Genomic DNA, 57671 nt, shown 5'->3' on the forward strand with positions numbered 1-57671 from the left:
CAATGCCGCCCAGATCATAAGATAACGGGCCAGTTCTTCGGGCCAGTTTAATTGCCAGTGAACAAGATAACGATCCACCACACCCAGCCAGACATCCAGCACCAGTGCCAGCATCAAAACGGCAATGACCCGTTCGACAAGCCAGTTCAAACCGTTACTGAGTGTGCGGGCCGATGCCTCGACGCGCTGCAAACCCATTTATTCTCTCCACTGATTGAGTGTTTGTATTTTTTCTACACATTGATCAGATTTTTGTAGCTTGTCTACATATTTTTGTGGCGTTTTTACGAAAAATACGCAAAATTGTCCAAGATAAGCGGCACATAAAGTAGTTAAGCTACTTTTTGCGTGAGAAACATTTAATCAAATCAAGGAGATTTCCATGTCGATCAAACATTTCGGGAACGAACGTAGTGGTGCTGGTGGCCAGAAACTGCCGTTTTCGCCTGCGGTGCGTGCCGGTGATTTTGTTTATATTTCCGGCCAGGTCGCAATGAAGGAAAATGGCGAAATTGAATATGGCGGCATTGAAAGCCAGACCAAACGCACGATGGAAAATGTCAAGGCAGCCTTAGCCCTGGCAGGTTGCACGCTTGATGATGTTTTCAAAATGACGGTATGGCTGGACGATACCCGCGATTTCTGGACCTTTAACCGCGTTTATGCCGAGTTTTTCCCCGGCGAACGCCCGGCCCGTTCAACCGTGCAGGCAAAGCTGATGGTTGATGCCAAAATCGAAATTGAAGCTATCGCCTACAAACCGGAATAATGATAGCAATCAACAGGGTGCCCTTACCGGCACCCTGTTACCTTGGAAACAGGACCCTTCAGATGCAAAGTGCGACCGATATTATCAGCCAGCTTCACCGCCCGCCGGGAACCCTTCCCGCGCGCGAACAGAAGGTTGCCGATTATGTTGTCGAACATCTGCAAGAGGTTACATCCATCGCATTATCCGAGCTGGCAAACGATATCGGGGTCAGCGAACCCACCGTGATCCGGTTTTGTCGCAGCCTGGGATGCGAAGGGTTTCGCGATTTTAAAATGAGGCTGGCGCAAAACCTTGCTGTCAGCATGCAATATCTGACCCCCGAACCGATTGAAGACCATATTACCGACCCGGATGTTCTCAGCAGTCATGTGATCGGCACGATTATTGACAGTCTTCGTCTACTGCGAGACCAGCTCTCCGATGCCAAAATCGATCAAGCCGCCGATATTCTGGCAAATGCCCGTCAGATTGCGTTTTTTGGGGTTGGCGGCGGGTCCAGTACGGTCGCGTTTGATGCGGCCAACCGTTTTTTCCGCTTGGGCATTCCGGCCCAATCGCAAAATGATGGTTATTTGCAGCGTATGCTGGCCTCCACCCTGGGCGAAAACGATGTTATTGTTGCCATATCCACCAGTGGCCGCCCGGCAGAGCTGATACATAGTGCCGCCATTGCCCGGCAATATGGTGCCAAGGTCATTTCCCTGACCAAACCCGAAAGCCTGCTTGCCGCCGAAAGCGACATCGTCATCGGCCTGAACCTGCCTGAAAGCCCCGACATCTATAAGCCAACCGCGACCCGCCATGTCTTTATGGCGACGATAGATGTGCTGGCAACAGCGGTCGCCCGGCGCAACCCGGCGCGCAGCAAAGAAAAATTGCGGCGTATCCGTTCGTCACTGATCACACTCCTGCCAGCGAACGGACCTTTGCCGATCGGCGATTGACGGATTGTAAACTTCACGTCAAGTTGCGCATCGACAAGATGAAAACCGGCCTTGATTCCGGGAATAAACCGCAAACAGGATTGCTGCCATGACCAAAACCGCCTTCATTGGTGAATGTATGATCGAGATTTCGGCCTCAACCGCCCGTGATGGTGACGGGGCGGCATCCGTTTTTGGCCCTGCGAAACTGTCTTATGCCGGTGATACCCTGAATGCCGCCGTCTATATGGCCCGCGCCACCAAGCTGATTGCGCAACAGGGCAAATCCGTGCCGGGCGAAACTGCCAGCGCCCTGGCTGATGACGCCATTTCCTATGTCACGGCCCTGGGAAACGACCCATACAGCATCGCCATGATGGATGCCTGGAAACATGATGGCCTGGATGCCAGCCTGGTTCGGCAAATTGATGGGGCTTTGCCCGGTCTTTATGCCATCCAGACAGATGCCAGCGGCGAACGCAGCTTTAGCTACTGGCGGCAAAATGCTGCCGCACGGCAATTGCTGAAAGACGGTTATGATCAAACACTGGCCGCCAACCTCGCGGGTTACAGCATGGTTTATCTTTCCGGCATTTCGCTTGCCATTCTAAGCCAGGAAGACCGCGAAAAGCTGTTTGCCATGCTATCAATCCTTCGCAAGAACGGCGCACGCATCTGTTTTGACAGCAACCACCGCCCGCGCCTGTGGCCCGATACCGAAACGGCCAAGGCAGCTTATGCCCACATGGCATCCCTCAGCGATATTCTGATGCCGACATTTGACGATGAAGCCACCCTGTTTGGCGATGCCAATCCGATTGACTGTGCCAAACGCTGGCTTGATGCCGGTGCAGGCGAAGTGATTGTCAAAAACGGGGCAATGCCCTCGACCTATCTGACGAAAAACGGTGAAACCGGCACAGTGATCCCGCCAAAGGTAGAGCGCGTTATCGACACCACATCGGCTGGCGATTCCTTTAACGGCAGCTACCTTGCCGCCCGCCAGCAGGGCCTTGATATTGAAGGTTCGATTGCGGTTGCACAAAAGGTTGCCGCCTGTGTGATTGGCGCGCGGGGTGCTCTTGTTTCGATTGACGGCATTACGCTGTAAAAAAGATCAGCCCCAAAAGCGTAAGGCCCCGCTACCAACGTCAGGTAACGGGGCTTTTTTTTAATCAGGCAAAACGCCTTAATAATCCAGTTTGAACTGAATACCGGCCTTGCTGTCTATTTCGCTGGTTTCACTGGTAATCTTGATATGCGGGGTGAGTTCTATTTCCACCTCGACACCGCTTGATCCGGGGGTAGTCCCCTGTTTGGTGCCGACATAAATATCATCGGTCAGATATTTCCCCGCCTTAACCGTCGGCCCGTTTTCGCCGCCATCAACACGAAGCACATCCGCACCGATAAAGTTACGAATAGTCCCAATCACATCAAGTCCCCCGCCACTGCCCGACAATTGCGCGGCCGCATTGGCAAGCTGCACGGCCTCGACCGCGCTGAGGCTGCCTTGCGACTTGCCAAACAGGACCTGCGACAAAATTTCGTCCTGTGGCAGGGCCGGCTGCGAACTCAGGCTGAGTTGCGGATCTGTTGCCGGGCCGGACAAAGAGGCCGTCACGGTCAGGTCATCGGTTGTATAGACACCGGCAATATTCAAAAGCGGGTCGGGCGGTTGCGCCCCTGAAAACGTAATTTTGGAATCCTTGATGACAAAGGTTTTGCCAATCAGGTCCAATTGGCCGCGCAAAGCCCGCAATTCGCCGACAATTTTGGGGTTATCCGCCCGGCCGGTAATATCAAGATGCCCGCCCCATTCGGAATCCAGGCCCTTGCCGCGCACAAATAAACGGCCCGGCACATCCACCTTGGCATTCAACGTGGCAACAAAACCGCCCGCATTCTTTTGGGCGTCTTTCTTCTTTTGCCCATCCGGCGTTTTTGCCAGATTTTGCACATTCAGTTCGGGAACCGATGCGGGCAAAGCAACGCTTAAATCCACTTCACCACGCCGCAATGTGACCGTGCTTTCAATATCTGCCTTGTTTTCATTGCCGGTGACATCCACGTCAATATCGGTCCAGACTCGCAACTCGTCCATCCGGGTGACGGCCATGTTGCGCATGGTGATATTTGCCGTGTAATCCACACCGGCACCCAGCTTGACATCCGCCTTGCCGGTCAGGGTGCCCTGCCCGCCATCATCGGCGGTCAGGCGGGTTAACTGAAAACCATCATTGTTAAAGTCACCATCCAGCACAATGTCCTGAACCAGGGTGCCATATTGCAAATGTTCATAACGGCCATCGCGCATTGCAACGGTCCCCTGCCACAGCGGCTTGGCAAGCGTTCCTTCGACACTGGCATCAAGCTTTAAATTGCCCGACAGCGAATGATCCGGCAACGGCACATAGGGCCAAAACTGCCCGATATCGCCATCAATTTTGGCCTGTGCTGAAATCGGTTCATTCTCGCGTGCCGCAAACCGGGATTTCAGGAACGACACATCAACCGGCACCGTGCCCCTAGCGGTCAGGACCTTCAAATCAGGACGCCCCATTTCAAGACCGGCATTCACAGCGCCCTCCTGCAAATCCGCCTTTAATTCCAATGTCAGTGGCGGCAACTGCGACGCCGCAGCAACACTAATATTGCTGATTGTCCCATCGATACGGGCTGTCGCCGGTTTTTTTGGGGTTTCTTCGGCAGTGGCCTTTAAGGTCAGCTTGCCATCCAGCCCGGAAACATCAAACATCGCCCCCCAGGGGCCCAGGGCAATATCTGCAACATCTGCCGTGGCAACAAAACTTTTCCCCGGTACCAGATCAAGCTTTGCCCTAAGCGCACCATTGCCAATTGCAACATCGGCATTGGACACCATGCTGCCATTCGCACCAAGACGAAATTCCAGCGGAGCACGCAGGGATATATGCTGTGTACCAACATCGGCATCAAGCTTATTGGCTGTTATGTGAATGTCGTTGGCAAGGGCAATTTCCGCCTGCGTATCCAGTTTCACCGGAATGCGATTTTGCACCATTGCCCGGGCTTTCACACCGACACCCAGTTTTTTCAAAACACCTGCCAATGTTGCCTTCAGGGTTTCAATGCGCCCGGCATTACTGCCAATATCGCGCCCTTCCAGGGTCAGGTTCAGGTCTGGATCGGCAAAGGCATTATCAATACTGCCATCAAGGCGCACATCTTCCAGCCGGGCGGTTTCAATCCCGTCAGGGCCAACCATCCTAAGCCCTTTTGCCTTCGCGCTTAGCGTAACATGCTGCGCAGCATTTTTGGGCGAAAGGGTCACATCCGCCGTGATCCGACCATTGGCAAGCGGTACACTAAAGGCCTGTGTCATCACCGCATCAAGCTTATTGAGCGTGATCTTCCCCCGCAACGGCACAGCGTAGTCCGGCATGGCAAGATCACCGGTCAGATCAATATGATCCCCGATCAGGGCAATGTTTGAAACCGCTAATCCATCTGATGGCAAGGCAAGGTCGGCATTAATTTTATAAGGCGCATTTTGCCATGAAAACCCGCCGCGATTGCGCAATTGCAAGGTTTTGCCGCCATCGCCCTTGACGGGTTGCCACGCCATATTGGTCGCCAGTTTGACGTCCGAAAACACCTGGTCCGACGTTTCAACAATAGGTGCTGCAAGGGTGATTTTGCCTTCGGGCTCTGCCAGCGGACCATTCAGGGCAACAGTCAGCTTTGCATCCTTGCCCTTTAACGAAACCGGGATTGAGGGCGGTATGATCCCGGCCTTGAGCCCCAGATCTGCAGTGACCGACAATGTATTAAAATCATCGGTGATATTGACCTTACCCGCCCCCGCAATATTTGCCGCCTGGATCGTATTCACATCCACCGAGAGATCCATTGCCGGGCTAATGGCCAAATCAGCCTTTATTACCGGACTGCTGCCAACCACATGGTCCAGTTCTGAAATACCAAAGCCTGCCTGTTGGGTGGTGATATTGATTTTGGCCTGCCCACCCTGCGCTGCATTCCAGCGAAGACCTGAAATATCGACACGTCCCTGACCAGTTAAATCCATGCCGGAAATGGCGGCAAATGCTGAAAGATCAGAAACATCCGCTATCAGATTGGCATCCTTCACGGCCCCGGTATCATCAAGCATAGCCGTGGCCCGGGCATTTATTTTCGGGGTTTGAAGCTTCAGGTCTTTAACAGCGATCTCACTGAAATCACCGGTCGCATCCGCGGCTAGCGAAATATCCTGTGTCTTCCCGGCCATGTCGCCAAGGGCGGCATCGTTGAATTGATGATCACGGGTGTGAATATCGGTTCTCAGGGCAAAATCATCACCATCGGGAACCAGATTGGCTGTTGCAGTCAATGTGCCAATTGTCGAGACGGGGGTTTCAATGCCGGATGCGGAAATATCGGCATTAATCGTGGGCAGTGCCAAATCACCCTTGGCTTGAGCATGCAGGCTTAGCTTCTGCCAACGAACGGCATTGTCCAGCAACGCACTTGCCGCCCCGTCAATATCCGATGACAGGTTGGCATCCATGCTGTTATCGGCAAAATTGATTTTGGCCGTTCCACTGGCGGTTAAAAGCTGATCCTTACTGACATTTAACGCAGTAATATCAAGCAGGCTGTTTTTGCCATCGAAAACACCATCGGTTTTAAGGGCGACCGCGCCACGCAAGGCAGGTGGCAGGGAATTTGCCAAATCCCCCAGGCTTTGCGCCATCACATCAAGGCCAAAGCCAATATGCTTTTCATCGCCCATTTGTACTGTAACCGTGCCATTGACACGGGCAAGGTTGGTTGCCGCAAATTGCAAATCGCCGTTCCAGTCATTGGCAGGGCCACTGCCCTTTAGCGACAGGGTGACATCCGGGGCCTCGGCCTCGGTCAGACCGGCCAACGCCATGCCGAGCCCCTTGTGGTCCAAGTGGCCTTCAATATCGGCGTTTAGTTTTTGTCCTTCGGCATCAAAATCAAGGTTCGCACGAATATAGTCCACCCCGCCATCCAGCGGCTGCAAATTCAGCGCCAAAACCGCCGAAAGGTTTTGGCTGGCACGGGCATGACCCGAAAGCTGATAGGAAAAGACCCGTCCATCCGCCGGATTGGTAATACGGATTTTTGGCACATCAAGGGTTTCAAGCGCGAAGGCCAGTGGCAGGGTAAAACTGCCACTCTCATCAGTTTGATCCTCGTCAGCGCTGGAGGATGACGCATTCGGCAAGGTTACGTTCAGCGCGGATGCGCCAATGCGGTCGATATCAACTTTCGCCCCCAGCAGCGCCAATGGCGACCAGGCCAGTACCAGATCATCGCCGTCAACTTTCAACCCGGTATCGGGCATATCCAGGTTAAGCGATGAAACCGACAGGCTATTCCACAAACTGCCCTCAACCCGACCAAGGACAAACTGACCATTGATTGCTTCGGAAACCGTGCGATTGATCCAGGGGGTCAAGGACCGCAATACCGGGCCGGTCCCGGCAATAAAAACCAGCAATGACAGCACAACAAGCAGGGCAACAAAACCCAGTACACCGCGCTTTAACCACCGCACGGCACCCCCTTTTCGCAGGGGTTTAACCTGTTTGGCTGTTTTATCGGTCGTATGTTTTTCAGCCATTAAAACGCCTGACCCAGGCTAAGATAGATCTGGTAGTCATCATCAATATTATCGCGTTTATCCAACGGTACCGCAAAATCAAACCGAACCGGGCCAATCGCGGTGTAATAGCGCAAACCAAGGCCGGTTGACCACATCAGGTCAAAATCCTTGGGCGTGACGGTTTCATAAACGTTGCCGCCTTCCACAAAGGGCACAAGGCCAATGCTGTCTGTGATGCGGGCACGAAATTCCAGCCCGGCTTCAAGCACCGAACGCCCGCCGATCGGATCGCCATCTTTATTGAGCGGGCCCACGGTTTGATATTCATACCCGCGCACGGAACCACCACCACCGGAATAAAACCGTTTGTTTGACGGCAAGGAAGACCGTTCATCGCCAAAAATACTGCCAATACGGCCCCGGCCGGCCAAAATATAGTGCCCCTTTTCATCAAAGGCATAATATTGCGAGCCATCAAGCGAGACCGAGGTAAACTGAGTATTGGCCCCGGCAAGGCTGATATAAGGCGATACAGATAGTTCCAGCCGGTCGCCTTTTGTCGGGTCCAGCGGATTATCGGTATTGTCGTGGCGCAAAATGCCCCGCAAACCACCCAGATAAAATTCCTCGTTGGGGGAATCGGCACCTGTCAGGTCTGAATATTCCGCCGTGACGCCATAGGTGGCCGACCAGTTTTTCCAGAACCGGCGTTCAATGCCGGTAAAGGCATTTGCCAGATTACCGTCATAGGCATCGGTGGTGTAACTGGTGGCTTCGCCTTCGGCAACCAGCGCCTGTTTGCGCCGTAAAAATTGCGGCTTGCGGAAACTGGCCGATGCGCCCTGTTTCAACCCGGACCCTTCGAGCTTCAAACGCAGCTTCTCACCTTTGCCAAACAGGTTGCGATGTTCCCAAAAGGCATTGGCGCCGGGGCCGTCGGCGGTTGAATAATCCAAACCGCCACCGATGGTGCGATGATCACGTTCCTGCACGCGCATTTCGATGGGGATTTCGCCATTGTCGCCCACCGGCCCAACCGGTTTGACAATCACGGAATTAAACAGATTGGATTGCGCCAGGTCGCGCCGCGTTTCGGTGACTTTTTCGGGCGAATAAACATCGCCTGAATCCCAGGCATGATAACCCCGGATAAAATCGGCATCGACATCCCCTGCTCCCACGACATTGATTTTGCCGAAGGTCGCCTTTTTGCCAGTGGTAACTTCGTAGATGACGCGAATGGTTTTTTCTGCCGTATCGGCCAATACCCGTTTTTTACCCGCCTTTACCAACGGATACCCCTCGTTGCGAAACACATCGAGCACACTTTGTTCCGCAAGAATAATCGGCTCTGCCTCGGCCCGCATCCCGATCGACAGGTTGGCGGTTTTCAATTCCGCATCTGTCATCGAACGGGTTTCGGACGTGCCATCGGGATGGACAATTTTCAATTCGACATCGGATAAAAGATAAGGGGTTCCCGTCTCGATCCGGTATTGCAATACAAGCGGACGGGGTGCATCCGTCTCTTTGGAATTTGCTGTTTCTTTTTTTACCGCAGGCTCGGCATTATCATCGTCACTTTCCGGCGCGTCTGCCACATCGGCATTTTCAATATCGTCAGACGCAATTTCACTCTCGCCGTTGGCAGGCTGTGTGTCAGCGTCGCGAATGTCATAATTCACAATGGCATCATAAAAGCCAAAAGACCGCAAAACCCGGGTAAACCGTTCAACATCGTCATCCGCACGCCGTTCCAACCCCGCCTTTGTCGGCGTTGGCCGGTCTTTTAGGCGAATGGCTGTGCTGTTTTCGCGAAGGGTTGCCAACAGGCGTTCTTCCTGCGGGTCCAGGCCCTGAAACGTGACCGAATAGGGGATGGAACGGCCAACATCCTGCGTTGCCTCGGAGTTTGCGCCATCACCAAAGGGTAATTTGTCGGTAAATGAGCAGGCTGACACCATCGACGCCCCGACAAAGACCGACATCATCATCAACCGTTTTTTCAATCCCCCTGACGGCGGATACGTTTTTCCTGGAAACACCCAAGTCCCTTTTTGTGCCTGTGTCCGAAATTGTCTTTCGGAATATTATACGCTGCCCGCGAGCAAATGTTTCACGAAACGTTTTTTCCGGCATGGCAATTCAATGCCAATTTACCATGTATGCCATATAAAAATGGCAACCGCATGACCGTAAATTCGGCATTATTATACGTGACCTTCATGCAAATGAACGGCACTATCAAACAATAAAAATTTTGCGGCTTTTTCCCGCGAAAAAATTACCACTGTATCGGCCTTAAAGGTTACATTTATGCCACATTTCCAGACCACGCCGATTGTTGTTCGCACTGCGCGAAAAGCCGATATTGACGGCCTTTGTGCCATTGAAGAGGCCGTTTTTACATCCGACCGAATGAAACGCGAGACCTTTTTACGGTTTTTGCGCCAACCCACCGCCCGGGTCCTGGTTGCCGATGCCGGAGAATCCGGCGTTGTTGGCTATGGCATGTTGTTGCTGCGCGCGGGTAGCAGCACGGCACGCATTTATTCGCTGGCGATTGATAATGACTGGCAGGGCAAAGGGCTGGGCACCCAGTTGCTTGCCGGGCTGGAAAGCGTTGCAATTGAGGCCGGGTGCGACAAAATGCGCCTTGAGGTCCGCGATGACAACCATTCCGCCCGGGCAATTTACGAACGGCATGGTTATGTCGATATTAAGGCCCTGCCTGATTATTACGAAGACGGCTGCGATGGCAAACGCATGGAACGGCACCTGTTTGATGCGCCAACCCAGCTTTCCCCCGCCATGTCAACGGGCGCACCGCTTATTCTGGTTGATAACCTTCGCGACCTGCCGTTCAAGGTGGCCGGGGCGCGTGTGATGAAAGTGCGAGACTACCTGGCCCTTAACCACGGCATTCGCAATCGTCGTGTCATCAATTTGTGCCATTCCTATGAATATTTATCGCGCGGCTATTATTGCAGCCTGCTGGCTGCAGCGCGTAGCGAAAGGGTGATCCCCGAAGCGGACGTTTTGCTGGATTTGAACTGGAAACGCCTGCAAAAAACCGCGCGCGCCCAAATCGGCCCGATGATTGCCGACGCCCTTGCCAAACCAGGCAATGAGCGCCCCGACCATATTGACGTTTATTTTGGCCGCACAACCGACAAGCGGTTTCGCGATTTGGCCCAGCGCACCTTTGACCAATTCCGCTGCCCGATCCTGCGGCTGCATTTAAACAGCGGCGACAAAAAACTGCTGCGCGAGATAGAGGCCCCGTCGCTGCAACATATTGACGCCAGCGAAATGCCCGCCTTTGAGGCGGCCCTTAATGCCTATTTGCGCGGGCGCGTGCGCAAACCTTCCAGTGGCCGGGCCCCCACCGCGCTGGTTGCCATTTTGTATGATCCTGACGAAACGTTGCCACCATCCGACAGCGACGCCCTGGCAAATTTTATTCAGGCTGCAAGCGACCTTGGCGCGCGGGCAGAACTGATTACAGCAAAGGATTTTCATCACCTGTCGGAATTTGATGCGCTGCTTATTCGCGAAACAACCGCATTGGACCATCACACCTATCGGTTTGCCAAGCGGGCGCGTAAAGAAGGCATCCCGGTGATTGACGACCCGGAATCGATTTTGCGCTGCACGAACAAGGTTTACCTGGCGGAATTGCTGCGCACCCATCGTATCCCGGCCCCGCGCAGTGCGATTTTTGACAAACGGCGGATCGATGAAATTGGCAAGCAGTTCAATTTCCCCAGCGTATTAAAGGTACCTGACGGCTGTTTTTCGCGCGGCGTGCGCAAGGTTACCTCGCCTGAACATCTGCAACAGGTGGCGGGCGAAATGTTTAAAAATTCGGAATTGCTGGTGATCCAGGAATATGTCGAAACCACCTTTGACTGGCGGATTGGCGTGCTCGGCGGGGAAACGCTTTATGCCAGCCGCTATTTCATGGCGCCGGGGCACTGGCAAATCGTCAAACATGAAGATGACGGCAAAAATTACGAAGAAGGCGGCTTTGAAACTGTCCCGGTCGAAAATGCGCCGACCGACATTGTCGAAACAGCCCTTGCTGCTGCACGTTTGATGGGCAACGGGCTTTATGGTGTTGATGTGAAAGAAACGCCCTATGGCCCGATGGTGATTGAGGTAAATGACAATCCCAGCATTGATGGCGGTGTCGAGGATGCCGTGATCGGCATGGATTTATATCGCCGCATCATCGCCCATTTATTAAGCCAAATCGCACAACCCTGGACGATTTAACCAAAAAAGCCGGTCCTTCTGATCAAACAGAACGACCGGCTTTTATTTATGCTTTGGCAATAAAGACAGCGGCCTGAAGTTTTGAGCGGCCATAGCGCGCCATCAAATCAAATTCGTGGCGCAGGATCGGCACCGAGACACAATCGCTGCCATTATAAGGCTCATCATCCTCGCCAATATCAGGATCGGTAACGTAAACGAACCGGTCGTCAAAGCCCGACACCACCACCCAATGCGGAATTTTATCGCCATAGATGCGATACTGACTAATCAGCACAAGGGCCATTTGCCCATCACGAGTATGACGTTCAATGTCATCAATGCCAAAGGCCCCGGCCGTTACCGGAATGCCTGCCTCGGCGGCCTGATCGGCAAAATCGTAATGCACCAGTTCGACCACCTTGCGATTTTCGGCCTTGCGCACGGTATCCACAAATAATGGCCCTTCGCGCGAAACCAGCACTTCGGCCTTAAAACCACGGCGACAGGCGGCCAATGCCAGGCCCAGTGGCCCGCAGCCACCATGCCCGGATGTCATAAAAATGGTGGTTGCCTCGCGCCATAGGGCGATTTCGCTGCTACGGTCCATTTCAATGGCGGGGTTCAAGGCATTCATCGCCATCATCAATGATGCCGGACCGCAGGTGAATGGCAGGGTTTGATGATAAAAATGCAGCGGCGACGGCCGACGCAGGAATTGCGGCACCAAGACCTTTTCCATGCGCAAGGCCGGGCTGTGATCCGGATAATAATCGGGATACAGGGCAAATTCCTGGTAGGCATTTTTGCGATAAAGCGAAATGGCCGCGCCGTTTTGCGGGTGCACTTCCAGGCGCAAAATCGGCGCACCGAAATCCAGCGTTGTTTCCTCGGCACGGAGCAGCAGCATCTGCCCAATACCGGCCCGCTGAAAGGCCGGGTCCACCGCCATGCTATAAAGACGTGCCAGCGCCGTATTGCTGCGATGAATAACCACAACATAGCCAATAACGGCATTGTCACACACGGCGACCCAAAACCGGGCGGTCGCACTGGTCATAAAATGCCGCATGGTCCGGCGCGTCATTCGGTCCTGATCAAAACAGGTTTTTTCAATACGCACCAAAGTAGTGAGATCAGCTTCCGTTGCCAGACGCAGGACAGGATCGGACATACAGCATAACGCCTTTGGGATAATACACGGCACCTATGGCGCACATGCGGACCAAGGATAGATCATTTTCCCCCAAAAACACCCAAACTGCATAGTGCAATTTATGCAATCCGGCACGGCGTAAGTGCCGATGGGTCAAGGGTTGAAAGCGCATCATATTGCGACAGAAAAACCTTGCCGCTCAATTCCGCGATGAAGCCACAGGGTTCAAGACGGTCCATGACCGGGCCTTTGACCTCGGACAAATTAAACGTCACCCCGGAATCGCGCAAACGGGCATTAATTTCATGCAGGCTTTCAAGGCCGCTTGAATCAATTTCATTAATCGCCGAACACATCAGCACAACATGGCGCAAGGCCGGGTTTTCGGCAATCAGGGCATAGATGCGATCTTCCAGATAGCGACAATTGGCAAAATACAGGCTTTCATCGGGGCGCACGGTCAGAACCGATGTGCCTGTTGCCACATCATGGCGCAGGATATTGCGAAAATGCTCCGTCCCTGGCACCTGCCCGACCACGGCAATATGCGGACGGCTGGTGCGATGCAGATACAGCATTAGCGAAACCACCACACCACTGACAATGCCGGGCTCGATCCCCCAAAACAACGTTAAGGCGATTGTGACCACCATCGCGGCAAAATCCGCCCGGGAATAGCGAAAAATATGGATGATGGTTTTGATATCCACCAGCGTTAAAACCGCAACAATAATGGTGGCCGCCAGTGTCGCCTGGGGCAAATAATACAAAACCGGGGTTAAAAACAGGGTCGCGGCCGCAATACCAACCGCCGTCATTAAGCCCGCTGCCGGGGTTTGCGCACCGGCATCAAAATTAACCATCGAGCGGGCAAAACCACCCGTCACCGGCAGGCCCCCCGCAAACCCCGCCCCCAGATTGGCCATGCCGAGCGCAATCAGTTCCTGATCGGGACGAATACGCTGGCGCCTTTTTGCAGCCAGTGTCTGGGCGACAGAAACGGTTTCGACAAAACCGATCACGCTGATCAGCAAGGCCGGCAATGCCAGTTGATGCCACAGTTGCAGGTTAAAGGACGGCAAGGTAAAGGCGGGAAAGCCTTTTGGAATTGTGCCAACAATTTTAACCCCGTGCGATGCAAGGTCAAAATACCAGCTTGCCAGTGTTGTCATAATCACCGCCAAAACCGGCCCAGCCCGGACAATAAAAGTCGCCCACATCCCAGCCAGCCCCAAGCGAGACAATATGGCCGGCAGTCCCTTGCGCACCCAAAACAGGAACCCGAGGCAGCCAAAGCCCATGATCACGGTTGGGATATTGACTTGGGGCAGATGAGCGAACAAAGCCGCCAGAATTTCCGCCAGATTGCCGTCCGTTTTAGGTAACCCCAGCAAATGCCGCACCTGGCCGACCGCAATCAAAACGCCAGATGCACTGACAAAACCGGAAATGACAGGGTGACTTAGAAAATTGGCGACAAAGCCCAGCCGAAACAGCCCCATCGCCAGCAAAATAATACCGGAAATAACGGCCAGGGTCATAGAAGCCGATACCGGACTGATACCGTTTGGCAAATGCGCTGATCCGATGATGGATGCCGTCATCAGAGATATAAGGGCAACCGGCCCCACCGCCAATGTTGCCGAGGTGCCAAAAACGGCATAGGCAACCAGCGGCAAAATACTGGCATATAAGCCAACCTCGGGCGGCAAGCCCGCCAACATGGCATAAGCCAGACTTTGCGGGACAAGCATGATCGAAACGATCACGGCGGCGACAAAATCATTAGCGGCAAGCTGGCGATTATAACGCCGTCCCCAATCCAGAATGGGGAAAAAACGGGAAACCGGGCGCAATTGTTATTCCTTTATGATGGTCCTTAACCTGCCCATCCCCCTTTGCGCCCGCACCCATCACTGGTTGGCTACAACCTGATCAAAAGGTTGTCACCCAAAGCCCCCGCGAACTGAAAACCGGCCTGCCGCTAATCCCAACAAGCCGGTTTTAGCTTAACGGCGTGCTTCGATCCGCGGCACAAGGCCCGACATGTCGTAACCGGCAGTGGCAGCCGCGGTTACAATTTCCTGGGTCGGCAGTTTACCGGCATTGGCAAGCGACCACAAAATGGTGCAGCGCGTACCCGTGCGGCAATAGGCAAAAACAGGCTTGGCAGCTTTGGCAAGAATGTCAGCAAACGTGTCCGCATCGGCGTCCTGCACATTGCCGCTAACGACAGGCATGAATACGGCTTCCAGCCCACATTCTTCGGCTTTGGCACGAATATCGTCAAAGGACGGCTGGCCTGGGTCTTCCTGATCGGGGCGGTTGCAAATGATGGTTTTAAAGCCAGCATCGGCAATGGCGGGAATGGCCTCCAGCGGGATCTGGGGGGAGACGGTCAATTCATCGCTAAGACGTTTCATAATGGCACTTCCGTTTTGTTATCTCGATGGCCGGGCATGTTTAAAACATGTTCAGCGGCAGCTTGAGATAACGGATGCCATTATCTTCGGCCGGTGGCAACTCCCCCCCGCGCATATTTACCTGGATCGATGGCAAAATCAGACGCGGCATGCCCAGTTTTGCATCACGTTCATGACGCATCCTGACGAAATCGACTTCACTAACACCGTCTTTGAGATGCACGTTGTGGGTCCGTTCTTCGGCAACGGTTGTTTCCCAGCGATATTCATCGCGCCCCGGTGCCTTGTAATCATGACACATGAACATGCGGGTTTCACCGGGCAAGGACAGCAACCGCCGAACCGACTGATAAAGCGCGTGCGCATCCCCGCCGGGGAAATCGCAGCGTGCCGAACCATAATCGGGCATGAAAAGGGTATCACCGACAAAAACGGCATCACCGATCAGATAGGACATGCAGGCAGGCGTATGACCCGGCGTATGCAATGCGCAAACATGCAAACTGCCAATTTCAAATTGATCGCCGTCTTTAAACAGCCTGTCGAACTGACGACCGGTGCGGCAAAATTCGGTTCCGGCATTAAAAACCTTGCCGAAATGGTCCTGTACAATCGTGATATTCGCGCCAATTGCCATTGCCCCGCCCAGTTCCTGTTTCAGGTAGGGGGCAGCAGAAAGATGATCGGCATGAATATGGGTTTCCAGTACCCATTCCACATTCAGGCCTTCCGCCCGGATATAGGAAATAATGGCATCTGCCGACGTGTAGTTAATTCGAGCTGATGCGGGATCATAATCCAGCACACTGTCAAGAATGGCACAGGCAGACGAATTCGGGTCGCGCACAACATAACTGATGGTAAATGTGTCCGGATCAAAAAACGCCTTCACAAGGGGGGCTGACCCCGCCTGTGTGAAGGATAAAATTTCCTGCAAGTCCGTCATTTTTTTGCCTCGACGCGGCCCGCCTGGTTACCAATCTGGCAGGTCCGAATGCCAAACAGCCAGTAAGCCGGGCAAAACCGGAAAACGGCTGTCACCAGCATGACAGCACCCACCAGAAGCGACAGCCAGGCATAGCCCCCCATAGCAGCCATGATGCCCCCCTCGCCCGCAAGAGCAAAGGGCAGGACCAGCAAAACAAGACCGGCAATAAACCGTGCCGCACGATCCAGACGACCAATATTTGTCATTTCGACCTCCAATACAGAATTTCACAGACCATATATCATTAAATTATGTTTTACAAATGTAATTTGCGCATATTTCTTTGTTAAATTAACTCTTGCGAGCATCCGCGTCAGGTATAAAGCCGTTATGATTGCAACTTTGTTGCAGTCCAGGCACCTGCGTGCTAGCTCTGCTGTGATGTCAAAGCTGGAGATGGGTTCATGTCTGATTCCGAAAAGATGGGAACGGCCAAAGACTGGCCGGAATGGCAACAGGAAAATCCCGGTCAGGGTTTTTCCCAATGGCTAATCGCAAGCGTTACCGATGACTGGCACCGCGCAACCCATCATCCCTTTACCGATGCGTGGGGCAAAGGTGCCGTCCCGACAGAGAATTTACGCCGCTATCTGGTGCAGGATCACCGGTTTCTGGATCGTTTTGTCGCGCTTTTGGCTGGTGCGGTCGCCCATGCACCCACCCTTGCGGACCGCATTCCCGGTTGCCAGTTCCTGGCCCTGGTGACGGGCAAGGAAAACACCTATTTTGAACGGTGTTTCACCGCCCTTGGTGTGCGCAATAACCAGCGTGTGGGCACACCGGACTGGGATGCAACCAAAGGATTTAAAAACCTGATGGCCGAAGCCCTTAACAGCAGCGTCTATGCCAATATGGTGGCCGTGCTTGCGGTGGCGGAAGGCAGCTATCTTGGCTGGGCCGACCGGGTCGCAAAAACGGTGCCCAATAATCCGCCGCTTGATTTTTGGTTTTCCGAATGGATTGACCTTCATACCGGCGATTATTTCGCCAGCGTGGTGGCTTATCTGAATGCGCAGCTTGATCATGTCGGACCGACACTGGACGATGCCGCGCGCGCAGAATGCCAGCGTTATTTTGCCGCGGCCACACGGCTTGAGGTTGATTTTTTTGACGCCGCCCAAAATGGTGAATGATACCGTAACCGAACGATAAAAAGCGGCGAAACCTGCTATGTGATTAACGGTTTCGCCCTTTTTCCATCCGTCTGATTGGCATTACATAAAGTGGCTGAATCGGTTTACCCCTCGGCCAGGACCCGATGTGCCGCCCCCAATACGCGGTCAATATAGACATCATTCAGGCCAAGATAATTGGCCGGGTCGCGCACCTTTTGCCAATCAACACCAGCATTGGTCACTTTCGGTAATTCATCAAACAAATGGGTGCCTTGCGCCAATGAGGTTACAACCGCCTGTTTAACCAGCTTATCGGCCGCATCGCGGTCCATATGATCGGCCAGGGCAAATGTTGCGGCCTCGGCCAACATGGCACCGCGCGAAATGTCGATATTCTCGCGCATCTTGCGGCCATTAACCTGCAAATTATCCAGAATTGACAGCATCAAACCCGTTGCCTTGCCACAGGCCATAACGATTTCGGGCAATGCCAGCCATTCCTGCAACCAGGCGGTGCCGCTGCGTTCATGTTCGTGGATTTGCGCATGATACAAATGCGACATTTGCGTTGCGCCAAACCGTGCCAGTGTGACCAGCATTTCCGCTGCAACCGGATTGGCCTTGTGCGGCATGGTAGATGACCCACCGCCATTGGCCAATGTGACCTCGGCAATTTCAGACTGTGATAACAAAACCAGATCCTGGCCGATTTTGCCAAAGCCACAAGTTAACGATGTTAATTTTGAGGCCAGATCAACAATCATATCACGCTGGCTATGCCACGGCATTTCGGCAATTTCCAGCCCCAATTCGTCGGCCAGGGCGTGTTCAACCTCCTGCCCCACAGACCCCATCGATGCCAGTGTTCCAGCCGCCCCGCCAAAGGATAAACGCAGAAACTGCCGCGCACTTGTGGCCAATTGATGATCCAGACGCACCAGCGGCATGAGCCAACCGGCAACCTTCAGACCAAAGCTTATGGGGACCGCCTGTTGGCTGCGGGTCCGCCCCGCCATCACTGTTGCGCGGTGATCATCGGCAAGTTTGATCAATGACTTAATGATTGTGCGCATGCGATGGCGCAAGGTCGCCACCAAATCGCGCATGCGCAGAACCAGGGCCGTATCGACCACATCCTGGCTGGTGGCGCCAAAATGCACATAACGTGCGACATCCCCGCCCACATGCGCCTTGATCGCCTTGACCAAGCCCGGCACCGGCACCCCCGTATTGGCACAGGATGCCGCCAGTGATGCCGGGTCCGGGGTAAAATCGCGGCAAGCGGCGGTAATTTGATCAGCCGCCACCTGTGGAACAAGGCCCACCCGCGCCTGCGCCGCCGCCAGGGCCGTTTCAAACAGCACCATCGATGCAATCACGGCATCATCACTAAAATAGGCCGCAATTTCCGCATCGGCGAAAAGGTCGCCATAGAGCACGGAATCAAAGGGTGACAGGCTCATGCTTATCCCCATTCATAAAAAAGGATGGCGATCCGTTATGAATCGCCACCATAACACTGATCCTGGCTTTGCGGGCAATGGTCCCGTTATACCGCTTCAAGGGCAATGGCGATGCCTTGCCCCACACCAATGCACATGGTTGCCAGCGCATATTTGCCGCCAGCACGTTTTAACTGCCGTGCAGCGGTGCCGGTAATGCGTGCGCCTGACATTCCCAGCGGATGGCCCAGGGCAATAGCTCCGCCATTGGGGTTTACCCGCACATCATCATCGGCAATGCCAAGGTCGCGCAATGTCGCCAGGCCTTGCGATGCAAAGGCCTCGTTCAGTTCAATGACATCAAACTGGTCCAGCGACAGGTCAAACCGTGCCATCAGGTTGCGCGTTGCCGGTGCCGGGCCAAAACCCATAATACGTGGCGGAACGCCCGCCGTTGCACCGCCAACAATGCGGGCAATCGGCGTTAGGCCATATTTTTTAACCGCCGCTTCCGATGCAACAATCAGGGCAGCCGCGCCGTCATTCACACCCGAAGCATTGCCCGCCGTAACCGTTCCACCTTCCCGAAACGGGGTTGGCAATTTGCCAAGTTTTTCCACCGTTGTCCCGGGACGCGGATGTTCGTCCTGCGATACGACAATATCATCGCCTTTACGCTGCGGGATCGTTACGGGCACAATTTCTTCGGCCAAAGTGCCATTTTCCTGTGCGGCAATGGCCTTGTCCTGTGAACGCACGGCAAAGGCATCCTGATCGGTGCGGGAGATGTTGAAATCCTCGGCCACGTTCTCACCCGTTTCCGGCATGGAATCGACGCCATATTGCTGTTTCATCAGCGGATTTACAAACCGCCAGCCAATGGTTGTATCGTAAATTTCGGCATTGCGCGAAAAGGCCGAACTGGCCTTGGGCATGACAAAGGGCGCGCGCGACATGCTTTCAACACCTCCCGCGACCATTAAATCGGCCTCGCCCGCCTTAATCGCACGGGCCGCCATAATAATGGCATCCATGCCCGATCCACACAGGCGGTTGACCGTTGTGCCGGTTACATTTTCGGGCATACCGGCCAGCAACACTGCCATACGGGCGACATTGCGGTTATCCTCGCCCGCCTGGTTGGCACAGCCCATGATCACGTCGTCTATCGCGGCAAAATCAATATTCGGATTGCGCTCCATCAGAGCCCGCAGCGGAACCGCTGCCAGATCATCCGCCCGGACGGATGATAACACCCCGCCAAAACGGCCAATCGGGGTGCGGATATAATCGCAGATATAGGCGTCGGTCATTCTTTAATGGCCCTCGTGTGCGGCGTTGGTGCGGGCATGCAAATCACGCAGAACCTGCAATTCACGGTCCGATGGTACCGGGGTTTCGGCAATCTTATCGGCAAATTCAACCTCCCAACCGGTTGCGGCGACAATATCGTCGCGGCTGACACCGGGATGAATGGATGTCACGATGAAATGCTTGTCGGTCGGATGCGGTTCCATGATGCACAAATCGGTTATCAGGCGCGATGGCCCCTTGGTGGTGACACCATAGCTTGCCCGATCATCACCGCCCTTGCCATAGCCAAGCGAGGTAACAAAGTCGATTTTTTCTACAAAGCCGCGTTTGCTTTGCTTCATGACGAGAAAAATCTCGCCGCAACTGGTGGCAATTTCCGGTGCCCCGCCGCCGCCTGGCAGGCGTACTTTCGGGTTATCGTAATCGCCAATCACGGTGGTGTTGATATTGCCAAATTTATCAAGCTGGGCTGCGCCCAAGAAACCCACCGATATTTTACCCCCCTGCAACCAGTAACGGAACATTTCCGTGACCGGCACGGTATTCATGGCCGTTTCGCACAATTCCCCGTCACCAATCGACAAAGGCAGAACATCGGGCTTGGTGCCGATGGTGCCGCTTTCATAAATCAGGGTGATGTCTGGCGCGTGGGTCAGTCGCGCCAGGTTGCACGCCGCCGACGGCATCCCAATACCGACAAAACAGACATCCTCGTTTTTAAGGGCGCGCGCGGCGGTGACCGTCATCATTTCTGTCGAATTATAATCCGTCATGATCAGGCCTCCGCCTTGCTGTGTTGTGCCTTCAGGCGGGTTGCAAAATCTTCGGGGCCACCATTAAACACATGCTGGTCCAGCCAATCATTAAAACTGTCACGGTCTTTGGCGATATTGTCCCAGGCCTTGTAAAAGGCGTTATCACGTTTGTAATAGCCCTGCGCATAGGATGGATGTGCACCACCAGGGACATGCACCACCGCTGTTACCGCCCAGTTGGGCAACATCACCGCGTTAAAGGGTACATCATTGAAATCATCCACAATTTCTTCGACCGTGATGATGGACTTGCGGGCGGCCAAAACGGCTTCCTTTTGCACGCCAACAATGCCTTCAAACAGGATATCGCCCTTACGGTTCGCCTTTTGCGCATGCACCACCGCCACATCCGGGCGAATGGCCGGAACAGCTGCCAAACGTTCGCCAGTAAAGGGGCATTCAATGAATTTGATGTTGGGGTTCACACGCGGCAATTCCGCCCCGCGATAGCCCTTGAACACCGCGCAAGGCAGGCCCGCCGCCCCGGCATCATAGGCATTTGCCATGGCAGCATGGCTGTGTTCTTCGATCTCAAGGGCGCAGGGCCAACTATTTTCAATCGCATCTCGCAAACGATGTAGCGAGCCAACCCCCGGATTACCGCCCCATGAAAACATCAGCTTTTTGGCGCATCCGGCACCAATCAACTGGTCGTAAATCATATCCGGCGTCATACGGATCAGCGTTAGATCACGTTTTTTCTGGCGAATAATCTCGTGCCCGGCAGCATGCGGGATCAGGTGAGTAAAACCCTCCATCGCAACCGTATCCCCATCCTGAACACAGGTCGCAATGGCGTCTTTCAAAGACATAAATTGTGCAACCACAGAAACAATCTCCCGGGTCAAAAGAAATCCTTGAGGCAGCCATCATGCGATGCGTAACTGCCCCCAATCAAAAAAGGCGTTAAACGTCGAAAAACACGGTTTCGCGGTCGCCCTGCATATGAATGTCAAATCGGTATTCCGGCCCCGTTGCCGTATCTGTGCGTTTGGCAATCAGGGTATCGCGACGATCCGCCGGGACGGCCCGCAATACCGGGCACCTGGCATTTGCCGCCGCTTCATCGTCGAAATACAGCCGGGTAAAGGCATGCACCAGCATTCCGCGCATCAACACCGTGACATTGATGAAAGGTGCCGTCGCATCGGCAACACATCCGGGCTTGATGGTTTCAAAAACAAAGCAGTTTTGCGCATCCGTTCCGGTGCCACAACGTCCCAGGCCCCGGAAACCGGTATTTTCAATACTAACGGGGTCGGTGCGATAGACCCCTTCATCGTCCGCCTGCCAGATTTCGATCATGGCATCGGATACCGGCGCACCCTCGCCGTCCAGCACCTGGCCGATAATGCGAATATGTTCGCCTTTGGCATCGGGCCCAGCCACAATGTGGTTAGCAATGTCGCTAAAATCATAACCATATTGCCCCGGCGTCAGACCATAGGCGAAATATGGCCCAACCGTTTGCGACGGGGTTTCTCCATATGTCATGGCTTAATCCTCCATCGGGGTGGCAAGGCGTCCACGCAGGACAATGTCAAACTGATAGCCAAGGGCAAAGCCTTCCTCGGTTTTGTCGATCGAGAATTTTGAAATCAGCCGGTTACGCGCAGCTTCATCAGGTGTGGCCAGAAATATCGGGTCCAGCGCCAGCAACGGATCACCGGGGAAATACATTTGTGTCACCAGCCGGGTGGCAAAACCCGGCCCGAACAGGGACAAATGAATATGGTTAGGCCGCCAGGCATTGAAATGATTGCCCCAAGGATAAGCGCCCGGTTTAACGGTATAGAAAAGGTAATTACCGTTCTCGTCACTCATGCAGCGGCCGGAACCGCGAAAGTTCGGGTCCAGGGGGGCATCATGCTGGTCCACCTTATGGACGTAACGCCCCGCCGCATTCGCCTGCCATACCTCGATCAGGGTATGGGGAACGGGGCGGCCATCCCCGTCCATCACCTTGCCATGCACAACAATGCGTTCGCCAATCGGCTCACCATTCACGCGGCCATTGCGGGTTAAATCCCAGTCCAGGTCCCGAACGGCGGCACGGGCAAAAACCGGGCCGCTGGCTTCGGATATGCCCCCGGCAAGGGATACCAGTGGTTTGGTCGGCCCGCGCAGAATGGTGGATTTGTAATCGGGTGCGATATAGGGAGCGTGGCAACTCCAGTCACGCGGTTTAAACCCGCTCATGATTTTGTTTCTCCCTGATCCGGCGTTTGATTATCCAATTCGGCAAAAACCTGTTTGGCAATGCGAAAGGCGGTATTTCCTGCCGGGATACCCGCATATACCGCAACGTGCATCAGGGCTTCGCGAATGTCATCCCGGCTGGCACCGGTATTAACCGTGGCCCGCAAGTGCATTGCCAGTTCTTCTTCATGGCCAAGGGCGGCCATCAGTGACACGGTAATAATCGAGCGTTCACGCCGCGATAAGGCCGGATTGGTCCATAAGGTCCCCCAGACATTTTCAGTAATATAATGCTGAAAAAAATCATCAAACTCGGTGATGTTGGCCGACGCACGATCCACATGGCGATCCCCCAGAACCGACCGACGGGTTTTCATCCCGTTGTCAAACCGGTTTTCAGTCAAGGCCGTTCTCCCTGATAAAAGTGTCGATGATCCGGGCCAGCTGATCCGGGGTTTCGACCGGCGGAAGATGGCCAACACCCTCGATTACGGTGAAACCGGCATTGGGAATAAGCGCCGCCATTTTGCCAACCAGTTCGGGCGGGGTGGACAAATCAGCCGATCCCGCAACACACATGACCGGCAGGTCTAATTTTGCTGTATTTTCGGTCAAATCTGCATCGCGAATGGCTGCACAGGTACCGCCATATCCGGCAACCGGGCACCGCACCAGCATGGCATGATAAAGGGCCGTCATGGCCGTTTGTGTGGCGCGGTAATCATCGGACAGCCAGCGCGCAATCACCGCATCGCCAATGGCTTCCATACCGCCCTTTTCAATGGCATCAATACGGGCATTCCAGCCAGCCGCATCGCCAATTTTAGGCGCCGTATCACATAAAATCAGGCCCGATATACGGTCCGGTGCCATCGCGGCAATGTGCTGGGCAATCATCCCGCCAACCGAAAGACCACAAATAACCGCCTGATCAATATGCAAATGGTCCAGCAACGCCAAAAGGTCGCTTGTGTGCAAATCAATGCTGTAGGGGTGATCGCCAATGCCAGACAAACCATGACCACGTTTGTCATAGGTGATCAGGCGACAGGTCGACGACAACCGGGCTACCACATCATCCCATATGCGTAAGTCGGTTCCCAGAGAATTTGAAAAAACCAGAACAGGCCCATCCTGTTTGCCCTGATCGGCATAATGCAGATGTATTCCGTTCAAGTTGGCAACTTTTAGCGTCATATGTGTCCACCTTTAAGTGATGACAGCATCATGACCAAAGAGTTTTGGTTATGTAAAATGAGTATTTGCGCTTTTTTCATAACTATTTAATTATGTTTTAGTCATCAGCAGCCAAAAACGAGGCGCATCATGCTTGATCATCGCATTAAATTCCGTCACCTGACCTGTTTTCTGGAAGTTGCGCGCCAGCGAAGCGTGGTCAAAGCGGCCGATACATTGGCGATTACCCAGCCCGCCGTTTCCAAAACCCTGCGCGAACTGGAAGAACATCTTGATGCCCGCCTGTTTGACAGATCAAAGCGCGGCGTTGCCCTAACCGATTATGGCAAGGTCTTTTTGCGCTATGCCGGGGCCAGTGTTACCGCACTGCGCCAGGGTGTGGACAGCATAAGCCAGGTTCGTGCCCAGGGCGGGCTGACCATTACAATTGGTGTGCTGCCCACCGTTGCGGCAACCATCGTGCCTGCGGCCTTAAAACGGTTTAAGGCGCTGGGCAACAATACCACCATTCGCGTTATTACCGGCCTTAACACAATTTTGCTGGGGCAATTACGTGTTGGTGAACTGGACCTGGTCATTGGCCGCCTGGCCGAGCCTGATCAAATGTCGGGCCTGTCTTTCATTCATCTTTATTCAGAACAGATTTCGCTGGTCGTGCGCCCCGGGCACCCTTTGCTTGATGATAAAAGCCCGGATTTAACGAAAATTCGCGACTACACCGTTCTGATCCCCACCCCGACGGCCATCATTCGATCTGCTGTTGATCGCCTGCTAATCGCGCATGGCATCGGGGCACTGCCCGATCGCATTGAAACCGTCTCGACCACCTTTGGGCGTGCCTTTACCCGTGAAAGTGATGCAGTCTGGATTATTTCAAACGGGGTCATCGCAACTGATCTGGCCGAGGGTGTGCTCGTCAAGTTGCCCTTTGATACCAGCGATACATTCGGCCCGGTTGGATTGACCACCCGGGTTGATGCCCCGTCCTCGCCCCCCGTTGAAATGCTGATCAATGTCATCCGCGAGGAAACGGCCCGATATCTCGGCACCCGCACCAACTAATACATAAATGTATGGTTATGGATAACAGCCTCAATATCATTATACATAACCGTTATGATGAAACTACAGTTGATGAAACTTGGGGATAGAAGACCGTCACAAGGCGACAATCAATAAAAACGTTCGTCACTTTCCCCATGATCAAACATGTGCCCGAAGCCTGGAAAAACAGGCCTTGTGGAGATATCAGGAGGAAACATGAACTACATTACAAAACTGTTTGCGGGGGCAGCCATTGCCACCCTGGCCTCGTTCGGGGCACAGGCGCAGGAAGTTACACTGACCATTCATCATTTTCTGGGGCCGAAGGCACCAATCCAAAAAGATTTGCTGGAACCCTGGACCCAGAAAATTGAAAAAGAATCTAACGGGCGGATCAAATTCGAGATTTTCCCCTCCATGTCGATGGGCGGTAACCCGCCGGAACTTTATCGCCAGGTGCGTGACGGCCTTGCCGATATTGTCTGGACATTGCCGGGTTATACGCCAGGCGTATTCCCCCATACCGAAGTCTTCGAGTTACCGGGCGTGCATCTGGGCGATGCCAAAGCAACCAACCTTGCCATTTATGACATGATGGACGAATTGGCCCCGGACCTGAAAGACATTCATCCGCTGCTGGTGCATGTGCATACCGGACAGGCCATTCACACCACGCAAAAAGAAGTTCACACTGTTGCAGATGTAAAGGGCCTGAAACTGCGCACCCCCACCCGCACAGGAAGCTGGGTGATTGAAAGCTGGGGTGCTGAACCAGTAGGTATGCCGGTTCCTGCCCTAACCCAGGCCATGTCCCTGGGTGTGGTGGATGGCGGGCTTGTCCCGTTTGAGGTTGTCGGCCCGCTCAAACTGAATGAACTGGTGTCCTATTCCGTTGAAGGAGCTGGCAAAAACTCCCGTTTCGGCACCAGCGTTTTCCTGTTGGCGATGAACAAGGACCGCTATGAAAGCCTGCCCGATGATTTGAAAAAAATCCTCGATGACAATACCGGTCGCGACTTTTACGCCCACGCTGGTGAGGTCTGGAATAATGTCGAGGAAGCCGGAAAACAGCTGATCCGGGATGGCAAAGGCGAGATCATTGAACTGACCCCAGAACAGAAAAAAACCTTCGATGACGCATCGGCCGGTGTCATTGACCGTTGGGTTCAGGAAGCCAATGCCGCTGGCATTGATAATGCCGCAGCCCTGGTGGAAGAAGCCAAGGCCGCCGTCCTGAAACATACCGACGAATAAAAATAATCGGGACCATTCAGCCCCGCCATACAGATTATGGATGGTCCCGGTTTTCTTTCAGCAAGGTTAACCTGCCAAATGAAACGCCTGCTTTTTCACGCTGCATCAGGCCTGGCCGTATTGGGTGGTGTTCTGGCACTGCTGATTGCCGTTGTCACCATCGTCAATGTCGGCGGTTTTGCCATCGATAAAATTGCCCGCCTGTTTGGCGCAAATTTTCCGGCCATTCCCGGATATGAGGATTTTGTCAGTCTGGTTGTCAGTTCGGCGGCCCTGATGATGTTTCCCTACTGCCAGACACGGTACGGCCATGTCGCCGTTGATGTGTTCATGAAGCTGTTTCCCGACTGGTTTGGCCGGGTTGTCGATGTTGTCTCCGCCACCCTGACGAGCGCCCTTGCCCTGTTCCTGGGATACATGATGATCCGTGGCTTGCTTGAAGTTTATGACGACAATGCCATGTCGGCCATTCTGGGCTGGCAGCTTTGGCCGTTTTATGTGCCGGGCATTATTGCAATGTTCCTGTGGGCACTTGTGTGCATGACCCAGATTTTTGAAAGAAACGCCCATGTCTGAACGCGAATTGATTGGTATTGGCGGGCTGGGTGTTTTGTTTTTCCTGCTGGCCCTGCGTATTCCGGTTGGTCTGGCAATGGTTGGCGTCGGGATTGGCGGCAACTTTGTGCTGAGCATCTTTTTCCCGTTTTTGCGTTTTGAACCCTATTTACAACAGTTCAAATCCCTGCTGTGGGGCATTGTTTCCAATTACGAATTGTCGGTCGTGCCATTATTTGTGCTGATGGGCTACCTTGCCAGCCAGGCCAACCTGTCACGCGATTTATTTCAGGGGGTGAATGCCATTTTGGGCCGCTTTCGCGGGGGTGTTGCCATGGCAGCCATTGGCGCCTGTGCCGGATTTGGGGCGGTTTGCGGGTCATCCCTTGCCACCGCATCGACAATGGGGCGTGTTGCCCTGCCCGAATTGCGCCGCCTGAATTACGCGCCGCGCCTTGCCACCGGCACGCTGGCGGCGGGTGGCACGCTTGGCATTCTCATTCCGCCATCGGTAGCCCTGGTGATTTATGCGGTCACGGTCGAAGCCTCGATCATTCAGATGTTTCAGGCGGCCATTATTCCTGGTTTGATCGCGGTTGCCTTTTTTATGATGGTGATTGCCATTCAGGTGCGCCTGAAACCCGACCTGGCCCCCATTCCCGAACCGATGGCCCCGGCAGAGCGCAAACAGGCCCTGATGCGCCTGATCCCGGTAATGGCGATTTTTGGTGCCATTATCCTTGGTTTGGGTGCGGGCCTGTTTACACCAACCCCGGCGGCGGGCGTGGGTGTATTTGCCATTTTGGCCTATGGGCTGGTCATGCACTGGCGCGGCAAAGAGGGGCTTGATCTGCGCGGCATAAAACAGGCGCTGCGCGATACATCCGTAACCAGTTCGATGATATTTTTCATCCTGCTGGGCGCTGAAGTGCTCAAAGGCTTTTTCAGCCGCGCCGGTTTACCCGCCTTTATGGCAAATGCGGCGGCCAATAGCGGCCTTGACCCGTGGCTGATCATGGTTTTGATGTTGCTGGCCCTGGTTGTTCTGGGCTGCTTCATGGAAAGCCTATCCATGATTGTGGTGGTGATCCCGTTTTTCTGGCCGGCCCTGGTCAATATCAATGGCGGGGATTTTGCAACAGCGGCCACCGCCGCCTATGGCATGGGGGCAGAGGACCTTAAAATCTGGTTCGGGATTTTATCGCTGATTGTTGTTGAACTGGGGCTGATCACGCCCCCAGTCGGCCTCAATGTGTTTATCATCAATGCCCTTGCCGAGGGTGTGCCCATGAGCCAGACTTTCCGGGGTGTGATGCCCTTTTTTGCCGCCGAAATTGTGCGCATTACCCTGATCGTCTTTATCCCGGCCCTGACATTGCTGGTTCCCACCCTTTTAGGCGGATAAAGATACAAAGCAGATAAAATGATGATTGCAACACGCGAAACAATTCCGGTTTATCGGCTATATGGCGAAAACATCGCCATGAATGGCAATGCCGAACAGGAACCGGAATTTTTTCATCTGGAATCAATCCCGTCGCGCTCGCGCCTGCATGACATGTATATCCAGCCGCACCGTCACGCCAACCTGTTTCAATTGCTGTTCACAACAAACGGAGAAGCACGGATCGAATTTGATGACCGGCAATTCTCTGTTGGTCCCCAAAGCCTGTTGACCATTCCTCCTGGCACGGTACATGGATTTCGGTTTAGCCAGGATATTGACGGCTGGGTCATTTCATTGACCGATGACCATCTCCGCGAAATTTTGGCACTGGTGCCCCGGCTGAACAGTTGCCTTGATAAACCCCTTTATGTTCCGCCAGTACAACTGGCACTATATCAAACCGATCAGCCCTCCGGCCACTCCCTGCCGCTACCCGCGCATCAGGCGGCACATACCAAAACCGACTTTCTGATCCGCCAACTGGTGCAGGAATATTATGGGCATGCCATTGGCCGTTTGTTTGCGCTACGCAACATTATCGGTTTATTGCTGCTTGAGGCCGGACGACACGGCGAGTTACATCGCGATGGTCGGCTATCACGCCAGGAACAGAAAAACGCGAAATTCCGCAAGTTCCAAACCCTGATTGAAACCGACTATCGCCAGCATTTGCCCTTGGCACGATATGCCCGCGAAATTGGCGTTACCACCACGCAGCTCAACCGGATTTGCAAGGACATTGTCGAGCAAACAGCCATCGAGGTTTTGCATAATCGCCTTGTGCTCGAGGCAAAACGCATCCTGATCTATACCGACATCAACATTCAGCAAATCGCCGATGAGCTTGGCTATCAGGATGCCGGGTATTTTTCGCGCTTTTTCACGAAAAAGGCGGGGATGTCCCCCGCCCGGTATCGCGCCCTTTATCGCTGAGGGCTTTGGCAATGCAGGCGGCCTAAATCAGCGCCGGATGATCCAGCGACCGCCAAAGACGTAAAAGATCAATCGTCTCTCCCAACCGGTTCGTCCAGTGCGCCGGAAGAAATTCATCCTGACCAAAACCAAACTTGCGATAAAGCCGGAGTGCCGGTTCGTTTGTCGTCGCGACATGAAGCCAGAACCGCTTAAACCCCGGATTTCCGCGCAAGCTTTCAATCAGCGCCCCCATTGCCATCGCCCCAATCCCCATGCCCTTTACGAAAACGGCAAATTCCTCCAGCTTTGGTGTTTCGGTGGCAAAATGCGACAGATAGGCAAAGGCCAGCGGTTTACCCTCCGCGTAATAAACCCAAAGGGCGCGATCAGGACTTTCATTGGCCGTTTCCAAATCCTCGCGCGGGACAAGCGTCAGCACCCCAGCATGGGCTGGATCTGCAAGCGAAGCAAGAATCCTGTCAATATCATCCGATTTAGGGGCAATCCAGGCACCACCTGACATAACGTCTCCTTCATTAATTCACGCAAAACCGGCGACCGCATTTGGCCCGGCCCCGGCAGTAATCCTTTTAGTATTCAGTTAGGTTAACGCCAGGACAATAACCATTTGTCCAACCGCCCCAGGAACCACGAAACCGACAGCCCCAACAGCGAAAGGACAACCACCCCGGCAATCAGTTGATCGGTCTGATACAGATTTCCTGCCGACAGGATCAACGCGCCAATACCGTATTGCGCCCCGATCATTTCAGCCGCCACCAGCAAAATAATGGCGATAGAGGATGAAATACGAAAACCCGACAGGATGGTGGGCAAGGCACCGGGCAAGATGATTTTGCGCACAATTGACCAGGTGGACAGATCAAAACTTTGCCCCATCCGGATCAAATTGCGGGCAACATTATCCACCCCGCCAAAGGTATTGATGACGGTGGGGAAAAACACGCCAAAGCCAATGGTGGCAAATTTGGACGGCTCGCCAATACCAAACCAGATGATGAAAAGCGGCAAAAGCGCGATTTTGGGAATAGGAAACAAGGCGGACACCAAGGCCACGCCGGGCGAGCGCGCCCAGGAAAACATGCCGATTAAAAAGCCGACAACCAGCCCCGCGACCGTCCCCAACATCCAGCCAACCGCCAACCGCTGTGCCGATGCCGCCAGATGCACCCACAATTCGCCCGAAACAATCAATTGCCAAAGGGCCTTGCCCACCGCAACCGGGCTTGGCATGGCAAGTTCGCTGATAAACCCGGTTGACGAACCGATTTGCCAAAGAATGACCAATACAATAAAACTGCCCCAGGCAGCATACGGGTTGGCACGCGGGTTAAAGCCTATCGCCCGCAACCGGACAGGATTTTTTACAGCAGCGCGATCATCCGACATGTTCAAGTTCCTTGTCTGCGGCAATGGCTTCATCGCGAATCAATTCCCACAGGGCTGCTTCGTGCGCGGCAATTTCCGGGTCGCCTTCTTGGCGCTGGTCAATCGGCACATCAATGGTGTGAATTTCCTTGATCGTACCGGGGCGACGGCGCAGGGCCACCACCCGATGCGCCAGACGAACGGCCTCGTTCAAATTATGGGTCACATACACCGCCGTCATGCCGGTGCGGGCAAACAGGGCCGAAAATTCATCAAGCAGCAAAATGCGGGTTTGTGCATCCAGCGCGGACAATGGTTCATCCATCAGCAACACAGCCGGGCGCACCGCCAGCGCACGGGCAATACCGACACGCTGCTTCATGCCGCCCGAAAGCTGCTTGGGATAGGCATTGCGAAAATCCGACAGGCCGGTTTGCGCCAGCACTTCGTCAATACGTGCCGCCCGTTCGGATTTGCTTAATTTATGATCTTCCAGAACCAGGCTGATATTGCCCGCCACCGTGCGCCAGGGCAGCAAAGCAAAATCCTGAAACACATATGTTAACGGGTTAAGGCACCCTTCGGGAACGGCACCACTGGCACTGACCTGCCCTTCGCTGGGCTGTAACATTCCGCCTATAATGCTTAGCAGGGTTGATTTGCCACATCCTGACGGCCCGATCAGGGCAACAACCTCGCCCGGTTCGATGGTCAGATCAATATCACGCAGGGCCACCATCTGATCGTAATGATGGCTGACCCCGGAAATTTCCAGCCGCATAACCGGCCCTCTTGTCAATGAAATGAAAATGGAAAAACAAATGAACCGGCCCGCAGTCACAGGCCGGTTCCAAAGAATGGCTAACGGCTTTTATTTTGCGTCAAGCGGCGGGATAAAGCTGGTATCGATGAAGGTATCGGGGGCGGCATCCTTGGAAACATAGCCATGATCCTGATACCATTTGACCTGCTTTTTCACATCGGCCACATCGAGGCGGGCATCCTTGGTAATAAACATCGCACCATTGCGAATTTTCGGAAATGCCTTTTCTTCCGGGTCTTCGGCATAAACATATTTATGCACGATTTTAAGAATCTCGTCGGTGCTATCAGACTTAACCAGCTTGCCATTTGCGTCCTTTGCCAGCAGGGCCGCGCGATAATCGGCAACCCCTTTCTGATAGGCCTTAACAAAATGTTCGACCACATCACGGCGTTCTTCAACATTACGGGTCGATGTGAACAAGCCCCCAACCTGGTAAGGGTCGTAATCCTTGACCCAGCCAATGATGTGGGCGGCACCGGCATTGGCAAGCGGCTTGGCAATGTGGGGCACAATAATCATGCTGTCCACCTGCCCGGTTTTGAGCGCCCCAATCATGTTGGGCACCGCCTGCAGTGGTTTTAAATCCATGCTGGCAAGGTCAAAGCCTGCCTTTTCGGCGACATTACCAATCATGTAATGAAAACTTGAACCCACCTGGCTTAAGGCAAAACTATGCCCGCCCAGTTGCTCCACCTTGGTTAAACCGGCATCAAAGGCCTTGTTCGAAACCAGAATGGCCGAGCCATCATAGCCCGGTTCTTCATGCAGTTGCCCGCCAATAACCTTAAGTGCGCCTTTGGCTGCCAGGTTAAAAAAGCCACCGGTAAAGGCTGTCACACCAAAATCGGCATCGCCTGATGCAATGGCAACCGAAACCGGCTGTGCCGCGCGGAAAAAGGTCAGTTCCGCATCCAGGCCTTCATCGGCGAAATAGCCCTTTTCCTTGGCAATAAACAGCGGCGCACTCGACACAAAAGCCAGGGTTGCAATGTTGATTTTTTCGGCAGCACTGGCAACACCCGCCACCGCCGTTGACAGGGTGGCAACCGCCGCAATCGCCATTGCCCCACGGGCAACACGCCGGATCTGCGATGAGAACATCTTTTTCCTCCGCATAACGTCTTTTGATTTATGGGCCAGCATAACCGCCAATCCCCGCCGGAAGCGGCCCGGGCCAAATATCGCCCCATTAGAAAATTGCCCAAAGGCACTGGAATTTTGTTATACGACTTGGCGCGAAATTGCCAATGTTTGGCGCGCTGCTGCATAAATTTAACGTTTTCAACCCACCGATGCGCGATCATGTTGGCACCTTTACCCGTCACAATAGGGCAAAGTTTGCACGCCTGATTGCCAAAACCGGGCGAAACCGTCATAACCGGGGCGCATTATTGCACGTTCATCCGATCCACTGATAAAGGCACTGTTCATGCCCCGTCCCCCCGCCGCCCGCAACGCCCACGCACACGCACCGGCACGCAGCGCCATGATTATTGGTGCAGGCCCCGCCGGGCTGATGGCCGCGGAAAGACTGGCCGGGGCCGGATATGATGTGACAATTTACGAAGCGATGCCCAGTGCGGGGCGAAAGTTCCTGATGGCGGGGAAATCTGGCTTAAACATCACCCATAGCGAGGATCTGGAAACGTTCCTGTCACGCTATGGTGCATCACGCGCAAGGCTGGAACCGCATCTGCGTGCTTTCGGCCCCAACGAAATTCGCCAATGGTGCGCCGGATTGGGGGTTGAAACCTTTATCGGCTCATCAGGCCGGGTTTTCCCCACCGCGATGAAGGCAAGCCCGCTTTTGCGTGCCTGGCTCAGGCGGCTGGATGGCCTTGGTTGCACCATTCATTACCGCCATTACTGGACGGGATGGGATGAAACCGGCAACGCCATTTTTAGAACTCCAACCGGCACTGTTCAGGCCAAGGCCGATATCACCATACTCGCCCTTGGCGGCGGAAGCTGGAAACGCCTGGGGTCGGATGGCAAATGGATGCAAATCCTTCAGGCGGCCGGTATTAAATGCAACCCGTTCAAACCGGCCAATTGCGGCTTTGACATTCGCTGGACACAGCATCTGATTGATAAATGCGCGGGCCAGCCGGTCAAGGCTGTTACGCTTTCAGCAGGCAGCCAAACAATTCGCGGGGAATTTGTCATTTCCAAATCCGGGATCGAAGGCAGTGCCGTTTATGCCATTTCCGCAACGCTGCGCGATCAGTGGCTGGAAACTGGCAGTGCCATTCTGACGCTGGACCTGACGCCGGACCGTGACCTTGGCGACGTCGCCACCCGCCTTGCCAAACCGCGCGGTAAAAATTCGCTGGGTAATCATTTGCGCAAAACATTGGGCCTGGATGCCACCAAAACGGCATTGATATTTGAAGTTACCCCGCGCGAAACCTTAAATGACCCTGCCAAACTGGCCCAAAATATCAAGGCACTGCCCCTTCCCATCACCCGCCCCCGCCCGCTTGACGAAGCCATCAGCACCGCAGGCGGTGTAGCGTGGGAAGAACTGGACGACAATTTCCAGCTTATCAAACGCCCCGGCACCTATTGCCTTGGCGAAATGGTGGACTGGGAAGCACCGACGGGGGGATATTTGCTGAGTGGGTGCCTGTCTAAAAAAAATATAAATTTTAGATAGGCCTAACCTGCCAGACAACATTCAAAACCCACTCAAGCGTTCCGCCACAAAAACACACAAAAATAAGCATAAAAACTCGACAAGCACCCCACTCGATGAATTAATATCCTTAATCACATCAAAGATTTTCAACCTATAGGAAATCCCAAAATGCGCGTTGAGAGAAATTCATCCCCCAATGACATGTCCGAAACATTCAGTCAATTTGTCACCAAAAGACTCAAAGGAATATCTCTCGACGCAAATTTCAACGAAGAGGCCAAACATGGAAAATTCCCCGATTTCACCTGCTTTAACGGTTTAGCCTTACTTGAAGTAAAGCAACTAAAATCCGATCAGAACGAAAGACTAAACGAAACAATAGAAAATAACGAATCAATTGATAATAAAATTAATTTTTACGGGAAAAGATCTTTTGAAACATCCTTCAAAGACGGACCCGAAAAAGAAGAAATTCGCCGCCAACTTCACAACAAACTTTCCAGAACGATAGAAGATCATTTAAGGAAGGCAAAAGAACAACTCAAAAACTACTCGAAACGGAATCCGAGAAAAAACAGAGTAAACATCTGCATTTTCCTCAACAACTCAATTGGTGTATTTACTCCAGATCTATTCGCGTCCTGCATAGATAGGAAAATGAACCATAAATCCAAAGATTCCACTCGATACAACTCAATTGATTACGTAATATATATATCAGAAAAACACTACATCCACGAAGAGCAAAAATTTCGCCTTACAATTTGGAGCTACACCAATGTAGAGGCAACAAACAATCCGTGGAAAGATCAGGTAATAGAAAAAATAATTACAGAATGGACTCAGTTCCGCGGTGCGCCAATTTCGCTGCAAACCGAATCGTTACAATCGATAGAAAACAGCGAAGAAATCATCGATATCCCAAAAAAAATGACCCGCAGTGAACAATGGGCCATCGAATACCAGAGGTATCCTTATCTCTCAGAAGAGAGCATTGACAACATCCGAATTATTTTCCACAGAACATTACTATGCACATATATTTCAATAATCAAAGGAAAATGGAAAAAACCCACAAAAGAACAGCAAATCACATATTTGCGAAATTTTTCTCATGTAATAGAGGAAATAAACCGCAGAGGCTTAGACATGAATGACATGAACAAAAATTTGTTATCAGAGCAAGAGATCACTCGAATATCAAAGGGAATACCACAAGACCTAATAGACCTAATATTTAAAGAGAAGCCGAATTATTAGATATCAAAAGACGTATGATATTTTCATAATCCGACTTCACTTTTTTACGAATTCAAAATAAACATCAGAACTGAACGATCAAGCAGAAATCAACCTTCGACAGGAATCCCGTGGATGTAACCAACACCACCGGCAAAGCGGTCGCGGTAATTGGCGTCGATCAGCGGTTCAAGGTCGGCTTTTACCTTGTCGTGCAGGCCTTTTTCCCAGTCGCCCGGATGCTGGAAGTTGCTCATGATGTAGGCAAAGCCGTTCATGTCATCGACAGCATGCAGGCCAGTTGATTCGGCACCGGCCGGGCAGGACAGGATGCGGTCCAGTTTTTTGGTATCGACGTTATAGGCCCACAGGAAGTTATTGACGTGGTTGCCGCTGTCTTCACCGACAAACAGAGTACGCATTTTTTCGGAGAACTTGATGTTATCGGGGTTGGCAATCAGGTTGATGTCTGCGGTGTTGCCAATTTCATCCGGGGTTTCAAGGTCACGGCCAATCAGTTCCGGCACGGCGGCCATTGTAACGGGCACCCAGTCACTATCAATCGCATTGCCGTCGGTATCGGTCTGGCTGCCGGTCATCGGCCATGCGTAAACGGCACCGGCCTTGATCTGGTCAACCTTGATCGGGTTTTTACCGTCGCTCATGGATTTATAGATATAGGACATGGCGGAATAACCGATTTTGTCCTTGGCGTTGACCGTGGTGCCTTCCATTTTGGTGAAGGCCAGCGTACCGCCCACCAGCGGGGCATAACGGTGGGTTTCAAGATAAGCTGCAGCCTTTTCCATGCCCGGCTTAACGCGCACCCACTGTTCCTTACCGCTGAAACGAATGGCGGTAAAGCTGTCGTCTTTCGGGTCCTCATGGACAACATCAATAATGTCATCCGCCGTCAGTTTATCGGCCAGCGCCTTGATTTCGTCGCTGGTGGCATGGCCCAGCAGGACCCATTTCAGGTCAAACTTGCCGCCTTTGTCCAAATCAACGCCTTCGCGCTGCATGACTTTGGCAACATAAAGCTTGCCAGAGGACAAATCTGCCGGTTTGTCGGCGATGAACATGAACAGGCCACCATTGGTGGCGTCATCGCCCATCAGGGTGGTGCGCTGGTCTGGCATCACCTGTACCAGTTCGTGCGAAATACGGCCGAGGCAATAATGCTTTTTGATTTCGCCGGTGCCATCGGCATTTACGATCACTTCGGGCATATGTCCGTAGTGATAGGGATTGGCCTTTTTCGGATCGCCATACAGGGTTTTGCTGTAGGTCTGGAATTCTTCCGAGGTGGCTGCCTTAGTGGCATCGGGTTCGTATTCTTCCGATGACAGATGCGTATTCCAGGGCGACAGGCTGGCGGCACAGGTGATCCAGAGGCCATGTACCTTGCTGGTATCAACCGGATGATACTGAACCAGGCTAAGCTCGCCGCTTTCCGGGTTTTGGTCAAAGGTCAGAACCGCAATTGGCGATGGCAGCTTGCCATACATGTCCGTGCCATCATAGGCGCGCGAGGTATATTCAAACTGAACCACGGCAAACACCGTGTTGCCCTTAACACCCGGCACCTTGGCGCCGTCAATTTTGATCAGGCTGTAGCCATCCGGGCAATCGGAAAAGAACTGACGTTTGTCGGGCGAGGATTCATCAATGATCGGGTTGTTGTTGATGTCGCGATAGCCACCGGCAACAACCTTGCCGCCCTTGCCATCGGAAACTTCGTCCCCGGTAATGAAAAGCGGTTTGTAGCCCAGCTTGAACGCCTGTGAGGCACCGTTTTCATAGGTTGCGACAAGACCGGACTTTACCGTTGTCGTTGCCCGTTCGGCGTCGGTCATGGGGGCCCCCATCCCCACAAACTCGATCGATTTGACACGATTTTTGGCCGTTGCGGCAAAGGCCGGGGAACTGCCCAGCATGGACAGGGCCGATGTTTCAAGCAACGGGAGGAAGGGCGCGCCCGCAAGAATACCAAGCAGCGAACGGCGGGAAATGCCGGTTGGGCTGGTCATGTCGATGATCCTTAAAATGACAGTCTGAAATTTCGGGAAGAAAACCCAATAGAAGGAATTGCCTGCCAAACCCTGAGCAAAAACAGGCAATGCCAGCAGTGTAATTTTTGTCTGTGACGGTTTGATAAAACTTTGGTTTCATTCCAGATAACAATTAAAGCACTGAGGCGAATTTCAACCACCCTCTTCAACAAGAGGTCGCAGCCCGTGCCATCGGGCTTCCCGGCCCTAACTTGCAATTGCCTGTCGTCTGTGCCTTACTTGAAAGGATTTCAGAAAAATAAAACCCATCATCAGAGAGGTGAAAACATGGTAGATGCCAGCAATGGCGCCACCAGCCAGAAAGATATTTCCGATACTGCATCCAACCTTGCCAATATGACACATGCCAGCCCCGAAGAGCTGGCGGCCTATTACGACAAATGGGCAACATCCTATGAAAAAGACCTTCTGGACATGGGATATGAGGCCCCGGCCAAAGCCGCCGCGATCATTGCGCAACAGGATATCGCCAAAGACAGCCCGATCCTGGATGCCGGATGTGGCACCGGTCTAACCGGGCTGGAACTGGCCAAACAGGGTTATCGCCGGTTAACCGGCATTGATATTTCGCCAGAATCCCTGAAACAGGCCAAAGCCAAGGACTGTTATAACAACCTGAAAATCCAGAACATGAACCAGCAACTGGATTTTGACGATAACAGCTTTGCCGCAGCCCAGTGTGTTGGCGCACTGACCTATGTTCGACATATCGAAGGTTTGATGCGCGAACTTGTTCGCCTGGTTAAACCGGGCGGCATCCTTGCCTTTACCCACCGAACAGACCTTTATGACACGGCCTTTACCGACATGGTGCAAAAGCTGGCGTCAGAAAAACTGTGGGAACAGATCCACCATTCGCCGCCCTCTCCCTACATTCCCCGGCACAGCGATTTTGGCGATAGCAAGCTGATCCATTACGATATTTACCAAGTGCAGTAATGCCTGTTAGCGGGGCGGCAAGCACATTGCCCCGCCCCGCACCCCAAATATCTACCGCCTAAATCAAGGCCAGAAACACCTTAAAAACAGGTGGTTGGAAAATACTGTGATGTATTGAGCGATGATTTTTTAAAGACATGGCAGGCAACGCCACCATTTCGAGGTGTCACCGTCACATGTTGATTATTAGGTGCACCAGGTGGTGTTGCGCCGCTGGAATGCTGCCCTTTCAAATACAAACAGGTGCCTGCCGCGAATCCATCCCGCAGGGCTTTGTTCTCGGAATTTACCACCCGGTTCGGCCAGCCTGCCAATCCTCCCTCTTGCTTATAGTTTGGGGCCTTGGTACAGCCATCGGCCGCCTGAACCGTAATGGGTAAAAACATGGCAAACAGCAGCCCAAAACAAGCCAAAATACGTTCATTCTTCATCTTGCACCTCGCCAATGTAGCATCTCATCAATGATCCATTCACTGACAGGCCAACACAACCAAATCAGTAATTAAAGTAAAATTTAAACTACTTATGGTTGATTTAAAAGCCCCATTCACGTTCCGCCTCAGCACGCGGTCAAGGCTTACTGAGATAAAACCCGATTTATCGCATGGCCTGAGGATTGTTGCGCCGTCAGAAACACCTGAATGGCGTGCTCGCCCGGGGCGCAGGCATCCCTGATGATGGATTGTTCCTGAAGCGTTAATGATTGCAGGCGCGAAGGGCGTTTTTGCGGCAAGCGGGCGGCCTGATCCAGCCAGTTTTCAGGTGCATCACCCAGCAAAAAATCACCAAGCCGGGCAATTTCACGGTGTGGCTGATCACATAATAAATCATAGGACAGGACCATCGGATCATGTCCGTTGAGTGCCCGCAACCCCGCCCGGGTAATTGCCGACCAAAATGCGCCGCAATCTTTAAGGCTGGGGCGTTTTTGAATGATGCGCTGCATTTTAAAAACACTACCCAGCCGGGCCACCAGCGGCCACATGCCCCCTTTGCCGTAATGATGATGCGGATCAAGCAAATCAATGCCCAATGGCCTTAAATGCCGCCACATCCAGATTGCCAGCCGGGTTGCCGGGTAATCGCGCATCGACAGGGCCGTATCGGCACCGTTGCGTAACAGCAAAACCGGGCGGGCTTCGGGAAACATGTGAAGCAATGTGCCTGCTGCGACCAAAGACCCGCCAGAACGCTCCACCCACATACGGCGTGTGCCGCAATGATCGGCCAGGGTGGAAAAAAGCGCCCGATAGTGGCTTGCCATGCTTTGGCGTTGCCAGCCTGGTACGGTCATCGATAATTGATCAAAAAGCCCGTCGGGATTATCGCACAAATGCGGCAGGGTAATTGCCAAAATGGGCGGGCACAGCCACGGATCATGGGCCGGATTTTCAACCTTGCCATATAAAAATTCCTGCGGTGCCACACCGGGATTACCAACCTGGGACAAAGCCGCCGATGGTTGCGCCATATATCGCCAAAACCGCCTGCCGGACATGTTTGATGACCGAAAGGCATTGGGACCAACGGTAGAAAACAGTTCGGAAATTGACAGGATCTCCGGGTGCAACCGCAATATTTCGGAAATCAATGTGGACCCGCAGCGGGCCGACCCCAGGATCAACCCACCGGGCATAAGCCCGTTGCCGGGCACATCATCAGTCATTACGGTTTCTCCGTAATCGCGCGGATCATGGTGCGAACAGCCTGGCGCGCCAGTTCATGGGGGGACCGCGATGACACCATGTCCAGACGCCCGACGGCCGCCAACGCTACACCGCCATGTACGGCAACAAACAGTTCCTCCGCCCGGGCGTTGGCATCGATTGTCGGGGCGAGTTGTGCGAGGGGCTGGGCAATACGTGCCAAAAGCCCGTGAATGGCATCCATATACCAGTCCGGGAATTTTTCGGTCACGCGGGGCCCTTCAAAAAGCCCCTGCCACACCCCCTGTCGGCTGAGCATGAATTGCACATACCCCTCGGCCAACGCATACAGCCAGGGTTCGGGGGCGTCATCGGGCAAGGCCTCGATCATTTGGGTTAATTCAAGGAAGGTGTCACGATTGACCTCCAGCAACACGGCATGCAAATCGCCAAATTGGCCATAGATCGTACCGGCCGTAACACCCACTGCCTTTGACAGGGCGCGCGCGGTTAAGGCCGACGGCCCGCCTTCCTGCAACAGGGTCCGTGCCGCACGGATCACCTGGGCACGAAGTTCCACATAATCATATTGTCTGGGCCGCGCCATCGGGCACTCCTGCAACAGTTTATGAACATTGTTTAAAAACAGTGTTGACAATATTTCATCTTCTGTCAACGTTATTAAACAATGTTCACAAATGGATTTACCCATGTCTGCAAACGCGGTAACAATTTATGGCACAGGTCGCTATCTGCCAGAACAATGTATGAGTGCAAACGCCGTTGACCATTTGCTGGGATGGCCCAAAGGCCAGTCTTTTGCACGTTTTGGGATTGCGAACCGCTATGTTGCCAATCAGGATGAAACATCGTCTTTCATGGCAACCAGAGCCGCACAACTTGCCCTGAAGGCTGCACAATGCGATGCAAAAGACATTGACCTGATTTTGGGGGCCTGCGGCGTGATGGAACAACCGATTCCCTCCACGGCGGTGCTGGTTCAGGACCGTTTGGGTCTTGGCAAATCGGGTATTCCGGCCTTTGACGTCAATGCCACCTGCCTGAGCTTTCTTCAGGCGCTCGATGTCGCAGCATTATGGATACAATCTGGCCGGGCGCGCCGGGTGCTGGTTTTTTCATCTGACATTGCCTCTTCTGGCCTGGACTGGAAAAACCCCGAAAGTGCAGCAATTTTCGGCGATGGTGCAGCAGCGGTTATTGTTGGCCCGGGAGACGGTGCGATATTGGCGCATGGTTTTGAAACCTACAGCGAAGGCCGGGAAGCCTGCGTGCTGGCTGCCGGGGGCACAAGAATTAACCCCACCCGTGGCATTGCCGAGGGTGACGATAAATTCCGCATGGATGGCGGCAAGGCCTTTCGTGTCACATCACGCTACCTGCCCGGCTTCCTGTCGCGCCTGTTGGCGCGTGCTGGCGTGGATAAAGAAAACCTTGATTGCATCATCCCGCATCAGGCCAGCGCCCATGCCCTGCAACATGCGATCCGCGCCTTGCGGTTCCCTGCCGAGAAGGTGGTCAATATCTTTGCCCAAACCGGCAACCAGATCGCCAGTTCCATCCCCTCCGCCCTTGATCATGCCGTGCAATCAGGCGCATTAAAGCGGGGACAAACGGCCCTGCTGATCGGCACATCAGCCGGGATTTCGCTGGGCGGAACAGTGGTGAGGTTTTAATGAAGGCCCTGATTACCGGTGCCAGCGGCTGCCTTGGCCGCGCCCTGATTGAAGAATTGCAAACGCATGGCTGGGACATTCTCACCACCGCGCGCACCCCGGTTGATTTGCCCGGCTTTATCGCCGCCGACCTGATCCAGGATGATCTGGCGCCATTGGTCAAGGGTGTCGATGCCGTGTTTCATTGTGCCGCCCTAAGTGCCGGTTGGGGCAGCCCGCAAGATTTTGTCGCCACCAATGTTACCGCGACCGAACGGCTGCTGGACGTGGCAAGAAAGGCGGGCGTGAACCGGTTTGTCTTTGCCTCCACCCCCAGCCTGTATGCCGATGGCACCGATCGGTTCCAACTGGCCGAAGATGCCACATTGCCCCCAAAGGCCCTGTCGCCCTATGCCGAGACCAAACGGCGGGCCGAAGAAATCGTGCTGGCGAATAATGATACCAACATGCGCTGCACCGCCATTCGCCCCCGGGCGATTTACGGGCGCCATGACCGCACATTGATGCCGCGCCTGCAAAAGGTAATGCAACGGGGTTTTGTCCCCATGATCGCCGGGGGCCACGCCCAAATAGACCTGACCCATCGCAGCGATGCGGCACGCGGCATGCGCCTGGCGGCGGATGGCCCCGGCGGCCGGGTCTGGAACATTACATCGGGCGAAGTTTTTTCCTTTCGCCATCTGGCCGATCTGGTTGCCGATCATGGCGGATACCGGGTGCGACGCATTCCAATGCCCTATAAAATCGCCTATGCACTGGCCGGTTTTGCCGAACAGCGGGCCTTACGCAAAGGCGACGGTGAACCGACTCTGACCCGCCAGGCGGTTGTCTCGCTGGGTCGGTCCATGACACTGGATATCCGTGCGGCACAACGGGATCTGGGTTATCAGCCCATGATCCGTCTTGAACAGGGGTTGGGTGAATGCTTCGCGTAACCACATTGCGGGTTGGCAGTTGCCGGGTCCCGGCCCATTCGGCCGGGTTGCCGGATCGTGGCAAGGTCATGTTGCCGGCACTGGCCCATTTTATTGAAACCGATACAACCAGCCTGCTGGTTGATTGTGGCTATGGTGATGCCTTTTTTACCGCGACCGAAAAATTCCCCGGCAAAGCCTATCGCCTGGTCACGCCCGTCGTTCTGCCGCCCGAAGAACGGCTGGTCAAACAATTGCCCCGCCTGCCCGACCAAGTGGTGTTAACCCATATGCACGGTGACCATGTTGCCGGATTGCTGGATCTTCCCGCACATATCCCGGTCTCAGCCTCCCGCCAGGCCATTGCCCATTTGCGCGGATTATCCTCTAGCTGGCGGGCAACCCTGGCGGCCTGCCCGCCACATCTGCGTGATGGAATTTTGAGCCGCAACCCGCAACCGGTTGAAAACAAACCCGCCATCGCCACCGGACTGGCCCCGTTTCCCCACGGCCATGACCTGACTGGCACCGGCGAGGTGATCGCCATCCCGCTTCCGGGGCATGGTGTGGGGCAAATTGGCATTTGGCTGCCAAATGCTGCCACCTTCCTGATTGCCGATGCCGCCTATGCCCGCGATGCTTTGCGCACAGGCCGTCTACCGCCCGCCTTTGTTCTGGCAACACTGGGAAATGCCAAAACCTATCGCGATACCTTTGACCGCTTGCGGTCCTTAATGCAGGAACGTCCTGATATTTCGGTTATTCCCTCTCATTGCCGGGAATGCGCACCATGAGCCTGAAAGCCCTGTTAAAAACCCGATATGGTAAAGGATTTCGTACTCGCGAGGCGATTGAAGCACATCACCAGCGTTCCTTTGCCCGCTTTCGCCGCGCTGTTATGCCGCGATCGCCATTTTATGCCGATTATGCCGATACACCATTATCGGACCTGCCGCGCATGACCAAACAAACATTGATGGCGCATTTTACCGCCATCAATACATGCGGCATTGATCGCGAAAAAGCGTTTGAAATTGCCCTGCGTTCCGAACAAAGCCGGGATTTCTCGCCCATGATTGGTGATGTATCGGTGGGGCTATCAACCGGCACATCGGGGCAGCGGGGGCTTTTTTTGGCAACACCAAAAGAACGCAAACTCTGGGCGGCGATACTGGCCGGGCGATTTTGGCCCAATCTTGCCAGACCGCAACGGGTTGCCTTTTTCATGCGGGCGGACAACGCGCTGTATCGCACATTGGGCAATCCGCTTTTACGGTTTGAATTTTTTGACCTGCTGGACCCGTTCGATACGCACCTGCCCCGCCTTCAGGCCCTGGCCCCCACCGTGCTGATTGCCCCGGCAAGCATGCTTAAGGTGCTGGCAATTGCACAAAATAGCGGGCAAATCGCCCTGTCGCCAAAACGGGTTATTTCGGTTGCCGAAACCCTGTCCCCCGAAGACCGCGACATCGCAAAACAGGCCTTTAACTGCCAGATTGACGAGGTTTACCAGGCAACCGAAGGGGTACTTGCCTTTACCTGCCAGGAAGGTAACCTGCATTTAAACGAAGCCTGGATGAGAATTGAGCGCGACATCATCGACCCGCAAACCGGTGCCTTTTGCCCGATCATTCATGATTTCACCCGCGAAAGCCTTTTATTGCTTAATTACCGCCTCAATGATGTTTTGATACCCAACCCGGACCCCTGCCCCTGTGGCTCCGCCTGTATGCGCATCGCCCGCATCGAAGGCCGGGAAGACGATGCCCTGTGGTGGGACGGTCCAAATGGCGCAAAAATGGTCTCGGCCGAGGCCATTCGCACCACAATTGCCTGCCTGCCGTCGCCCATTACGGATTATCGGGTGATCGAAAAAGACAAACATCTTACGATCTGGCTGGAAGATGCCGCGCCAGAAAGTGAAACCGAACTGCGCCATGCCTTCGCGGCATTGGCGGCCCGGCTGGATGTAAACCTCCCCGCACTTACCATTCGCAATGGCCTGCCTGCCGAACCCGATTTTAAGCGCCGCAGAATTCGGGTTGAGCGCCAACCTCGCCATTGCGAATAAAACCAATCCGACCACTGAGTCCGACCAGCAAAAATCAGAAAATATTCGCACCCGGAGCACGGATCGTCTAATTCTTATCCATATAAACCAAAATCAGTTTGGCGGCGGTGCAATCTGGCTTCGCCCCAAGAACAAAAGGACATTGTGATGGACCATTCCCAACTTTCAAAATGTATTCTTGCCGGACAGGGCAAAGTCCCGGCGGATATGGTCATTCGCAATGTTGGCTTGCTCGACGTTATTACCGGTGCCATCACCACAACCGATATTGCCATTGTTGGCGACCGCATTGTGGGCACCCATGCCGATTATAAAGGCGACATCGAAATAGATGGCACCGGCCGTTTCGCCGTGCCCGGCTTTATTGACACGCATCTTCATATCGAAAGTTCACTGGTGACACCGCTGGAATTTGACCGGTGTGTTTTACCGCATGGTGTGACCACGGTTTTATGCGACCCGCATGAAATTGCCAATGTGCTGGGGGCTGCCGGTATTCGCTATTTCCTGGATAGTGCCGAACGCGCGATTATGGATATTCGGGTTAATTTATCCTCCTGTGTTCCGGCAACGCCATTTGAAACATCGGGTGCGCAGCTTGAAATCGATGATTTGCTGCCGTTTCGCAATCATCCCAAGGTGGTTGGCCTGGCCGAGGTCATGAATTATCCCGGCGTGCTGAACCTTGATCCCGGCATTATGGCAAAGCTGCTGGCGTTTCAGGATGGTCATATGGATGGGCATGCACCGCTGGTGCGTGGCTTGCCGCTGAATGGCTATATGGCGGCGGGTATCCGCACCGATCACGAGGCAACATCGGCAGAAGAAGCCCGCGAAAAGCTGGCCAAGGGCATGGCCATTTTGATCCGCGAAGGGTCTGTTTCCAAGGATCTGGAGGCCCTTGCCGAAATTCTGGATGAAAACACCTCAAGCTTTGTCGCGCTGTGCACAGATGACCGCAATCCTCTCGATATTGGCGAGGAAGGCCACCTTGATGCGTTGATCCGCCGCCTGATTGCCAAGGGGCGGCCCCTGCATCATGTTTACCGGGCGGCATCGCATTCGGCAGCGCGTATTTTTGGCCTTAAGGATCGCGGGTTGATTGGCCCGGGCTGGCGGGCCGATATTGCTTTGCTGGATAATCTGGAAGAATGCCGGGTCAGTGACGTGATTGCCGGGGGCAAGCTTGTGACACCCGCCCTGTTTGATGCCCGTGAACAGGTTCCTGCTGTTGGCCTGACATCGATGAAGGCAAAGCCGGTTTCTGCCGATGCTTTTATCTGCGAGCCCAAACCGGGCCAGAACCAGACACCCGTGATTGGTGTTAAACCCGGCCTGATCCTGACCTTCCGCGAGGAAGCCACCCTTGAAGTTTCCGACAACGGGCTGATGCCCGACCTTGATGCGGATGTGATCAAGGTTGCCGTCATTGAACGACACGGCAAAAACGGCAATATCGGCCGCAGCTTTGTCACCGGTTTTGGCCTTAAACAGGGGGCTATTGCCTCCTCTGTCGGGCATGACAGCCACAACATCACCGTGGTGGGTGCCAATGATGCCGATATGGCCCTGGCGGTGAACCGGCTGATCGAAATGGGTGGCGGCTTTGCCGTTGCCAATGGCGGCAAAATCACCGCCGAGCTGGCCCTGCCCGTTGCGGGCCTGATGAGCGAAAAACCCTTCGAGATTATTTCCGATGATCTGGAACATCTTCGTTCTGCGGCCAAGGATCTGGACTGCAAATTACCCGAACCTTTCTTGCAGGTGGCCTTTTTGGCCCTGCCGGTGATCCCGCATCTCAAGATGACGGACCGGGGGTTATTTGATGTCGATAAGTTCGATTTCGTAAATTAAGATCCAGCCAAAATCGATCCAAACATCTTCGTACCCCCGTCCTTATTAAAGGGCGGGGGTGTGTTTTTGTGGTTCATGGGCTTAAAATTATCCGACAACACATTGATAAAAAATACATTCTGAAATTTTCCACAGATAAGAATTATTATCATTGACTTTATCAACTATATTTTTTATTAGTTGACTTTATCAACCAATATTCACTCAAACGCGCCTACGCATAGTGTCGCTTTTTGGCATATCGCCTGCCATTTCAAACAAGTCCGATCTTTCAATTTACGCTTCTCACCCCGACCGTCACTGGCTGCATCCCTCCCCATGCGCCGTTTCAGGAAGAGTTCTGCATGTCAAAATCACCGGTCATCCACGAAGATGGCTTACCCCAGCCCCAGCGCAGCCTTGCCTTTCTGACCGTTTCGCTTGCCATAATGATGGCGGTGCTGGATGGATCGATCATCAATGTTGCCCTGCCGACCATCGCCCATGACCAGCATGTCAGCGCCGCACACGCCATTTGGGTGGTGACGGCCTATCAGCTTGCTGTTGTTATTGCCCTACTGCCCCTGGCCGCCCTTGGCGAAAAAATCGGGTTTCGTAAAATCAATCTGGCCGGACTGGTGCTTTTTTGTGGCGCTTCTATTCTGTGCGCCTATTCCCCCACCATAGAAATCCTGACCTTTGCCCGTTTGCTTCAGGGGCTTGGTGGTGCAGCCATGATGAGCATCAATGGCGCCCTGGTTCGTCACATTATGCCTGTCAGGCTGCTAGGACGCGGTATTAGCATGGTGGCAATGGTCGTCGCGATCTCTGCTGCTGCCGGGCCTTCCATCGCATCGGCCATACTGGCGGTTACAAGCTGGCACTGGCTGTTTTTAATCAATGTGCCTATTTCAATCATCGCCTTTGCAATGGGCTATTTCACCCTGCCCCATAACAAACTGAATGGTGCCAAATTCGATTTTGGCAGTGCCGTGTTAAACGCACTTGCACTGGGCTTCTTGATTTCCGCGTTGGGCAGCATTGGCACCAGCCACAACATGGTACTGATTATCGGTCAGTTCATTATTGCCCTGATTGCCGGGGTTGCCCTTGTCCGCCGTCAACTTTACCGCGATGTGCCATTATTGCCGATTGATCTGTTGCGCAGTCCGGTTTTTACCGGTTCCATCATCGCCTCGATCTGCGGGTTTTGCGCCCAGTTTATCGCCTTTGTCTCGCTGCCATTCTTCTTTCATGATGTCATTGGCTATAGTGCAGTTAAAACGGGCATCCTGCTGACCCCGTGGCCGGTGGCAACCGCCCTGACCGCGCCAATTTCCGGTCGCCTGGCCGACAAATATGCAGCAGCCCCGCTGACCACGATTGGCATGGTTATTTTTGCCCTTGGTCTTGCCGCCACGGTCTGGCTGCCCAGCGAGGCGGGTAACTATACCATCATCCTTGCCCTGATGGTGGCCGGGGCCGGTTTTGCCCTGTTTCAAACGCCCAATAACCGCATCATGCTGACCAGCGCACCGCGCGAACGCAGTGGTGGGGCCAGTGGCCTGCAATCAACGGCGCGCCTTTTGGGGCAGTCCAGCGGTGCCGCCCTGGCGGCCATCCTGATTGCGCACAGCACCGAATTCAACCTTGCCCTTTTGATGTATAGCGCAGCGGGCTTTGCCCTGATTTCGGGCTGCATCAGTGCCATTCGCAACCGCGCCTGGCAGGTCGGCATCATTTCCTGATGCCCTATTCCATTCTTTCCGGGGCATTGACGCCACCAGAACTGATGATTACGTCGCATGACAAACGGAGCCCAAGATGCCCGACATGACAATTGGCGAAACCCTGCATACCCTGCTTCATGCCTATAAACGGGCACTGCGCCAGGCCTATCATCAGGCGGAAATCCCCCTTGCCATTTCACATATCCGAACGCTCAAGGGCATCAATGCCGTTCCCGACTGTACGCCTTTGGCGCTATCAAGCCGCACCAAACACGACAAAGGCCAGCTTGCCCGTTTACTAAAGGACTTGCTGGCTGAAAACCTGATCGAAAAACATCCGCACCCTGATGACAAACGCAGCAATATCCTGCGTCTGACGCCGCAAGGACATCAAATGATAAAGCGGATCAAAGAGGTCGAAGAAATCGCCGCTTCACGCATGGCAGCCGGGCTTTCCCCCGATGAAATCACCGATTTCAACCGGCTTGCCAATATCATGAGCGCCAATCTTACGGAATAAAACGCTCCGGCGCCTATAATTACCCCATTTGCACTGAAAGGAGATCACCATGCCAAAACCAGCTCCGCGGCAGTTTGAAGTGATCCGCAAAACCAATGTCACCCCCAATATGCTGCGCATCACCCTGGGAGGTGACGGCATGAGAACCTTCCCCGAAGACCAGGCCAGCGCCTATGTCAAACTGATGTTTGAAAATCCCGGCCAAGAGAAAGCCATAAGGCGCACCTATACCGTCCGCGCCCAACGGGAAACCGAAATTGATATTGATTTTGTCCTGCACGAAGATGGAGGCCCGGCGGCAAGCTGGGCAGCCGACTGCAAACCGGGCGACAAAATCTCCATTGGCGGCCCCGGCCCGAAAAAGCTTGTCGATCACAATGCCGACTGGATCCTGATCGTTGGTGACATGACGGCCCTGCCCGCCATCTCGGTCAATCTCGAACAATTGCCTGCCGATGCGCGGGGCTATGCCGTGATCGAAGTTTTAAGCGAAGCCGACATTCAGAGCCTGACCAAGCCCGAACATATCACCATTCACTGGGTTGTTAACCCGCATCCGGGCACCAAAAGCAATGCCCTGTCCGATGTTGTCACCGCGCTAGAGTGGCCCGATGGCAAACCTTCTGTCTGGGCGGCATGCGAATTTACGGCCATGCAGAAACTCCGCCACCATTTCCGTAATGAACGCGCCATCGATAAACGCGAAATGTACATTTCCAGCTATTGGAAACTCGGTGCAAACGAAGAGAAACACAAATCCGTCAAGCGCGAAGATGCCGAAAAGGATGAGGCAGCCTGACACGCCCCGTCTCCATCCCATAGACTCTAAAAGCAGATCCTTTTTCGGGTCTGCTTTTTTCATTTCGACCACTCAAATGATCAAAGTCAATCACGCAAGGACACAGGAACAAATACTTCTGCACCATCCCATCAAGAATACCAATTGAATCCAGGGTCCTACGGAACAAACCGTCATGCCTGGCATTCTGCGTGCCTTCATTAATTCCCAATACACGCCTGAATTGACAATCATCAGGCAACATTATTTACAAAATTGAAACTTCACCAGTAAAACAACATTTTATTGACAATTTATCGAATAAATGGTGACGTCGGTACAAATTATACAATTTGCCGCAACATCTTCAGGGACGTTAACCATCACCAACGGGAACCCGGGGCGCATTTTATCGCAAGCATGACATATCCTGTCCCCAACCGGGGCATGTACGCAAAATGCGAATTTTAATCTTTAAATCCCGGTAAAACGCCTTGAAACGTTATTCGGCGTAATCGCGCACGGCGTAAGCTTCTGCGCGTCTTGAATGGGGATAAATGCGTGGCGGATACACGTTTGGCATCAACATTATCGGTTGAAAACCTGACGGTTCAATTTGGCGACAATCGCGTGGTCGACGACCTGAGCTTTACGGTTGAGGCCGGACGCACCCTGGCGATTGTTGGTGAATCAGGGTCGGGCAAATCCGTAACATCCATGTCAATCATGCGACTGGCCGAAATGAACGGCGCCACCTATGGCGGCGGGCGTGTTCTGTTTAGCGGGCAAAAAGGCCAAATCGACCTGCTTGCTGCCAGCCAGAAAGAAATGCGCGCCATTCGCGGCAATGAAATCGCGATGATCTTTCAGGAACCGATGACGTCGCTCAACCCGGTTTTCACGGTGGGTAACCAGATTGCAGAATCGCTGATGCTGCATGCGGGCATGAGCAAATCCGCCGCCCTTGCCGAAGCTCAACGCCTGCTTGATATGGTTCGCCTGCCCGATTCCGCAGAACTGGTAAAACGTTATCCCCATCAGCTATCCGGCGGGATGCGCCAGCGCGTGATGATCGCGATGGCCCTGGCTTGCCGACCCAAGCTATTGATTGCCGATGAACCCACCACGGCCCTTGATGTCACCATTCAGGCGCAGATCCTGACCATCATCCGGGATCTGCAAAAAGAACTGGGTATGGCGGTCATTTTCATTACCCACGATATGGGGGTGGTGGCCGAGGTCGCCGATGATGTTGTGGTGATGTGGCAGGGCAAGAAGGTTGAAGAAGGCCCGGTTGGCGAAATTTTTGCCAACCCGCAACATCCCTATACCCAAACCCTTTTGGGGGCGGTGCCGCGCCTGGGTGAAATGGCGGGCGAGGATTACCCCAAACGCATGCCGATCACCGTCATGGAAAACGGCACACCGCGTCTGGTGGGTGCTGAACATATCCAAAAAACCGCATGCTATGACAGCGCACCGATCCTTTCCGTGCGGGACCTTGTCACCCGATTTGACATCAAAAAGGGCTTACTGGGCGGTGTCACCCATCGTGTCCATGCCGTCGAACAGGTCAGTTTTGATATTTATCGCGGTGAAACGCTTGCATTGGTTGGGGAATCCGGCTCTGGCAAATCGACCATTGGACGCACCATTCAGCAATTGCAAAAAGCCACCAGCGGCGAAATCACCTTTGATGGCAAAACCTTTGCCGCCATGAGCAAAACCGAACGCCTGCGCCTGCGCCAGGAAATTCAGTATATTTTCCAGGACCCGTTTGCTTCGCTTGATCCACGTAAAAAGATTGGCTTTTCCATTGCCGAACCGATCCACACCCATCGCCTGATTGCCAGCGAGAAAGATATTACCAAACGGGTTGATCAGTTGCTTGAACGCGTTGGTTTAACCTCTGCCCATCGCGATCGGTATCCGCATGAATTTTCCGGCGGGCAACGCCAGCGTATTTGCATTGCGCGCGCCCTTGCCTCCAACCCGAAAATGATCATCGCGGATGAAGCATTATCTGCTCTGGATGTGTCCATTCAGGCGCAGATCATCAATCTGTTCATGGAATTGCAGGAAGAACAGGGGCTGGCCTATCTGTTTATCAGTCACGACATGGCCGTAGTTGAAAAAATGAGCCACCGTGTCGCCGTTCTGTATCTGGGGCAATTGGCAGAACTTGGCAGCCGTCGCCAGGTTCTTGAAACCCCGACCCATCCCTATACGCAACGCCTGCTCAGCGCGGTGCCCGTTGCCGACCCGACGCGCATTCGTGAACGGGCCGTTCTGGAAGGTGAAATTCCCAGTCCGATCCGCCGTGTCGGCAACGAACCGGCCATTCTGACACATCGGGAAATTGCACCGGGCCATATCGTGGCCGAGGGGATGGAAAACGTCGCATAAAAGAAATCTTTAAGTGCCTTCTTCGGTGCCTTGTCACCACTATTGGAGAAAAGAAATGATTAAAAAACAGGGATTGCGTACCGCCCTCATGGCGCTGGCCGTGGCCGGGGGTGCGTTTATGGCTTCACCAGCATGGGCTGCTGGGACGATGACGATTTCTTCACCACAAGACCCCGGCAGTTGGGACCCGGTTGATACCTTTCTGGTCAACTGGGCATCGGTTGCCACCAACATTTATGATGGCCTGACCTATCGCGGGCCGGACACCAAACTGGTTCCCGGTCTGGCAACATCATGGGAAACGCTTGATGATGGCAAACGCATTCGTTTTCATCTGCGCGAGGGTGTAAAATTCCATGATGGCGAACCGTTTAACGCAGCTGCCGTCAAATTCACCTTTGATCGCCTGATGGGCCCCGAAGGCTCCAAGGGCCCGCAAAAGTCCAATTATTCCGCCATCGACCATGTTGAAGTGATCGACGACAACACGGTTGATTTTCACCTCAAGCAGCCAGATCCGGTCTTGCTGACCAAACTGGCCGGTTATGGTGCCATGATTGTGCCGCCCAAATATATTGCGGAACATGGGGAAGACTATTTCAACACCCACCCGGTTGGCACCGGCCCGTTCAAATTCGTGTCCTACGAACCCAAGGTCGGCATCAAGCTGGAAAAATTCGATGATTTCTGGGGCGACAAGGCCAAGCTTGACCACCTGAACTATCGTTTTATTTCCGAGCCCTCAACCGCCGTTGCCGAACTTCAGGCCGGCCGGGTTGATCTGGTCATTCCGCCGACCATTCCGATTGGCATGATCCCGACCATCAAAGGCGATCCGAATATCGATATCGTAAGTTCACCCAGCCCGACGGTCTATGCCCTGCGTTTCAACACCAAAAACGGCATCACCAAGGATGCAAAAGTCCGCAAGGCATTGATTTACGGTGTTGACCGTCAAGCCATTATCGACTCGATCCTCGGCGGCGAAGCCTCCCCGATTGCAAGCTTCCAGGGCAAATTGTCCTTTGGCTATGATCCGGCGATGAAACCCCTGCCCTATGACCCGGCCAAGGCCAAGGAACTGCTGAAAGAAGCCGGTGTCCAGCCGGGTGCGCCGGTCCAGATCGACATTCGTGGCAACGATGCGACCTTTAACGAAGTGGTGCAGGCGGTTGCCAGCTATCTTCAGATTGTCGGTATTAACGCCACGATCAAACCCTATGAAACCAACGTGTTGCTCAATGACATCATCCCGCAGGGCAAAACCGGCGCGATGTTCCAGCAATCCTGGGGCGGCTGGACGCTCGATTTCGATAATACGGCCTATTTCATGTACCATACCGGCGAGAAATGGAACCCGTATGACAGCGATCCGAAAATGGACGAACTGCTTGAAAGCCAGCGCGCCATTACCGATCGTGCCAAGCGTGAAGAAATCCTGCGCGAAATCGCAAATTATGCCGCAGACCGCGCACTTGAAATGCCGCTTTACAACCTCAATGCCATTTTTGGTATTTCCAAGCGGGTGAAAAACTTTACCCCGGTTCCCGATAGCCGCCTGCGCCTGAACGAAGTGTCAGTCGACTAAACGACCCACCCCTTTGTTTGCCCGGCACTGCTTGTTCACATCCGGTGCCGGGCGAGCAACACAGCCTCTTTAAGATAAGGGACAAGATTTTGGCTGGATTTCTGATCAAACGGTTTTTGCAGGCGGTCTTTGTGGTGTTTGTTGTCACCATTACCGTATCCTTCGCCATTCGCCTGACCGGCGACCCTGCATTGATGCTGACCCAGGGGGCTGGCAGTGTGACCGAAGCCGACCTTGAACGCATCCGCGAGGCGCTGGGCCTTAATCAGCCCTTTCTTGTTCAGTATTTCCAGTTCATCAAGGGCATGTTCACCCTTGATTTTGGTCGCAGTTTCCTGGGGGGCACGCCGGTTTCCGGTTTGCTGGCGCAAGCCCTGCCAGCCACCCTGTCGCTTGCTTTTGCGTCCATGATCGTTTCGGTCATCCTGTCTATTCCGCTGGGCATCAAGGCGGCGGTTTCCAAGGGTAAATGGGCCGATCAGATTATTCGTATTCTGTCGCTTGTCGGGCTGTCTTTTCCCAATTTCTGGCTCGCCACCATGCTGGTGCTGTTGCTTTCCATCACCTTTCGCCTGCTGCCGCCCAGTGGCATGGACAATTTTGCCAGCTTCATCATGCCCGCCGCGACAATGGGCATCATTCTGACGGCCACCAATGTCCGTCTGGTGCGCACCGCGATGCTGGAAACGCTTCAGTCGCAATACATCATGGTCGCCCGCGCCAAGGGGCTTAGCGAAAATACCGTTCTTTACAAACATGCCCTGCGCAATTGTGCCATTCCGCTGATCACCTATTTCGGCCTGCAATTTGGCGCCCTTCTGGGCGGGATTGTCGTGATCGAACGGGTGTTTAACTGGCCCGGGCTTGGCACACTGGCCTTTGATGCGGTGGGTGGCCGTGATTACCCGGTTTTGCAAGCCGTGATTACCGTTCTTTCGTTGCTGATTGTCGGCATCAACCTTCTGGTCGATATTGCCTATGGGCTGATCGATCCGCGTATCCGCACGGAGTAAGCCATGTCTGCCCCAACACCCTCGGCAACATCCGAAATTCCGACAAAACCGGCCCGTCGCGGCAAACGCTTTGCCCGTTTCCGCCAACTTGAATTTGTTCTTGGCATTCTTTTGGCGGGCGGCATGTGCCTTGCCGTTCTGTTTTCCGGGCTGCTCTTTCCCGATGGCGGCGAAAAAATCGACCTGATGGCCCGCCTCACCCCGCCCTTTGTCAAGGCAGCCCATATTTTCGGCACCGATCCGCTTGGACGTGATGTTTTGGCACGCGTCATTATTGGCGGCAAAATCTCGCTTCAGGTCGGTTTGATCTCGGTCGCTGGTGCAGTTGCCATTGGTGTGGTGATGGGCCTGGTTGCCGGTTATTATAGGGGTTTCTGGGATATTCTGGTCATGCGCTTTGCCGATGTACAGCTTGCCCTGCCCTTTATTTTGCTCGCCATCACCTTTATCGCCATTGTTGGCGGTGGCATCACCAATACCATCATTTTGCTGATTGTCTCGCAATGGGTGCAATATGCCCGCCTGGTGCGTGGTTTGGTTCTCTCGCTGCGTGACCGGGAATTTATTCAGTCCGCCCGCGCCATTGGCGTTGCCGATATCCGCATTCTGTTTTCCCATCTTCTGCCCAATCTGATCGGCCCGGTGATTGTGCTGATGACCCTGAATGTTGCCACCAACATTTTGCTCGAAAGCAGCCTGACTTTCCTTGGCCTTGGCGTTAATCCGCTCATCCCAAGCTGGGGTGGCATGCTGGCCGATGGCCGTACCTATTTGCAAAATGCCTGGTGGGTCAGTGTCTTCCCCGGCCTTGCCATCATGCTGACCGTGCTTGGCCTGAACCTGCTGGGCGACTGGTTGCGCGACAGCCTGGATCCAACTGGAAAGACCTCCCAATGAGCGAAATTTTCAAACAAAGCTTTCCCCGCAGCCTTGACCAGTTGATCGAGCACTATAACAACGATGCCCATCGCGGTACGACGATCGAAGCATGGCTGTTTGAGGACGAGGCAACGCGCCGTGCCGGTGAACGCATTCTGGCAATCCACGGCATCACCGCGCATCTGCGTAGCGCCTATAAACCCCTTGTCCATGCGGTTCTCGAAGAAATTGACCTGTCCGATGCGACGGCCGTTGAAATCGCCTATCCGCGCCATGAATTGTGCACCGAAAACCGGTTTCGCCTGGAAACCTATCCGGTCGCGGCGCTGTGCAATGGTGCCGAAATCTCGTTTGTTCCCGGCAATGAAACCGCTTTCACCTATCAACTGACAATCACCCGCGGCAATGGCAATCAAACCAGTCACTACATTTTCGCCCCCAACCGGATTCATCAGGATTGCATTGGTGAAACCCTGGTCTCGCCCACCGGCTGGTTACGGGTGCGCGATGCACAGGGCGAAATCCTGACCGATGGTCGCCTGGAAACCGATTACGAGGCCGCCTTTCACACCACCATAGATGCCATCGCCCATCATGACTGGGGCGGTAGCGAACCCTATTTCAACGAACTCAATATCCGTGTGACCCTGCCCATTGCCGATCAGCCCTTGGGCATTGGCGACGAGGTCCTTAGCCTCCGCGAAGCCCTGCACGAAGATTTCTATTTCTCGCTATTGGAATTCTTTCAGAAAAAATCCGGGCGCCCCCTGGGGGATCGTGGCTTGCAGCCAGGGCAAATCGTACCCGAAATCATCCAGATGGATGGTGCACCCTCGGTACGTGTCACCTTGCGCGATTTTGATCTGGCGGTGATTGAAACGCCCGATCAATCGCTTGATCAGGCCCAAGCGGCCCTTAATCCCGATCAAATCATTCGCGAGCTTGTCAATATAGAAGGTGAAGTCTTTGATGCCCGCTCTCGTGCGGGACGGCAGATTTTTGCCCGCTACCATGCCGGCACCGATAAACCCGTCATGATCAGCGGCGGCCAGCACCCCAACGAAACCAGTGGTGTGGTCGGTGCCCTGCGCGCTGCCCAAACGTTAAATAGCCGTGAAAACAGCCATTTCACCATTTCGCCTTTGGAAAACCCCGATGGATATGCCCTGCATCAACGCCTGATCCAGGATAACCCACGTCATATGCACCACGCGGCACGCTATACCGCACTGGGCGACGATCTGGAATACCGCAAGGGTACCAACCTTCTGGAAAAGGAAATCCGCGTCCGCGCCCAGGAAATCAGCGGTGCTGATCTGCATATCAACCTGCATGGCTATCCGGCCCATGAATGGACGCGTCCGCTATCGGGTTATGTCCCACGCGGTTTTGCCATGTGGACCCTGCCAAAGGGATTCTTCCTGATCCTGCGCCATCATGAAAGTGCGGCAGAACGCGCCGAAATGCTGATTGACCGTGTAACCAAACGCCTTGCCGATATGCCCGGGCTTCTGGAATTCAACGCCAGCCAAATCAAATTGTATGAAACCCACGCGGGCGAACATGGCTTTCGTATGATCAACGGCTTCCCCTGCTGGGTTTCCATCGATGACCGCCATGATGTGCCGATCACACTGATCACCGAATATCCCGATGAAACCGTCTATGGCGATGCCTTCATCGCCGGCCACACCGCCCAAATGGCAACGGTTCTCGCCGCCTATGACGCCCACCAGGAGATGTCTTGATAACAAGCACAAATGCTGTTCCAGAACAAATGACCTGCACTTCTACATTCCTTCAGTCACAATCAGAGACTTCGGTTAAATTCATGTCATGAATCGGGTTTAGATAAAGCCATGTATGGGAATTTGCTTGTATGGGCAAAATGAAGCACGATTATCTTGTAATCAAGATTCCATTTGGTCAGAATTGCCCTTACTTGAGTCAGGGACGAGAAGGTTTGAGCCACTAACGTAAGAAACCGTGCAGTCGCAATCTTCCCGTCTAGATATGGACTTCCAAATGCAGTTGAAATCCACCCAGCCCCAGTTCTTTTCTAT

General features: G+C 53.7%; 51 protein-coding genes (2 of these 51 only partly in view). 27 read left to right on the forward strand and 24 right to left on the reverse strand.

Annotated features, from left to right (window positions below; genetic code table 11):
- Nucleotides 1-198: the start of a TRAP transporter small permease gene (locus LF95_RS09265; protein WP_073954667.1), read on the reverse strand. It extends 324 nt beyond the left edge of the window; the window shows 198 of its 522 coding nt (coding positions 1-198); its start codon is at nucleotides 196-198; its stop codon lies off the left edge, out of view.
- A 184-nt stretch (nucleotides 199-382) separates the two neighbouring features.
- Between LF95_RS09265 and LF95_RS09270 the strand changes: the two genes are divergently transcribed.
- The 3 genes from LF95_RS09270 to LF95_RS09280 all read left to right on the forward strand — a co-directional run bounded on the left by LF95_RS09270 (nucleotide 383) and on the right by LF95_RS09280 (nucleotide 2806).
- Nucleotides 383-769 carry a RidA family protein gene (locus tag LF95_RS09270; protein ID WP_073954668.1) on the forward strand — a complete coding sequence of 129 codons (387 nt, stop codon included), beginning with the start codon at nucleotides 383-385 and terminating at the stop codon, nucleotides 767-769.
- A 62-nt stretch (nucleotides 770-831) separates the two neighbouring features.
- Nucleotides 832-1716 carry a MurR/RpiR family transcriptional regulator gene (locus tag LF95_RS09275; protein WP_073954669.1) on the forward strand — a complete coding sequence of 295 codons (885 nt, stop codon included), beginning with the start codon at nucleotides 832-834 and terminating at the stop codon, nucleotides 1714-1716.
- 88 nt (nucleotides 1717-1804) lie between these two features.
- On the forward strand, nucleotides 1805-2806 hold the full coding sequence (locus tag LF95_RS09280) for a sugar kinase (protein WP_073954670.1): 1002 nt from the start codon (nucleotides 1805-1807) through the stop codon (nucleotides 2804-2806).
- Nucleotides 2807-2884: 78 nt separating this feature from the next.
- Here the strand turns inward: LF95_RS09280 and LF95_RS09285 are convergent, their stop codons facing one another.
- Together LF95_RS09285 and LF95_RS09290 are read right to left on the reverse strand one after the other, a co-directional pair.
- Nucleotides 2885-7330: a translocation/assembly module TamB domain-containing protein gene (locus LF95_RS09285; protein WP_073954671.1), complete on the reverse strand. Its 4446-nt coding sequence runs from the start codon at nucleotides 7328-7330 to the stop codon at nucleotides 2885-2887.
- Nucleotides 7330-9321, reverse strand: coding sequence for an autotransporter assembly complex protein TamA (locus LF95_RS09290; protein ID WP_252509704.1), 1992 nt, complete (start codon nucleotides 9319-9321; stop codon nucleotides 7330-7332). Before LF95_RS09290 ends, LF95_RS09285 begins: the two co-directional genes overlap by 1 nt.
- A 307-nt stretch (nucleotides 9322-9628) precedes the next feature.
- Between LF95_RS09290 and LF95_RS09295 the strand changes: the two genes are divergently transcribed.
- Complete coding sequence (locus LF95_RS09295; protein WP_073954672.1) at nucleotides 9629-11590, forward strand: GNAT family N-acetyltransferase; 1962 nt, start codon at nucleotides 9629-9631, stop codon at nucleotides 11588-11590.
- 46 nt (nucleotides 11591-11636) lie between these two features.
- Here the strand turns inward: LF95_RS09295 and LF95_RS09300 are convergent, their stop codons facing one another.
- The 5 genes from LF95_RS09300 to LF95_RS09320 form a co-directional block, all read right to left on the reverse strand.
- Nucleotides 11637-12743 carry a GNAT family N-acetyltransferase/peptidase C39 family protein gene (locus tag LF95_RS09300; protein WP_073954673.1) on the reverse strand — a complete coding sequence of 369 codons (1107 nt, stop codon included), beginning with the start codon at nucleotides 12741-12743 and terminating at the stop codon, nucleotides 11637-11639.
- A 101-nt stretch (nucleotides 12744-12844) separates the two neighbouring features.
- Nucleotides 12845-14581: a SulP family inorganic anion transporter gene (locus LF95_RS09305; protein ID WP_073954674.1), complete on the reverse strand. Its 1737-nt coding sequence runs from the start codon at nucleotides 14579-14581 to the stop codon at nucleotides 12845-12847.
- A gap of 153 nt (nucleotides 14582-14734) precedes the next feature.
- Nucleotides 14735-15148: a protein tyrosine phosphatase family protein gene (locus tag LF95_RS09310; protein ID WP_073954675.1), complete on the reverse strand. Its 414-nt coding sequence runs from the start codon at nucleotides 15146-15148 to the stop codon at nucleotides 14735-14737.
- A gap of 40 nt (nucleotides 15149-15188) precedes the next feature.
- Nucleotides 15189-16094, reverse strand: coding sequence for an MBL fold metallo-hydrolase (locus LF95_RS09315; protein WP_073954676.1), 906 nt, complete (start codon nucleotides 16092-16094; stop codon nucleotides 15189-15191).
- Entirely contained in the window at nucleotides 16091-16342 is a 252-nt protein-coding gene (locus tag LF95_RS09320) for a YgaP family membrane protein (protein ID WP_073954677.1), read from the reverse strand. The genes LF95_RS09315 and LF95_RS09320 overlap by 4 nt, the downstream gene beginning before the upstream one ends.
- Before the next feature lie 198 nt (nucleotides 16343-16540).
- Between LF95_RS09320 and LF95_RS09325 the strand changes: the two genes are divergently transcribed.
- Nucleotides 16541-17269, forward strand: a complete 729-nt coding sequence (locus tag LF95_RS09325; protein ID WP_083607572.1) for a TenA family protein — start codon at nucleotides 16541-16543, stop codon at nucleotides 17267-17269.
- Nucleotides 17270-17373: 104 nt separating this feature from the next.
- On the opposite strand, the gene LF95_RS09330 is transcribed toward LF95_RS09325, so the two are convergent.
- The 8 genes from LF95_RS09330 to pcaD all read right to left on the reverse strand — a co-directional run bounded on the left by LF95_RS09330 (nucleotide 17374) and on the right by pcaD (nucleotide 24218).
- On the reverse strand, nucleotides 17374-18714 hold the full coding sequence (locus tag LF95_RS09330; RefSeq protein WP_073954678.1) for a 3-carboxy-cis,cis-muconate cycloisomerase: 1341 nt from the start codon (nucleotides 18712-18714) through the stop codon (nucleotides 17374-17376).
- An 86-nt stretch (nucleotides 18715-18800) separates the two neighbouring features.
- Nucleotides 18801-20006: a 3-oxoadipyl-CoA thiolase gene (gene pcaF / locus LF95_RS09335; RefSeq protein ID WP_073954679.1), complete on the reverse strand. Its 1206-nt coding sequence runs from the start codon at nucleotides 20004-20006 to the stop codon at nucleotides 18801-18803.
- Nucleotides 20007-20009: 3 nt separating this feature from the next.
- Complete coding sequence (locus LF95_RS09340) at nucleotides 20010-20780, reverse strand: CoA-transferase subunit beta (protein ID WP_073954680.1); 771 nt, start codon at nucleotides 20778-20780, stop codon at nucleotides 20010-20012.
- A gap of 2 nt (nucleotides 20781-20782) precedes the next feature.
- Nucleotides 20783-21649, reverse strand: a complete 867-nt coding sequence (locus tag LF95_RS09345; RefSeq protein WP_083607617.1) for a CoA transferase subunit A — start codon at nucleotides 21647-21649, stop codon at nucleotides 20783-20785.
- Nucleotides 21650-21728: 79 nt separating this feature from the next.
- Nucleotides 21729-22316, reverse strand: coding sequence for a protocatechuate 3,4-dioxygenase subunit alpha (pcaG, locus tag LF95_RS09350; RefSeq protein WP_073954681.1), 588 nt, complete (start codon nucleotides 22314-22316; stop codon nucleotides 21729-21731).
- A gap of 3 nt (nucleotides 22317-22319) precedes the next feature.
- Complete coding sequence (pcaH, locus tag LF95_RS09355; protein ID WP_073954682.1) at nucleotides 22320-23021, reverse strand: protocatechuate 3,4-dioxygenase subunit beta; 702 nt, start codon at nucleotides 23019-23021, stop codon at nucleotides 22320-22322.
- Entirely contained in the window at nucleotides 23018-23425 is a 408-nt protein-coding gene (gene pcaC, locus LF95_RS09360) for a 4-carboxymuconolactone decarboxylase (RefSeq protein WP_073954683.1), read from the reverse strand. The genes pcaH and pcaC overlap by 4 nt, the downstream gene beginning before the upstream one ends.
- Nucleotides 23418-24218, reverse strand: a complete 801-nt coding sequence (gene pcaD, locus LF95_RS09365; RefSeq protein ID WP_073954684.1) for a 3-oxoadipate enol-lactonase — start codon at nucleotides 24216-24218, stop codon at nucleotides 23418-23420. Before pcaD ends, pcaC begins: the two co-directional genes overlap by 8 nt.
- A 129-nt stretch (nucleotides 24219-24347) precedes the next feature.
- On the opposite strand from pcaD, the gene pcaQ reads away from it, so the two are divergent.
- The 5 genes from pcaQ to LF95_RS09390 all read left to right on the forward strand — a co-directional run bounded on the left by pcaQ (nucleotide 24348) and on the right by LF95_RS09390 (nucleotide 29451).
- The gene (pcaQ, locus tag LF95_RS09370; RefSeq protein ID WP_073954685.1) at nucleotides 24348-25280 is read left to right on the forward strand and encodes a pca operon transcription factor PcaQ; all 933 of its coding nucleotides are present in this window, start codon (nucleotides 24348-24350) and stop codon (nucleotides 25278-25280) included.
- A 198-nt stretch (nucleotides 25281-25478) separates the two neighbouring features.
- A complete protein-coding gene (locus LF95_RS09375; RefSeq protein ID WP_073954686.1) occupies nucleotides 25479-26516 on the forward strand; it encodes a TRAP transporter substrate-binding protein in 1038 nt (345 codons plus the stop codon).
- A gap of 78 nt (nucleotides 26517-26594) precedes the next feature.
- Entirely contained in the window at nucleotides 26595-27092 is a 498-nt protein-coding gene (locus LF95_RS09380; RefSeq protein WP_073954687.1) for a TRAP transporter small permease, read from the forward strand.
- Entirely contained in the window at nucleotides 27085-28476 is a 1392-nt protein-coding gene (locus tag LF95_RS09385; RefSeq protein ID WP_073954688.1) for a TRAP transporter large permease, read from the forward strand. Before LF95_RS09380 ends, LF95_RS09385 begins: the two co-directional genes overlap by 8 nt.
- A gap of 18 nt (nucleotides 28477-28494) precedes the next feature.
- Nucleotides 28495-29451 (forward strand): helix-turn-helix domain-containing protein, encoded by a 957-nt coding sequence (locus LF95_RS09390; RefSeq protein ID WP_073954689.1) that lies wholly within the window; start codon nucleotides 28495-28497, stop codon nucleotides 29449-29451.
- Nucleotides 29452-29473: 22 nt separating this feature from the next.
- On the opposite strand, the gene LF95_RS09395 is transcribed toward LF95_RS09390, so the two are convergent.
- The 4 genes from LF95_RS09395 to LF95_RS09410 all read right to left on the reverse strand — a co-directional run bounded on the left by LF95_RS09395 (nucleotide 29474) and on the right by LF95_RS09410 (nucleotide 32749).
- On the reverse strand, nucleotides 29474-29956 hold the full coding sequence (locus tag LF95_RS09395) for a GNAT family N-acetyltransferase (RefSeq protein WP_073954690.1): 483 nt from the start codon (nucleotides 29954-29956) through the stop codon (nucleotides 29474-29476).
- Nucleotides 29957-30039: 83 nt separating this feature from the next.
- The gene (locus LF95_RS09400; protein WP_073954691.1) at nucleotides 30040-30843 is read right to left on the reverse strand and encodes an ABC transporter permease; all 804 of its coding nucleotides are present in this window, start codon (nucleotides 30841-30843) and stop codon (nucleotides 30040-30042) included.
- Complete coding sequence (locus LF95_RS09405) at nucleotides 30833-31603, reverse strand: ABC transporter ATP-binding protein (protein ID WP_073954692.1); 771 nt, start codon at nucleotides 31601-31603, stop codon at nucleotides 30833-30835. Before LF95_RS09405 ends, LF95_RS09400 begins: the two co-directional genes overlap by 11 nt.
- A 90-nt stretch (nucleotides 31604-31693) precedes the next feature.
- Complete coding sequence (locus LF95_RS09410; RefSeq protein ID WP_215905661.1) at nucleotides 31694-32749, reverse strand: ABC transporter substrate-binding protein; 1056 nt, start codon at nucleotides 32747-32749, stop codon at nucleotides 31694-31696.
- A 328-nt stretch (nucleotides 32750-33077) separates the two neighbouring features.
- On the opposite strand from LF95_RS09410, the gene LF95_RS09415 reads away from it, so the two are divergent.
- Both LF95_RS09415 and LF95_RS09420 read left to right on the forward strand, forming a co-directional pair.
- On the forward strand, nucleotides 33078-34304 hold the full coding sequence (locus tag LF95_RS09415) for a TIGR03862 family flavoprotein (protein ID WP_073954693.1): 1227 nt from the start codon (nucleotides 33078-33080) through the stop codon (nucleotides 34302-34304).
- Nucleotides 34305-34454: 150 nt separating this feature from the next.
- Nucleotides 34455-35546 carry a hypothetical protein gene (locus LF95_RS09420; protein ID WP_073954694.1) on the forward strand — a complete coding sequence of 364 codons (1092 nt, stop codon included), beginning with the start codon at nucleotides 34455-34457 and terminating at the stop codon, nucleotides 35544-35546.
- A gap of 89 nt (nucleotides 35547-35635) precedes the next feature.
- Here the strand turns inward: LF95_RS09420 and LF95_RS09425 are convergent, their stop codons facing one another.
- Entirely contained in the window at nucleotides 35636-37555 is a 1920-nt protein-coding gene (locus LF95_RS09425; RefSeq protein ID WP_073954695.1) for a PhoX family protein, read from the reverse strand.
- Between the two features lie 309 nt (nucleotides 37556-37864).
- Between LF95_RS09425 and LF95_RS09430 the strand changes: the two genes are divergently transcribed.
- Entirely contained in the window at nucleotides 37865-38536 is a 672-nt protein-coding gene (locus LF95_RS09430; RefSeq protein WP_073954696.1) for a class I SAM-dependent DNA methyltransferase, read from the forward strand.
- Between the two features lie 80 nt (nucleotides 38537-38616).
- Here the strand turns inward: LF95_RS09430 and LF95_RS09435 are convergent, their stop codons facing one another.
- The 3 genes from LF95_RS09435 to LF95_RS09445 all read right to left on the reverse strand — a co-directional run bounded on the left by LF95_RS09435 (nucleotide 38617) and on the right by LF95_RS09445 (nucleotide 40789).
- Nucleotides 38617-38967 (reverse strand): hypothetical protein, encoded by a 351-nt coding sequence (locus LF95_RS09435; protein ID WP_073954697.1) that lies wholly within the window; start codon nucleotides 38965-38967, stop codon nucleotides 38617-38619.
- Between the two features lie 146 nt (nucleotides 38968-39113).
- Nucleotides 39114-40202, reverse strand: a complete 1089-nt coding sequence (locus LF95_RS09440) for a sulfotransferase family protein (protein WP_073954698.1) — start codon at nucleotides 40200-40202, stop codon at nucleotides 39114-39116.
- Nucleotides 40202-40789 carry a TetR/AcrR family transcriptional regulator gene (locus LF95_RS09445; protein WP_073954954.1) on the reverse strand — a complete coding sequence of 196 codons (588 nt, stop codon included), beginning with the start codon at nucleotides 40787-40789 and terminating at the stop codon, nucleotides 40202-40204. The genes LF95_RS09440 and LF95_RS09445 overlap by 1 nt, the downstream gene beginning before the upstream one ends.
- A gap of 103 nt (nucleotides 40790-40892) precedes the next feature.
- Between LF95_RS09445 and LF95_RS09450 the strand changes: the two genes are divergently transcribed.
- From LF95_RS09450 to LF95_RS09515, 14 genes are all read left to right on the forward strand, one after another.
- Nucleotides 40893-41876, forward strand: coding sequence for a 3-oxoacyl-[acyl-carrier-protein] synthase III C-terminal domain-containing protein (locus LF95_RS09450; protein WP_073954699.1), 984 nt, complete (start codon nucleotides 40893-40895; stop codon nucleotides 41874-41876).
- Nucleotides 41876-42811 carry an NAD-dependent epimerase/dehydratase family protein gene (locus LF95_RS09455; protein WP_073954700.1) on the forward strand — a complete coding sequence of 312 codons (936 nt, stop codon included), beginning with the start codon at nucleotides 41876-41878 and terminating at the stop codon, nucleotides 42809-42811. The genes LF95_RS09450 and LF95_RS09455 overlap by 1 nt, the downstream gene beginning before the upstream one ends.
- Nucleotides 42799-43584, forward strand: a complete 786-nt coding sequence (locus tag LF95_RS09460; RefSeq protein ID WP_073954701.1) for an MBL fold metallo-hydrolase — start codon at nucleotides 42799-42801, stop codon at nucleotides 43582-43584. Before LF95_RS09455 ends, LF95_RS09460 begins: the two co-directional genes overlap by 13 nt.
- The gene (locus LF95_RS09465) at nucleotides 43581-44861 is read left to right on the forward strand and encodes a F390 synthetase-related protein (RefSeq protein ID WP_083607573.1); all 1281 of its coding nucleotides are present in this window, start codon (nucleotides 43581-43583) and stop codon (nucleotides 44859-44861) included. Before LF95_RS09460 ends, LF95_RS09465 begins: the two co-directional genes overlap by 4 nt.
- Nucleotides 44862-45008: 147 nt before the next feature.
- Nucleotides 45009-46715: an adenine deaminase gene (ade, locus tag LF95_RS09470; protein ID WP_073954703.1), complete on the forward strand. Its 1707-nt coding sequence runs from the start codon at nucleotides 45009-45011 to the stop codon at nucleotides 46713-46715.
- Between the two features lie 344 nt (nucleotides 46716-47059).
- Nucleotides 47060-48442: an MFS transporter gene (locus LF95_RS09475; RefSeq protein ID WP_073954704.1), complete on the forward strand. Its 1383-nt coding sequence runs from the start codon at nucleotides 47060-47062 to the stop codon at nucleotides 48440-48442.
- Between the two features lie 76 nt (nucleotides 48443-48518).
- The gene (locus tag LF95_RS09480) at nucleotides 48519-48944 is read left to right on the forward strand and encodes a MarR family winged helix-turn-helix transcriptional regulator (protein WP_073954705.1); all 426 of its coding nucleotides are present in this window, start codon (nucleotides 48519-48521) and stop codon (nucleotides 48942-48944) included.
- A gap of 49 nt (nucleotides 48945-48993) precedes the next feature.
- Nucleotides 48994-49743 carry a siderophore-interacting protein gene (locus LF95_RS09485; RefSeq protein WP_073954706.1) on the forward strand — a complete coding sequence of 250 codons (750 nt, stop codon included), beginning with the start codon at nucleotides 48994-48996 and terminating at the stop codon, nucleotides 49741-49743.
- Nucleotides 49744-50283: 540 nt separating this feature from the next.
- Nucleotides 50284-52128, forward strand: a complete 1845-nt coding sequence (locus LF95_RS09490; protein WP_073954707.1) for an ABC transporter ATP-binding protein — start codon at nucleotides 50284-50286, stop codon at nucleotides 52126-52128.
- 55 nt (nucleotides 52129-52183) lie between these two features.
- Nucleotides 52184-53716, forward strand: a complete 1533-nt coding sequence (locus LF95_RS09495; RefSeq protein ID WP_073954708.1) for an ABC transporter substrate-binding protein — start codon at nucleotides 52184-52186, stop codon at nucleotides 53714-53716.
- Between the two features lie 89 nt (nucleotides 53717-53805).
- Nucleotides 53806-54729: an ABC transporter permease gene (locus LF95_RS09500; RefSeq protein WP_073954709.1), complete on the forward strand. Its 924-nt coding sequence runs from the start codon at nucleotides 53806-53808 to the stop codon at nucleotides 54727-54729.
- 3 nt (nucleotides 54730-54732) lie between these two features.
- Nucleotides 54733-55626 carry an ABC transporter permease gene (locus LF95_RS09505; protein ID WP_073954710.1) on the forward strand — a complete coding sequence of 298 codons (894 nt, stop codon included), beginning with the start codon at nucleotides 54733-54735 and terminating at the stop codon, nucleotides 55624-55626.
- Entirely contained in the window at nucleotides 55623-57356 is a 1734-nt protein-coding gene (locus LF95_RS09510; RefSeq protein WP_073954711.1) for a M14 family metallopeptidase, read from the forward strand. The genes LF95_RS09505 and LF95_RS09510 overlap by 4 nt, the downstream gene beginning before the upstream one ends.
- 277 nt (nucleotides 57357-57633) lie before the next feature.
- A protein-coding gene (locus tag LF95_RS09515; protein WP_073954712.1) for a TraB/TrbI/VirB10 family type IV secretion system protein crosses the window boundary here: on the forward strand, nucleotides 57634-57671 show its 5' portion. It continues 505 nt past the right edge of the window; 38 of the gene's 543 nt are visible here — the first part of the coding sequence; the start codon lies at nucleotides 57634-57636; its stop codon lies beyond the right edge, outside the window.

It is taken from the genome of Thalassospira sp. TSL5-1, assembly GCF_001907695.1.
Lineage (GTDB): Bacteria > Pseudomonadota > Alphaproteobacteria > Rhodospirillales > Thalassospiraceae > Thalassospira.

Bases quoted from the DNA above. Each gene is read 5' to 3' on its own strand.
- LF95_RS09270 (WP_073954668.1), top strand. From the start codon at position 383: ATGTCGATCAAACATTTCGGGAACGAACGTAGTGGTGCTGGTGGCCAG.
- LF95_RS09275 (WP_073954669.1), top strand. From the start codon at position 832: ATGCAAAGTGCGACCGATATTATCAGCCAGCTTCACCGCCCGCCGGGA.
- LF95_RS09280 (WP_073954670.1), top strand. From the start codon at position 1,805: ATGACCAAAACCGCCTTCATTGGTGAATGTATGATCGAGATTTCGGCC.
- LF95_RS09285 (WP_073954671.1), bottom strand. From the start codon at position 7,330: ATGGCTGAAAAACATACGACCGATAAAACAGCCAAACAGGTTAAACCC.
- LF95_RS09295 (WP_073954672.1), top strand. From the start codon at position 9,629: ATGCCACATTTCCAGACCACGCCGATTGTTGTTCGCACTGCGCGAAAA.
- LF95_RS09300 (WP_073954673.1), bottom strand. From the start codon at position 12,743: ATGTCCGATCCTGTCCTGCGTCTGGCAACGGAAGCTGATCTCACTACT.
- LF95_RS09310 (WP_073954675.1), bottom strand. From the start codon at position 15,148: ATGAAACGTCTTAGCGATGAATTGACCGTCTCCCCCCAGATCCCGCTG.
- LF95_RS09315 (WP_073954676.1), bottom strand. From the start codon at position 16,094: ATGACGGACTTGCAGGAAATTTTATCCTTCACACAGGCGGGGTCAGCC.
- LF95_RS09320 (WP_073954677.1), bottom strand. From the start codon at position 16,342: ATGACAAATATTGGTCGTCTGGATCGTGCGGCACGGTTTATTGCCGGT.
- LF95_RS09325 (WP_083607572.1), top strand. From the start codon at position 16,541: ATGTCTGATTCCGAAAAGATGGGAACGGCCAAAGACTGGCCGGAATGG.
- LF95_RS09330 (WP_073954678.1), bottom strand. From the start codon at position 18,714: ATGAGCCTGTCACCCTTTGATTCCGTGCTCTATGGCGACCTTTTCGCC.
- pcaF (WP_073954679.1), bottom strand. From the start codon at position 20,006: ATGACCGACGCCTATATCTGCGATTATATCCGCACCCCGATTGGCCGT.
- LF95_RS09340 (WP_073954680.1), bottom strand. From the start codon at position 20,780: ATGACGGATTATAATTCGACAGAAATGATGACGGTCACCGCCGCGCGC.
- pcaG (WP_073954681.1), bottom strand. From the start codon at position 22,316: ATGACATATGGAGAAACCCCGTCGCAAACGGTTGGGCCATATTTCGCC.
- pcaH (WP_073954682.1), bottom strand. From the start codon at position 23,021: ATGAGCGGGTTTAAACCGCGTGACTGGAGTTGCCACGCTCCCTATATC.
- pcaD (WP_073954684.1), bottom strand. From the start codon at position 24,218: ATGACGCTAAAAGTTGCCAACTTGAACGGAATACATCTGCATTATGCC.
- pcaQ (WP_073954685.1), top strand. From the start codon at position 24,348: ATGCTTGATCATCGCATTAAATTCCGTCACCTGACCTGTTTTCTGGAA.
- LF95_RS09375 (WP_073954686.1), top strand. From the start codon at position 25,479: ATGAACTACATTACAAAACTGTTTGCGGGGGCAGCCATTGCCACCCTG.
- LF95_RS09380 (WP_073954687.1), top strand. From the start codon at position 26,595: ATGAAACGCCTGCTTTTTCACGCTGCATCAGGCCTGGCCGTATTGGGT.
- LF95_RS09385 (WP_073954688.1), top strand. From the start codon at position 27,085: ATGTCTGAACGCGAATTGATTGGTATTGGCGGGCTGGGTGTTTTGTTT.
- LF95_RS09390 (WP_073954689.1), top strand. From the start codon at position 28,495: ATGATGATTGCAACACGCGAAACAATTCCGGTTTATCGGCTATATGGC.
- LF95_RS09395 (WP_073954690.1), bottom strand. From the start codon at position 29,956: ATGTCAGGTGGTGCCTGGATTGCCCCTAAATCGGATGATATTGACAGG.
- LF95_RS09400 (WP_073954691.1), bottom strand. From the start codon at position 30,843: ATGTCGGATGATCGCGCTGCTGTAAAAAATCCTGTCCGGTTGCGGGCG.
- LF95_RS09405 (WP_073954692.1), bottom strand. From the start codon at position 31,603: ATGCGGCTGGAAATTTCCGGGGTCAGCCATCATTACGATCAGATGGTG.
- LF95_RS09410 (WP_215905661.1), bottom strand. From the start codon at position 32,749: ATGTTCTCATCGCAGATCCGGCGTGTTGCCCGTGGGGCAATGGCGATT.
- LF95_RS09415 (WP_073954693.1), top strand. From the start codon at position 33,078: ATGCCCCGTCCCCCCGCCGCCCGCAACGCCCACGCACACGCACCGGCA.
- LF95_RS09420 (WP_073954694.1), top strand. From the start codon at position 34,455: ATGCGCGTTGAGAGAAATTCATCCCCCAATGACATGTCCGAAACATTC.
- LF95_RS09425 (WP_073954695.1), bottom strand. From the start codon at position 37,555: ATGACCAGCCCAACCGGCATTTCCCGCCGTTCGCTGCTTGGTATTCTT.
- LF95_RS09430 (WP_073954696.1), top strand. From the start codon at position 37,865: ATGGTAGATGCCAGCAATGGCGCCACCAGCCAGAAAGATATTTCCGAT.
- LF95_RS09435 (WP_073954697.1), bottom strand. From the start codon at position 38,967: ATGAAGAATGAACGTATTTTGGCTTGTTTTGGGCTGCTGTTTGCCATG.
- LF95_RS09440 (WP_073954698.1), bottom strand. From the start codon at position 40,202: ATGACTGATGATGTGCCCGGCAACGGGCTTATGCCCGGTGGGTTGATC.
- LF95_RS09445 (WP_073954954.1), bottom strand. From the start codon at position 40,789: ATGGCGCGGCCCAGACAATATGATTATGTGGAACTTCGTGCCCAGGTG.
- LF95_RS09450 (WP_073954699.1), top strand. From the start codon at position 40,893: ATGTCTGCAAACGCGGTAACAATTTATGGCACAGGTCGCTATCTGCCA.
- LF95_RS09455 (WP_073954700.1), top strand. From the start codon at position 41,876: ATGAAGGCCCTGATTACCGGTGCCAGCGGCTGCCTTGGCCGCGCCCTG.
- LF95_RS09460 (WP_073954701.1), top strand. From the start codon at position 42,799: ATGCTTCGCGTAACCACATTGCGGGTTGGCAGTTGCCGGGTCCCGGCC.
- LF95_RS09465 (WP_083607573.1), top strand. From the start codon at position 43,581: ATGAGCCTGAAAGCCCTGTTAAAAACCCGATATGGTAAAGGATTTCGT.
- ade (WP_073954703.1), top strand. From the start codon at position 45,009: ATGGACCATTCCCAACTTTCAAAATGTATTCTTGCCGGACAGGGCAAA.
- LF95_RS09475 (WP_073954704.1), top strand. From the start codon at position 47,060: ATGTCAAAATCACCGGTCATCCACGAAGATGGCTTACCCCAGCCCCAG.
- LF95_RS09480 (WP_073954705.1), top strand. From the start codon at position 48,519: ATGCCCGACATGACAATTGGCGAAACCCTGCATACCCTGCTTCATGCC.
- LF95_RS09485 (WP_073954706.1), top strand. From the start codon at position 48,994: ATGCCAAAACCAGCTCCGCGGCAGTTTGAAGTGATCCGCAAAACCAAT.
- LF95_RS09495 (WP_073954708.1), top strand. From the start codon at position 52,184: ATGATTAAAAAACAGGGATTGCGTACCGCCCTCATGGCGCTGGCCGTG.
- LF95_RS09505 (WP_073954710.1), top strand. From the start codon at position 54,733: ATGTCTGCCCCAACACCCTCGGCAACATCCGAAATTCCGACAAAACCG.
- LF95_RS09510 (WP_073954711.1), top strand. From the start codon at position 55,623: ATGAGCGAAATTTTCAAACAAAGCTTTCCCCGCAGCCTTGACCAGTTG.